44 protein-coding genes are annotated in these 48,219 nt (G+C 32.8%); 10 read left to right on the top strand and 34 right to left on the bottom strand.

Features of this window, described 5'->3' with window-relative positions; translation table 11 throughout:
* A partial coding sequence (locus tag B5D46_RS12145) for a hypothetical protein (RefSeq protein WP_459551247.1) occupies positions 1 to 407 on the top strand: 407 nt, incomplete at its 5' end.
* A 155-nt stretch (positions 408 to 562) separates the two neighbouring features.
* Here the strand turns inward: B5D46_RS12145 and B5D46_RS06360 are convergent.
* The 8 genes from B5D46_RS06360 to B5D46_RS06325 all read right to left on the bottom strand — a co-directional run bounded on the left by B5D46_RS06360 (position 563) and on the right by B5D46_RS06325 (position 9,532).
* On the bottom strand, positions 563 to 1,627 hold the full coding sequence (locus tag B5D46_RS06360) for an NAD-dependent epimerase/dehydratase family protein (protein ID WP_078928755.1): 1,065 nt from the start codon (positions 1,625 to 1,627) through the stop codon (positions 563 to 565).
* A 573-nt stretch (positions 1,628 to 2,200) separates the two neighbouring features.
* Positions 2,201 to 2,962 carry a WecB/TagA/CpsF family glycosyltransferase gene (locus B5D46_RS06355; RefSeq protein ID WP_078928754.1) on the bottom strand — a complete coding sequence of 254 codons (762 nt, stop codon included), beginning with the start codon at positions 2,960 to 2,962 and terminating at the stop codon, positions 2,201 to 2,203.
* Between the two features lie 32 nt (positions 2,963 to 2,994).
* Positions 2,995 to 4,029, bottom strand: coding sequence for a GDP-mannose 4,6-dehydratase (locus B5D46_RS06350; protein WP_078928753.1), 1,035 nt, complete (start codon positions 4,027 to 4,029; stop codon positions 2,995 to 2,997).
* Complete coding sequence (locus B5D46_RS06345) at positions 4,026 to 4,889, bottom strand: NAD-dependent epimerase/dehydratase family protein (protein ID WP_078928752.1); 864 nt, start codon at positions 4,887 to 4,889, stop codon at positions 4,026 to 4,028. Before B5D46_RS06345 ends, B5D46_RS06350 begins: the two co-directional genes overlap by 4 nt.
* A 14-nt stretch (positions 4,890 to 4,903) precedes the next feature.
* Positions 4,904 to 5,899, bottom strand: a complete 996-nt coding sequence (locus tag B5D46_RS06340; RefSeq protein ID WP_078928751.1) for a GHMP family kinase ATP-binding protein — start codon at positions 5,897 to 5,899, stop codon at positions 4,904 to 4,906.
* Between the two features lie 2 nt (positions 5,900 to 5,901).
* A complete protein-coding gene (locus tag B5D46_RS06335; RefSeq protein WP_078928750.1) occupies positions 5,902 to 6,549 on the bottom strand; it encodes a D-sedoheptulose-7-phosphate isomerase in 648 nt (215 codons plus the stop codon).
* 56 nt (positions 6,550 to 6,605) lie between these two features.
* Positions 6,606 to 7,925 (bottom strand): HAD-IIIA family hydrolase, encoded by a 1,320-nt coding sequence (locus B5D46_RS06330; RefSeq protein ID WP_078928749.1) that lies wholly within the window; start codon positions 7,923 to 7,925, stop codon positions 6,606 to 6,608.
* Positions 7,926 to 8,035: 110 nt separating this feature from the next.
* Positions 8,036 to 9,532, bottom strand: a complete 1,497-nt coding sequence (locus B5D46_RS06325) for an ATP-binding protein (protein ID WP_078928748.1) — start codon at positions 9,530 to 9,532, stop codon at positions 8,036 to 8,038.
* A 221-nt stretch (positions 9,533 to 9,753) separates the two neighbouring features.
* Between B5D46_RS06325 and B5D46_RS06315 the strand changes: the two genes are divergently transcribed.
* Positions 9,754 to 11,166, top strand: a complete 1,413-nt coding sequence (locus B5D46_RS06315) for a transposase (protein ID WP_078928746.1) — start codon at positions 9,754 to 9,756, stop codon at positions 11,164 to 11,166.
* Positions 11,167 to 11,299: 133 nt separating this feature from the next.
* Here B5D46_RS06315 and B5D46_RS06310 read toward each other — a convergent pair whose 3' ends face one another.
* The 24 genes from B5D46_RS06310 to nth form a co-directional block, all read right to left on the bottom strand.
* Positions 11,300 to 11,875 (bottom strand): DUF4393 domain-containing protein, encoded by a 576-nt coding sequence (locus B5D46_RS06310; protein ID WP_159443040.1) that lies wholly within the window; start codon positions 11,873 to 11,875, stop codon positions 11,300 to 11,302.
* 391 nt (positions 11,876 to 12,266) lie between these two features.
* The gene (locus tag B5D46_RS06305) at positions 12,267 to 13,043 is read right to left on the bottom strand and encodes a glycosyltransferase (protein WP_078928744.1); all 777 of its coding nucleotides are present in this window, start codon (positions 13,041 to 13,043) and stop codon (positions 12,267 to 12,269) included.
* A gap of 74 nt (positions 13,044 to 13,117) precedes the next feature.
* The gene (rfbB, locus tag B5D46_RS06300; RefSeq protein WP_078928743.1) at positions 13,118 to 14,137 is read right to left on the bottom strand and encodes a dTDP-glucose 4,6-dehydratase; all 1,020 of its coding nucleotides are present in this window, start codon (positions 14,135 to 14,137) and stop codon (positions 13,118 to 13,120) included.
* 62 nt (positions 14,138 to 14,199) lie between these two features.
* Complete coding sequence (rfbC, locus tag B5D46_RS06295) at positions 14,200 to 14,751, bottom strand: dTDP-4-dehydrorhamnose 3,5-epimerase (RefSeq protein ID WP_078928742.1); 552 nt, start codon at positions 14,749 to 14,751, stop codon at positions 14,200 to 14,202.
* Positions 14,752 to 15,033: 282 nt separating this feature from the next.
* The gene (locus B5D46_RS06290) at positions 15,034 to 16,038 is read right to left on the bottom strand and encodes an NAD-dependent epimerase/dehydratase family protein (protein ID WP_078928741.1); all 1,005 of its coding nucleotides are present in this window, start codon (positions 16,036 to 16,038) and stop codon (positions 15,034 to 15,036) included.
* A gap of 100 nt (positions 16,039 to 16,138) precedes the next feature.
* Positions 16,139 to 17,056, bottom strand: coding sequence for a glycosyltransferase family 2 protein (locus B5D46_RS06285; protein ID WP_078928756.1), 918 nt, complete (start codon positions 17,054 to 17,056; stop codon positions 16,139 to 16,141).
* Positions 17,057 to 17,072: 16 nt separating this feature from the next.
* Positions 17,073 to 17,414 carry an EamA family transporter gene (locus B5D46_RS06280; protein WP_078928740.1) on the bottom strand — a complete coding sequence of 114 codons (342 nt, stop codon included), beginning with the start codon at positions 17,412 to 17,414 and terminating at the stop codon, positions 17,073 to 17,075.
* A gap of 18 nt (positions 17,415 to 17,432) precedes the next feature.
* Positions 17,433 to 17,771, bottom strand: a complete 339-nt coding sequence (locus B5D46_RS06275; RefSeq protein WP_078928739.1) for an EamA family transporter — start codon at positions 17,769 to 17,771, stop codon at positions 17,433 to 17,435.
* Positions 17,772 to 18,058: 287 nt separating this feature from the next.
* Complete coding sequence (locus B5D46_RS06270; protein ID WP_078928738.1) at positions 18,059 to 19,168, bottom strand: ATP-grasp domain-containing protein; 1,110 nt, start codon at positions 19,166 to 19,168, stop codon at positions 18,059 to 18,061.
* A gap of 8 nt (positions 19,169 to 19,176) precedes the next feature.
* The gene (rffA, locus tag B5D46_RS06265) at positions 19,177 to 20,328 is read right to left on the bottom strand and encodes a dTDP-4-amino-4,6-dideoxygalactose transaminase (protein WP_078928737.1); all 1,152 of its coding nucleotides are present in this window, start codon (positions 20,326 to 20,328) and stop codon (positions 19,177 to 19,179) included.
* Between the two features lie 55 nt (positions 20,329 to 20,383).
* Positions 20,384 to 22,036, bottom strand: coding sequence for a DUF6056 family protein (locus tag B5D46_RS06260; RefSeq protein ID WP_078928736.1), 1,653 nt, complete (start codon positions 22,034 to 22,036; stop codon positions 20,384 to 20,386).
* A gap of 164 nt (positions 22,037 to 22,200) precedes the next feature.
* Positions 22,201 to 22,968, bottom strand: a complete 768-nt coding sequence (locus tag B5D46_RS06255; protein ID WP_078928735.1) for a glycosyltransferase — start codon at positions 22,966 to 22,968, stop codon at positions 22,201 to 22,203.
* A 28-nt stretch (positions 22,969 to 22,996) separates the two neighbouring features.
* A complete protein-coding gene (locus B5D46_RS06250) occupies positions 22,997 to 24,010 on the bottom strand; it encodes a glycosyltransferase family 8 protein (RefSeq protein ID WP_159443039.1) in 1,014 nt (337 codons plus the stop codon).
* Between the two features lie 11 nt (positions 24,011 to 24,021).
* Entirely contained in the window at positions 24,022 to 24,888 is an 867-nt protein-coding gene (locus B5D46_RS06245) for a glycosyltransferase family 2 protein (RefSeq protein ID WP_078928733.1), read from the bottom strand.
* Positions 24,889 to 25,076: 188 nt separating this feature from the next.
* Positions 25,077 to 25,994 carry a rhamnan synthesis F family protein gene (locus B5D46_RS06240; protein ID WP_078928732.1) on the bottom strand — a complete coding sequence of 306 codons (918 nt, stop codon included), beginning with the start codon at positions 25,992 to 25,994 and terminating at the stop codon, positions 25,077 to 25,079.
* Between the two features lie 150 nt (positions 25,995 to 26,144).
* Positions 26,145 to 27,317: a glycosyltransferase family 4 protein gene (locus B5D46_RS06235; protein ID WP_159443038.1), complete on the bottom strand. Its 1,173-nt coding sequence runs from the start codon at positions 27,315 to 27,317 to the stop codon at positions 26,145 to 26,147.
* A gap of 381 nt (positions 27,318 to 27,698) precedes the next feature.
* A complete protein-coding gene (locus tag B5D46_RS06230) occupies positions 27,699 to 28,715 on the bottom strand; it encodes a glycosyltransferase family 2 protein (RefSeq protein ID WP_078928730.1) in 1,017 nt (338 codons plus the stop codon).
* Between the two features lie 21 nt (positions 28,716 to 28,736).
* Positions 28,737 to 29,837, bottom strand: a complete 1,101-nt coding sequence (locus B5D46_RS06225) for a glycosyltransferase family 2 protein (protein WP_078928729.1) — start codon at positions 29,835 to 29,837, stop codon at positions 28,737 to 28,739.
* A gap of 485 nt (positions 29,838 to 30,322) precedes the next feature.
* Positions 30,323 to 31,450, bottom strand: a complete 1,128-nt coding sequence (locus tag B5D46_RS06220; RefSeq protein WP_143675616.1) for a hypothetical protein — start codon at positions 31,448 to 31,450, stop codon at positions 30,323 to 30,325.
* Positions 31,451 to 31,566: 116 nt separating this feature from the next.
* Positions 31,567 to 32,487 (bottom strand): GNAT family N-acetyltransferase, encoded by a 921-nt coding sequence (locus tag B5D46_RS06215; protein ID WP_078928727.1) that lies wholly within the window; start codon positions 32,485 to 32,487, stop codon positions 31,567 to 31,569.
* 381 nt (positions 32,488 to 32,868) lie between these two features.
* Entirely contained in the window at positions 32,869 to 34,539 is a 1,671-nt protein-coding gene (locus B5D46_RS06210) for an LTA synthase family protein (protein WP_078928726.1), read from the bottom strand.
* Positions 34,540 to 34,815: 276 nt separating this feature from the next.
* Positions 34,816 to 35,682, bottom strand: coding sequence for a TatD family hydrolase (locus B5D46_RS06205; protein ID WP_078928725.1), 867 nt, complete (start codon positions 35,680 to 35,682; stop codon positions 34,816 to 34,818).
* A 173-nt stretch (positions 35,683 to 35,855) separates the two neighbouring features.
* On the bottom strand, positions 35,856 to 37,391 hold the full coding sequence (locus B5D46_RS06200; protein ID WP_078928724.1) for a phosphoethanolamine transferase: 1,536 nt from the start codon (positions 37,389 to 37,391) through the stop codon (positions 35,856 to 35,858).
* 309 nt (positions 37,392 to 37,700) lie between these two features.
* A complete protein-coding gene (gene nth / locus B5D46_RS06195; protein ID WP_078928723.1) occupies positions 37,701 to 38,345 on the bottom strand; it encodes an endonuclease III in 645 nt (214 codons plus the stop codon).
* 67 nt (positions 38,346 to 38,412) lie between these two features.
* Here nth and rsxA point away from each other — a divergent pair, with 67 nt between their 5' ends.
* The 6 genes from rsxA to B5D46_RS06165 are packed head-to-tail and all read left to right on the top strand — an operon-like array spanning position 38,413 to position 44,163.
* Positions 38,413 to 39,000 (top strand): electron transport complex subunit RsxA, encoded by a 588-nt coding sequence (rsxA, locus tag B5D46_RS06190; protein WP_078928722.1) that lies wholly within the window; start codon positions 38,413 to 38,415, stop codon positions 38,998 to 39,000.
* Positions 38,997 to 39,560 (top strand): RnfABCDGE type electron transport complex subunit B, encoded by a 564-nt coding sequence (locus B5D46_RS06185; protein WP_078928721.1) that lies wholly within the window; start codon positions 38,997 to 38,999, stop codon positions 39,558 to 39,560. The genes rsxA and B5D46_RS06185 overlap by 4 nt, the downstream gene beginning before the upstream one ends.
* Before the next feature lie 2 nt (positions 39,561 to 39,562).
* Positions 39,563 to 41,584 (top strand): electron transport complex subunit RsxC, encoded by a 2,022-nt coding sequence (gene rsxC / locus B5D46_RS06180; protein WP_078928720.1) that lies wholly within the window; start codon positions 39,563 to 39,565, stop codon positions 41,582 to 41,584.
* Between the two features lie 22 nt (positions 41,585 to 41,606).
* The gene (locus B5D46_RS06175; protein WP_078928719.1) at positions 41,607 to 42,758 is read left to right on the top strand and encodes an RnfABCDGE type electron transport complex subunit D; all 1,152 of its coding nucleotides are present in this window, start codon (positions 41,607 to 41,609) and stop codon (positions 42,756 to 42,758) included.
* Complete coding sequence (locus B5D46_RS06170) at positions 42,758 to 43,429, top strand: RnfABCDGE type electron transport complex subunit G (RefSeq protein ID WP_078928718.1); 672 nt, start codon at positions 42,758 to 42,760, stop codon at positions 43,427 to 43,429. The genes B5D46_RS06175 and B5D46_RS06170 overlap by 1 nt, the downstream gene beginning before the upstream one ends.
* Positions 43,429 to 44,163: an electron transport complex subunit E gene (locus B5D46_RS06165; protein WP_078928717.1), complete on the top strand. Its 735-nt coding sequence runs from the start codon at positions 43,429 to 43,431 to the stop codon at positions 44,161 to 44,163. Before B5D46_RS06170 ends, B5D46_RS06165 begins: the two co-directional genes overlap by 1 nt.
* Before the next feature lie 89 nt (positions 44,164 to 44,252).
* On the opposite strand, the gene queC is transcribed toward B5D46_RS06165, so the two are convergent.
* Complete coding sequence (gene queC, locus B5D46_RS06160) at positions 44,253 to 44,963, bottom strand: 7-cyano-7-deazaguanine synthase QueC (protein ID WP_078928716.1); 711 nt, start codon at positions 44,961 to 44,963, stop codon at positions 44,253 to 44,255.
* A 256-nt stretch (positions 44,964 to 45,219) separates the two neighbouring features.
* Between queC and B5D46_RS06155 the strand changes: the two genes are divergently transcribed.
* Together B5D46_RS06155 and B5D46_RS06150 are read left to right on the top strand one after the other, a co-directional pair.
* The gene (locus B5D46_RS06155) at positions 45,220 to 46,710 is read left to right on the top strand and encodes a flagellar hook protein FlgE (protein WP_078928715.1); all 1,491 of its coding nucleotides are present in this window, start codon (positions 45,220 to 45,222) and stop codon (positions 46,708 to 46,710) included.
* 237 nt (positions 46,711 to 46,947) lie between these two features.
* Positions 46,948 to 47,346: a hypothetical protein gene (locus B5D46_RS06150; RefSeq protein ID WP_078928714.1), complete on the top strand. Its 399-nt coding sequence runs from the start codon at positions 46,948 to 46,950 to the stop codon at positions 47,344 to 47,346.
* Between the two features lie 104 nt (positions 47,347 to 47,450).
* Here the strand turns inward: B5D46_RS06150 and B5D46_RS06145 are convergent, their stop codons facing one another.
* The gene (locus B5D46_RS06145; protein WP_078928713.1) at positions 47,451 to 47,735 is read right to left on the bottom strand and encodes a hypothetical protein; all 285 of its coding nucleotides are present in this window, start codon (positions 47,733 to 47,735) and stop codon (positions 47,451 to 47,453) included.
* Between the last annotated feature and the right edge of the window lie 484 nt (positions 47,736 to 48,219).

The following is a 48,219-nucleotide window of genomic DNA, read 5'->3' as shown; positions in this document are numbered from 1 at the left end:
CAAGAAGATGGCTTATAGAGACCTGCTTTAGAGCACAGAAACAGTACTTTAAACTTGGGTCTGAAACTTATGCTCGTGACTACGATAATCTCATCTCCTTTGTATCAGTTGCATCAATCAGATTCATCATGATGGAATTCTGGAGAAGGTATGAGGAGGATGAACGTTCATTAGGAGCTCTATTCAGATGTACAAAAGAACAGATACAGGATATACCTTATCAGGCAGCAATAGATTCTCTAATGAGATACTTCATTTCTATTCCAAAGATTTTAGAAGAAGCAGGCCTGCTAAAGAAAGGATGTCTAGTTAAAGCAGAGCAGATCATAAACGATCTTTTAGGCTCATGGTTTAACGGAATCTGTAACTTCCTTAAGCAGGTAATTCCATTGCCTCAAGCAAGATAATAAATCAATACAGGTTTTTAAAGAGCATCAATCCAAGAGTGGCTCTGGATTTACTTAAATTTTTTGTCTGGGAAACTCGAGTGAATAATAAAAGCTAAACTACTTCAACTATGCACAAAGCCTATGAATTATTAATCTTTTGGACATATTAGTTTCTACGAATAGTATTTCTTGTACCAAATACAGAAATTTCTAAGACCTTCTCTTATTCCAATTTTAGGTATAAAATCATAATCATCTTCAAGTCCTTTTGAATCGGCATATGTAATAGGGACATCTCCTGGTTGCATACCAACATATTCCTTATGTTTTTCAAAATCGTAATTATTAGGCAAAATCCCTGATTTAACAAGTTCCTCTTGCAATACACCAATATAAACAAGTAAATTCTCAGGTGAACCTCCTCCTATGTTATAAATTGAATAAGGAGGAATAGGTAATCCATCCTCACCTAAGGATTTTCCAGGTGCCCCCTTCATCACTCTATAAACTCCCTCAACTATATCATCAATATAGGTAAAATCGCGCATACAATTTCCATTGTTAAAAATCTTAATAGTCTCACCATTTACAAATTTTAGTGCAGATGAATAATAGAACATATCAGGTCTTCCAGCAGGACCATATACTGTAAAAAATCTTAACCCTGTAGTAGGAATGTTATAAAGTTTAGAATAACTATATGCTAATAATTCGTTACTTTTTTTAGTAGCAGCATAAAGAGACACAGGATTATCAACCTTATCATCTGTGCTGAAAGGGACTTTTTTATTTCCTCCATATACAGAAGATGAACTTGCGAAAATAAAGTGCTCAACAGAATTATGCCTGCACGCTTCCAAAATATTGAAAAAACCAACCAAATTACTTTCAATATAAACATCTGGATTCTCAATACTGTAACGAACTCCAGCTTGTGCGGCCAAATTAACAACAACAGATGGATTATAATCTTTAAAGATTTTAGTAATAAGATTTTTATTTGCAATATTGCCCTTAACAAAAATGTGCTCAACCGGAGATAATTTCGCCTCTTCTTCAATTAACGAAAGTCGATACTCTTTAAGGCTTGAATCATAATAATCGTTCATTGAATCTAAACTTATTACTCTTCCATTATTCATTACTCTTAACAGTCTAATTACAAGATTGGCACCAATAAAACCAGGAGAACCTGTAACTAATATAGTTTTATTGTTTAAATCTACTTTAGATTTCATAAAATAACTCCAAAATCTTATAGTTAATTTTATAGTTCTTTATCACTTTAAATCATTAGTCTTTTTTTTAACAAAAATTTCCTAAAGTAATTTTATAAGTATTATTGTAAGTATCTGTGAATATTTTTGAATTTGTTTAGCCCATAAAAAGAGACCATTTTTTTTTGCTAACCGAAATGAGGGAGAAGCACCTCTGTTGATTTTTTTCTACAAGACATAATAAATTACGTAAGTATAGCAAGCATATTTTAGACTAAATAAATTGATTTTTAGATATAAAGGTTTGCTGTGTAATCTAGTAGAAGCAAAAGATTCTCATTTGTGCGTTTTTTCGGGAATACTATAGTAACGAGTATCGGAGAATTCTCAGAAACGCACTTCAGAGATTATAATTAGCAATCATTGTTAATCATAAGATATATACTGAGATCAAAACCATATAAAAAGAAGCTCACATCCTGTTAATATCCTCTTGTAAAATGATACTTCCTTGATATAAAATATCTATTGTTAATCTAGATAGAAATAACTTTAAGATTTGATTAAAAAAGACTTAGCACAATAAATTCAAACTCAGCCATTCTTACACTTTCTTCTATAATTCCAAGCTAATTTAAATATTGATACATCATCTAAAATATAACGTTTGAACATTCTCTTTGGATCACATAACAGTCGATATAACCATTCAAATCCTGCATTAGACATCCAACGTGGAGCTCTTTTTTGAACTCCTGCAATAAAATCAATTGTTGCCCCAATTGAAAATGACATAGGTATTTGATATTTTTCTTTGTTCTCATATATGAATACGTCTTGTTTAGGAACCCCCATACCAACAAAAAGAAGATCTGCTTTAGAGTCTTTCAACATGACATTAATTCTGTTAATTTCATCTTTATTATGTTCAAATCCATAAGGTGGAGAATAAACTCCAACAACATTTATTCCAGGAAACAAACATTCGAGATTAGATGCAGCTTTCTGTGCAACCCCCTCTGCAGCGCCTAATAAAAAAATTTTATACCCTTTCTTTGATGCAACGTCACATAAATGAGGAACAAGATCTGAGCCACAAATTTTTTCTTTAAAAGGTGTTTTATACCATTTAGCGATCCACATTAAAGGGTGCCCATCAACCAAAAGAAGTTCCGCATTATCACAAATCTCCTTAAAATAAGGATCTTTTTCGATTCTAACAATTTGGTCTACATTAGGTGTTATGACATGCCCAATTTTTCTGTTTTTTATACAGCTCTCAATATGGTCAATAGCTTCAGACTCAGTTACATTATCGATAAAAGTATTCATGAACCTTATACGATTTAAAGGCATAAAAAATCTCCAAGCAATTAAATAAAAATAAACTATCTTGTTAAAAATACTTCACCTTTATTTACTCTTGCTCTCCAATAATCGAGTAAATCATGCATTGTCTTTTCAAAAGGAATTGATGGTTCCCAACCAGTATGAGCCTTAAATTTTCTACAATCAGGAACCTGTAAGTCAGCATCAATTGGTCTTAATCGTTCAGGATCAGTAACAATCTGAATCTTATCTTTCATTGTACTGTAACTAATTAAAGTGTTTAGAGTATCTCCAACTTCACAAGTATAAGAACCTCCTATATTGTAGTATTCACCTGCAATAGGATTTATGGTAACTAACATGTAATAAGCTCTTACTGCATCACGAACATCAGCGTATGTTCTAAGACTCTTTAAATTACCGACCATTACTTTTGGTTCAATCATACCAGCTTCAATCATCGCAATCTGTTTTGCAAATGTTGACTCATGGAAAACGTCTCCTCTTCTAGGACCAGTATGAGTAAACATTCTTGTTGTCATTACTGTCATACCATAAGCTTCAGCATAATATCTTCCAAGCAAATCTGTTCCAGTCTTACTAATAGCATATGGGCTTGCAGGATGAAATGGGCATTCTTCATGAATTCCTGTTTCTGGCTTTTTATCTGCTGGAATACGACCAAAAACCTCTGAAGAAGCGCACACATGAATTACAGGCTTATAAGAAGTATCTGTATGCATTGCTAATCTCAAAGCTTCAAGAAGTCTACATGTGCCCAAAATATTTGTATTTAAGGTATCAATTGGTGCAGTAAAACTTGTCTGAGGATAGGACTGAGCAGCTAAATGAAAGATATAATCTGGTTTAATTTCATTTACAACACTTATCAGGCTAACCTGATCATTAAGATTAGCATATCTGAAAAAGATTCTATCTTTTCTGTTTGCTCTATCAAGTAAATGGCTAACATTATCAGTTGGACTTCTCCAACGACAAACTCCATAAATATCCCAATCTGTGTTCTCAATTAAAAAATCAGCTAAATGGGAGCCAACCATTCCAGTTATACCGGTAATAAGGGCTTTTGTCATAACTTAATATTCTCCAATTCTTTAAAAAACTTTTGTGAAAATGAGATATCATCTAAAATTCTGTTCTTTTTAAGATATAAACTTCTCATCTGAGTTATTTGAGGTCTATTCTTAAAAAATGCCTCACTTGGTATAGATATTTTATAATCTAGAATACCGTTAAAAATTCTATTGAGCTCATCTGCAATTCTTACCCTACTTATAAGCTCATCTCCAGCAACATTCAAAAAAGGAGCCTCATATTCCGACCAGTTTGACAGCAAATAAAAAACAGAGCTTACAACGTCAGAAATTGTAATAGAACTTCTATAGAAGGGGTGAAAAATTTCAGCTTGTTTTGACTGTTTTATACAGGAAAGACAATACGATGTAAACTTATCTTTTGCTGATACTACATAAGAGAATCTGATACACTTAAAATTGTTATTATCTGAAAACGCATCCTCAACAGTCTTTTTCATTTTACCATAAGGAGTTGAAGCTTTTGTTTCAGAGAACTCATCAAAAACAGTTTTGGGATTATTTCCAAAAACGGCATCAGAAGAAAAAAATAGAACCTTACAGTTTCTTTTTAATGCCTCTCTAATAAAGAAACATGTTCCTGTTACATTGACATTCCAACATGAATCAAATTCTTTTGCACATTGATCCGGACCAGAAATTGCTGCAGTGAATATAATATAGTCAACATCATTTAATACACTGAAGCAAAAATCATCAGACTTATTTAAATCCAGAAAATGATCAGCATCATTTGATCTTCCAATCTTAATTAGAGAAACACTTTCTCCTAATTCAGAAAATCTTTTAATCAAATATTTAGATATATATCCAGAACTACCAACAATTGCAACTCGCACTTATCAATTCTTCCTTATTCATATGATTCTGGAGTAAAGTGAATAACCTGAGTGCCGTTATCCTCAAAATTAAAAGGAACATACAACAGATCCTTCATAGCTTCTTTTACACATTGTCTACGAGCAGAAGGAACATAAAAAAGCAAGAACCCTCCGCCACCAGCTCCCAGTAATTTTCCACCTAAAGCACCTGCGTTCATACCTTTTTCATAAAGAGCATCTATACTGTTTGTAGAGATAGCTTTACCAGTTTGTCTTTTTAGATTCCAGGTCCTATCAAGAAGTTTTCCAAAATCATCTAGATCTGAAGATTCATTTTCCAATATTTTTTCCGCCTCGGTTACAAGAGAATAGATGTCTTGCAATTGTTCTTCTTTCTTTTTGAAATCATCAGAGTTTTCTTTTTGAACATCAGAGCTGAACCTAGTAAAACCAGTAAAGAATAGCATTAAGTTTTCGTTTAATAAACACTTTCTTTTAGGATGAATAATAATTGGCTTTACACAATAACTTCCATCTTGATTAAAATCAATTCTGTTCAATCCACCAAAAGAAGCCGCTATCTGATCTTGCCAGCCGCCTGACTCATTACATAATTCTCTTTCAAGATGTATAGCATCATCAGCCAACTGCTTTTTATCTACATACTTTCCTTTCAGACAATAAAAGGCATTAAGCATTCCAACGGCAAAGGAAGACGATGTTCCAAGACCAGATCTGGCTGGTAAATCAGCTTCATACAAAAGTCTTATATCTCGCATATCAAGCATCTTCATAGCATTACGAATAGCAGGATGTTTAATATCACAGATATCTGAAATATACTCCTGAGAGGAATATGTCAAATGGGAAGACCATTCAAAAAATGGGGGAAGATGTCTGACTGTCACATAACAATATTTATCAAATGTTGTTGATAGAACTGCCCCCCCATGTTTACGGAAAAAAGATTCTAAATCTGTACCTCCACCAAAAAAACTCATTCTAAATGGAGTCTTAGTTATGATCATTATTATTCCCCAAAAAATCTATCTTCCAGCATAAGACACAAACAGTGATATACAGGCAAATGCATTTCCTGAATCATAAAGGTTTCTGTTGCAGGAACTTTAATCGCAACATCACTTACATTTGCAAGTTCCCCTCCATTTTTACCTGTAAGTCCAATTACTTTTATTCCCAAAGCTCTGGCAACAACTGTTGCAGATAATACATTTTTGCTGTTTCCACTAGTGCTTATTCCTAAAAAAACATCACCAGCTCTTCCAAAGCCATAAAGCTGTTGAGCAAATACACCAAGTCCATCAACATCATTTATATATGCTGTAGATAAAGCTTCATGAGCAACCAACGGAATTGCCATTAACCCTCTTTCAAGATTCATCGAAAGCAACTCTCCTCTTACAGGGTCAACAGAGATTAGTTTTTCCTTAAAACTTTCTGGTACAGGTCTAGGGATTTTAAATCTTTTCATAAGCTCACCTGCAATATGTTCACTATCTGCAGCAGAGCCACCATTTCCAGCGATCAAGAGCTTTCCATCATGAGAATATGAATCTTCTAAGATATCATATGCTTTTTTAATATCCATCTCACAGACAGATAGTTCAGGGTAACGAGAGACAAGCGAATCAATATGTTTTTGTAATCTATGATCCATGTATTTAACCTAATAATCTCAAAACAGTTGATAGCTTATAAAATAGTCATGATAAACTACGATCTATTTACATTTTTATCAAGACAGTTAATAACAAAATCCAATAAGGATCCATAAGTTTTATCCTGATCGCATTTCTTGTTATTACCAATCATAACAGAATTACAACCTGCATTATGCCCAGCCTTAATATCACTCTCACTGTCACCAACCATAAAACTATTTTTTAGATCAATATTAAAGTCTAATGCTGCTTTTAATAGCAGTCCAGGTTTAGGCTTTCTACAGCAACAGTCTATTTTTAGTTCTTTTATTTCACCTTCAAAGCCTTTGTCTGGATGATGAGGACAATAATAGATTGCGTCAAGATATGCTCCTGCCTTACCTAAAAGAGTTTCCATCTTGTTGTGAATTTGAGTTAATTCATCAACACTCACCTCTCCTCTGGCAACAACTGGCTGATTAGTTACAACAATGGCAAGATAACCGCTTTCGTTAATTTTTTTTATAGCCTCTGCTACGCCAGGTAAGAGGTCAAAATCATCAATATTTCTTAAGAAACCAACATATTTGTTGATAGTACCATCTCTATCTAAAAAAACAGCCTTCTGTTTATTAGACAAGTTCTTTGCGGAAATCAAACCTGCTTCAAAATCTTTTTTTACCTGATTGAATCTATCAGGAGTTCCCATATCCTTTACATACTCAGGGGAATCATAACAGAACACATTGTCACTACCACATAATGGCTTTAGAATTTGTCTATCCAAATCAACCTTGTAGACTTTCCCATCAATCTCTTTCCCAATTAATGATGCATCTATACCACTTAATGCTAATGCTTTAGGACTTATTACATGTAAACCAGCATTTACCCTATTCTTGTAAAATTCAGGCCTCTTATCCTCTTTTGTTAACCACTGCAATACAGACTTATTGTCATCAGCAATAATAAGGCCACTATCATAAGGATGAGAATTAGGATGAGTAAACAAACTTACCAGTCCATGATGAGATTTATGAAATGCAACAAATCTATTAAAGTCAACATCAAATACAGAGTCTGCATTTAATAAAAGGAAATCGTCATCAAGATTATGGATCTTAAATAAAGCACCTGCATTACCCAAAGGCGTTTCTTCAACAAAATACTCAATATGTACTCCAAATTTTGAGCCATCACCAAAGTAATTCTTGATTTTATCTGCCATATGAGAAACTGTAAAAACAAAATCTTTAAACCCCTGGTCACGTAAATTACATATTTCCCATTCTAAAACAGGCTTTCCGCAAATTGGAATTAAAGGCTTCGGAATATCAGGAAATAGTTCAGAGATTCTTGTACCTTGGCCACCAGCCATAATTACAGTTTTCAAAATAATGACTCCATTTTGGATTAAAACTATTTATCATAGTGCTCATTGGTTTATCGATATGTGGTATATCGATTTTTTCAATTATTATCAAGTAAATATAAAATTGTGAACTAATTAAAAATCTCCAAAATCTCACTAAAAAGTTTTGGGTTATCAAGAACTACAAATTCCAATGAATTAATGGTTCTTGATACCTGTTGAAATAACATTCTGGTTGGTGGATATGGAACTCCAGGAATTTTTCTTGCTCTTAGTTTATTATTCTCGTAATAAAAATTGATATCCAAAAGAACAAGTACATTTTCAAATTCCTGACCTATAACTCTGTGAGCATTTAGACAATTTCCAATTTGATATAAATCAGCTTTTGAAGAATTATATCGACTTGGAGTATACGTTATAAACTGATAGTCTTTTTTTAATAAGATATACGAAAAAGCATCTTCAAATTTGAAAAAATGCTTTACAGAGATTTTTCTTGAAATATCAATTGAGTTGTTTATTTGTTGATTTTTATCAAATAAAGCTCGTATAAAACTTGCTGCAGCTTCATTAGTTCTAATTTTTGTGGATAACTTGAATTTTTTTACATCAATAATATTTTCTTCTAATTTATCAAAAAAAATTTCTTCGTCATTCAAAGTTTGTTTTTTATCACCACAAAAAATATAAACTGACTTACTATATTTCTCTTTAATCGAGTTAAACTGAAATAAACTAATCCTTTGTATTTCATCAATAACAATTACATCTGTATCTTCAGATATCTTCATCCAATCTTTTATTGGAATAATAATCCATTTAAACTCACTTATTAATCTGTAATGACCAGCATTCAACATACCACAGTGAATAATTGTTACTTTTTTGTTAGCTAACACTAATGTTTTAGCAAAATGATAAGTTAATAGAGTTTTTCCTGTCCCGGCTGAACCTGTAATCAAAAAATTAGATTCACCATTATTGATTGAAGATATAATTTCTTTCTCAATTTGCTCCTGACGATCTGTAAAAACGTAATTGTTATTTACAAAATCATCAGTCTTGTTAAAAGGAGAAATCAAATACGAAGCTGGATTAAAAAGAAAATCAATATTCTTATCAATTGGATTATTCAAAGACTCAACAACCTTCAATAAGTCATATATATCAGTTTCAACAATGTCATTATCCGATAATTTATAGATAGTTTTTGTCTGTTCAATAAAAGTAAAAATGCATATTTTTCTTTTCAATAAACAAAGGTAATATTTATGACGCAAAATCTGCTTCTTTACGTCTTCAATATGTTCTTCTGTTTTTAATTCAATATTTAAAACACAATCGGAGATTATCTTTAAAAGATCAAACTCTTTATTTAATTGAGGTAATTTATAGCCAATATAAAAATCATCAAAAATCTCTGATTTCACAGTTTTATATTCTTGAGGAAGAATATCCAATAATGAAACAATAGAAGAAACATCCTGAGTTTTAACAGAGGTTCCCAAATAACGAATATAGTTATCAAATAATTCTTGTGAATTTTGATAAAGTTCAGCAATTGTAACTAAATTACACGTTTTCATCATGCCCAAGATCTTAGTAACTAATTGATTATTAATCATAAAAAATATGAAGTTTGATTTGCTTCAAATTCTTATTTTGTTTTGTAGTTAAATTCACTAATTTCTGCATGTTTTTCCATATCATTTTACAGGTGTGGAGTTCTTTAAAAGTCTGTTTTTGTCCTATTTTTGAGACACGGTTTTGAGACGCCAGGATCAAAACAAAAAGAGCTTCTCTGTTAATATTTAAATTGCAAAAAAAACAACAACAGGAGAAGCTCATGTCTGAATTATATAACGCTAATTTTTTTAACTCTACTCTTAACAAACCGATGTCAGTTAAAAAAATCGAAAGCGAGATCTCCATTAAAGAGATTATTGCGCTTGCCAGACATTGCGGTGTTATTGAACGTTCTCGAATCTTTGATATTGTAGATTTCGTTTGTGCTCTTGTTGATTTTAACGATCGTGGAATGCTATCTTCAGCCAAATACACTATTAACAACTTCAGACTGAATTATTACAGTAAATATGCCAAGGAGCATATTTCTGACAAAGCCTTTCATAATCAGCTTAGGAAGCCAGAGATTGTTGAATTTTTGGAAAAGTTAATCCTCAGAATTTACTCTTACATTGGAAATGACAATCCTTGTTCTGAACATCTTGAGCTGGTAAAAATCCTCTCTTCTGTTGGTATAACTGATGTTGTTCCAGTTGACGGCAGCGGGTTCTTTGTAAGATTATCATGCAGAAAAAACTTCAACAGTAAGACTGCAGGTAGAAAAAGCACTCAGAGAGGAATTCAGAAGGAAAACGCTGGTATCAAAGTACATATGGCATTCTCTAATGTAAACGGAACCATATCCCATCTTTCCATAACCGAAGGTACCGGCTCAGAACGTGAACAGGTAAGAGCTGACGAGTATGGAGAGGGAATGCAGAACATCAAAGACAGAGGCTATATTGATTACAACGGTGAGTCCCTTTATGCAAACAGAAGTCAGTTCCACCTAACTCGCTATCGCACCAATGTTCAGGGAACCGTGATAATGGCTGTTGATGGGGAAACAGGAGAAAGCCTTGATGAACTCATAGGAAAGGCTCAATCCTGTGAAATTCCAGACAACATCAAATCAGAGTACATCGACATGCTGGTTAAACGTATCAGTGACAGTGGTAACGAGGTTATTGCAAGAGTAGTTAGAGTTAGAAATCCTGATGGGGAATTCTCCTACTTCGGAACCAATCTGCCAATGGATAAAATTCCAGCAAAGGCTGTCTACCTTCTTTACAGATGTAGATGGGAAGGCTCTGAGCTTACTTTTAAGGCACTGCAGTCAGGAGACGGCATGAGAACAATAAACTCCAGCCTTCTGGATGTGATTATTACCTTTATGCTAGGAAATATACTGACGTACAGTTTTAAACAGCTAGTTGCTACTGTTGCAAAGAGGATTGCTAAATCAGAGGTCTCCTTCAGTATCCTAAGAATACACACTGTGCTTAAAGCTACAGATGCACTCATTAAATCTTTTACCAATGGAGTACGAAGTTCTATATATAGAGCAATCCACAAGCAACTAGACAGGATATTGGAATCGTGTACTAGAAAAGAAGCTAGCTTACTTGACAAACAGACTTTTAAAGATCTCCCTACAGTTGTGAAAACTATAGATGATTTGGTAAATGGGTAGAACTTAATTTCTTAGGTTCTTGGGCATGGTATTTAATACAATTTTGTCTAAAAAAAAGCCTGTCGTATCAGATCACATTTTGTCTCTTCAAAAAATCAGCATATGTTGCCGATCTGAGTAATTACTGATTTATTTAATTATCTGAAACACAAACATTAAAGAAAGAAACACCAAGAGCTGTCTTCTTGATAATCTTTTTATTTTCTTCAACTCTACCTTTATTTAATTTTTCTAAATATTCTTTATGATTTTTATAGGTCTGTGTAACTCTAACGCACTCATAAAGCTTGTCATCAACATAATTTTCTATAAAGGGAATTTCAATTAAACCGATACGTTCAAAGTTATTAATTGCAATTGCTATTTCTTCATATTCAAACTCAGTAATCCAAGTGAAGTTGTATTGCTGTAACAATGTACCAGATTCGTTATCTAATTCCAAGTCAAGAACAGGAGCAATCTTAGCTTTAAAAATTATTTCCAATAACTTTGCCTCATTTGGCGTCAATTGTCTAATAATTTCAATAAACGCAGGATGAACTTTTTCCTTAACATCCTTATTCATCGCATTTGCCAGAAGATTCGCATATAAATTTCTTAATTCAACACTATCCATAGAATAAGAAAGAGATTCTAAAGCTGGTATTGCGACATATGCTTCAGGGCTAACTATTTTATCTGGGTCAACTTGCTTTAACTTACTCTCCAAAAGAATTTGAGTTTCCTAAAATTTATATTCACGTTCTTCAATCCATTTTCTTAAAGGAAGTAGAACTGCATTAATAGACTTCGGAATAAGGGATAAAACTTTTCCCGATTATTGAACTGTTGATTTAATTCCATCATCATATACTTTAGGAACAGCTTTCATAATAATCTCATCGTCTATCGCCATATAAATTTACCTCAGAAACTATGCGCATGGCTTAAAAAGTATTTAAACATTATCATTAAAAAATCGTTATCTTACAAGTTCTGTTTGGAAAGAAAGTGCAATCTGACTACTTTGTATTTCATGTTCCAAGCAAAAATATTTTTTTCAAAGAGAAAAAATGGATTTCAAAAAATACTTATCAAGTAATAATATTACAGATAGCAAACTATCTAGCATTTCTCATCTTAAACTTCATCTTCAGACCTAAAAAACAGAATACATAATGATTATGATAAATTGTTAAAGAAAGTATTCTCTGCATAAAACTTAAATGCTGATGCTCCACTCCATTATGCTTAATACAGATCTTTCTGTCCTTCTTAAACATTTTAGCAATAAAAGGAGAACTGTGAGATGACAGAGATTCCAAATGTTTAACGCCAATGTTGGTTATCTTATAATTCCTATGCCCTGCCTGAATGTTTCTAGTAAATAAGAAATGATCACCGTAAAAAACCTTCATCTCATCAGGAATTTCAAAATAATTCTTCTTATTTCCAAAGAAAGCCGAACCAAAGAAGCCTTCCAGCTTAGGAGTCTCAACCATATTAACAGTAGAATTCTCAGGATAAGTATCAAACTGTGCTTTAGGAGTATTGGCAATACAGTCTATTCCAAGGAGACCTACATCATCAGATGCTGTCTCAAGAAAAGCATGCACCTGTTCAAAAAGATTCTTCTGAAAGATAATATCGTCGTTTAGAATTCCAAAATACTTAAATTCAGGAGAACTTAATCTGATACCAAAATTCCAGGCAGGATTTACAAACAGGTTCTCCTTAGGAACATGAACCTTAACTTTAGAATACTTTGTTTTAAATGAGGAACATGAATTATCTATGATAATAATTTCGCCTACTGTCCTATCTTCGTTTAATTGAAATAATAATTTTTCTAATACTTCAGTATCTTTAAGTAAGGTTGGGATAATAATTGAAAACATAGAGATATGATCCTAAAGTAAATAAAGAGATGTGCTTATATTAAGAGCAACAACCACACAAGTTAACACAGAAACTAAGCCTTAAACTTATTCAGATACCACTCAACGGTCTTAACAATACCGGTATCAAAAGTCTCATCAGCCTTCCAGCCCAGCTCATTTACAATCTTGGTTGGATCAATTGCATAGCGTAAATCATGTCCGGCTCTGTCCTGAACAAAGGTAATCAGTTCTGAATATGACTTGCCATCCTTACGAGGAGACTTCTCATCTAAGATTGAGCAGATGGTGTTAACGATAGTGATATTGTTTCTCTCGTTGTGACCACCAATGTTGTAGGTCTCTCCAGACTTACCGTTTTGGAAGATTAAATCAATTGCCTTGCAGTGATCTAAAACATACAACCAGTCACGGACATTCAGACCTTTTCCGTATACAGGCAAAGCCTTAAGATTTAATGCATTCTCAATAATGTGAGGAATAAGCTTCTCGTGATTCTGCTTAGGACCATAGTTATTTGAGCAGTTTGAGGTAGTTACATTCATACCGTAGGTATGGTGATATGCTCGTACGATAAAGTCAGAACCTGCCTTTGATGATGAATAAGGGCTGTTAGGTGCATAAGGAGTTGTCTCAGAGAAATACCCTGTATCACCTAAAGTACCATAAACCTCATCGGTTGAAATGTGATGGAATCTTGCATCCTCATAGCCAGGCTTAACCTTTGAAGGTGCATCCATCCAGTGACGTCTTGCAGTCTCAATCAGGGTAAAGGTACCCATCAGATTGGTTTCCATAAATACCTTAGGACCTTTGATTGAATTATCAACATGACTCTCGGCAGCAAAGTGAATTACGCCTCTGATATCATACTTTGTAAACAATTCCTCAATCAGCTTCTCATCGCAGATATCGCCCTGAACAAAGGTATAGTTGGAGTCGTTCTCACACTCCTTTACATTGGATAAGTCACCTGCATAGGTCAGCTTATCAAGATTGATTACATGATATTCAGGATACTTTTTGCAGAAATATGGAACAAAGTTTGAACCGATGAATCCGGCGCCACCGGTTACAAGAATTGATTTTGACATATTGAATAAATCCAGATTTTAATTATAGAAACCAGTATTTTCTTTTTGTGTACTATAAACAACTATAAGGTAAATGAAGGAACATCCTTAAGTGAATGCTCTATTCTGTCCTTATCTGAGGTGATAACTCTATCTGCAGGAATCTTCCAGTCAATATTGAATTCAGGCGCATCATATCTCATGCTCCACTCTGATTCCTTATTGTAGAAATTATCCACCTTATAGGAGAATACAGCAGTTTCTGACAGTACGCTGAAACCGTGAAGAAAGCCGCGAGGAATAAACAGCTGACGATGGTTTTCATCTGAAAGTTCAACAGCAACATACTGTCCAAAGGTCTTTGAGCCTGCTCTGACATCTACGGCTACATCCAGAACCTTTCCGGACAGGACACGTACAAGCTTGGACTGACAGAAATCTCCGGTCTGACAGTGTAGACCTCTGATTACACCGTATGATGATTTTGACTGATTATCCTGTACAAATCTGCAGTCAATACCGTTTGCCTTGAACTCGTTTTCATTGTAGCTTTCATAAAAATAGCCTCTGGCATCATTAAATACTCTAGGCTCTACAATTACTACGCCATCAATAGCTCTCTTAATAAGGTTCATATTTTCACTAGATAGTGCTCCTATATTAAAGCTTAATTTTAACTGTAATAATAGGAATATCGAATAACCATATCTTGTCAGAATAAACAGTAACAAGAGGAAAACAGATTTGGAAAATATACGTATTATTCAAAATAATTCTAACGTTTATTTTCTGTTATATATTGCGGTTAATTAATAAACATTTTAGGCACAACAAACTTATCATGGATAAAAGATATAATCAAGTTTAGTATCTAAATACTTAGTTATATCTATATACTATTATATAGATACTTAATATCACAATATTGCTTTACTATTCCATACAGAATCAAAACGTCTCAATTCTCTTTCTTTTTTGTAATCACTTAAATAATCTAAATAAAGGTACTTTGGAGAATATCCTAAATCGTTTTTAGCTTTGCTAATATCCATCACAAAGCTAGGGAAACTGCTTTTTTCTGGTTTTGAAATAATAGAAGATTTTTTCGAATCACACGAGAAAATCTTAATTATTCCTTCCAACTGCTCCTGTAAAGTTGTTTTTATACCAGTACCAGCGTTATACATTCCACCTGAAACATTTGCAAAAAGAGATTTATGGATCAGTTGACAAAGATCTTTAACATATAAAATATCTTTATACGCAAGAGGATTTCCCCACATTTCAATGTCATCGCCATTGATTACTCGTTCAATCATATACCTATATGAAACAAGTTTTTTTTCGCCATTAACATAATAAAAAATGTCAGGATGATATAAATAAACGTTAGGCAATCTAAACAAAAAATATTTTAAACCAAATTCTTGTCTGTAATATTCTAGTGTATCTACGACCATACTTCTTGTTATAGCATAAAAAGCATGATCACCATGATAAATTAGTTTTCTAGTCATGTCTGGATATAAAACATTTTCCTTTCCCCAATATCCAGCCAAATCAGACCACGTATGAGTAAAAATAACCCTATTAACACTATTTTTTAATGAAAAATCAAGAATTCTTAAACTTCCTGTTATGTTTGTATCAACATATTTATATGTTTGTATTTTCGATGAATAGGCAGGAAGAACCCCTGAAAGATTTATAACAGCATATATATCTTTAGAAGGTAATTTATCGAAATCCTCAGGTTTTGTTATATCACAGCAAATAAACTTTACCGAATTATTATGACAAAATTCAGTATACCTTCTTCCAACTGCAATTAATTCATATTCATAAGATAAAACGCGTGATAGGTAATCAACAAGGTATACCCCAATATGACCTGTTGCCCCAAAAATAATTATTTTTTTCATCTTTATAAGCAATCAACAACAAGAAAACCGATAAAAAAAAATAAAGCTAAAATCTTACTTATAAATAAATATAACTTTACATAAGTAAAAATAATAAAAATTACCTATTTATTTTTTCTCTAACTATGTATAGAGGTCTATTCTTTGTTTGCATAAAGATATTACCAACATACATTCCAACAACACCTATAACCATGATAATAACACCACCAATAAACATCATGGTTGCAATTAAACTAGTCCAACCTATAGGAACATCGGATAATAATTTACGAAGTAATAAAAAAATAATGGAGAAAAAAGAGACAAAGCTTATGATAAACCCTCCCATTAAAAATAAACGTAAAATTTTATCTGATTGAGAAGTTAACAAATCAACAGCCAAATCAAAACGTTTTTTTAAATTATAAGATGATTTGCCTTCATATCTTTCATCATGAGCTACATCAACAATCGACTGTTTATAGCCTAACCACTTCATATACATAACATAGCCACGATGATATTCCCTCATCTTACAATAATTCTCTACAACATTTCTTCGTACTATGCTGAAATTACATACAGCACCATCATAATTGCCATCTGTAGCGTATTTATATACCTTATAAAAGGCTCCAGATAATAGTTTTTTTAAAATACCATCTTGTCTCTTCTTTCTTCTGGCAAAAACAATATCATAGCCTTTTATTATTTCGCTATATAGGTTTTGGATCTCTTCCGGACGATCTTGTAAATCACAATCCATTACAACAACGAAATCTCCCTTTGAGTAATCCAATCCTGCCAAAATTGCTTTCATTTGTCCAAAATTTCTAGATAAATTCAATCCAATAACATGATGATCTTTTGAACAAATATCTTCTATCAACTCCCACGAATTTTGGGGGCAACAATCGTTTACTAAAATTATTTCATAATCATCGGTGATACTTAATATAGAACTAGTTAACCTTCGGTATAATTCACAAAGAGCTTCCCTACAGCCATAAACAGGAACAATAACTGAAAATAACATAAAATAACTAACCCATTTAATAAAAAATAACAATACCTAACACAATGAAAAAAAGACCAATTATTTTTCTTCTATTAATTCTTTCGTTAAAAAAAATATTGCCCAACACGGTTACATATAAATAACTAGTCGCACCTAACATTGGCCCCATAGAAAGAGGAATTCCTTTATAAGCAATAATTGTAATAATAGTTGCAACAAAAAATATTGTATAAGCAGAAATTACATATAAATTTAAATACGCTCTGATTTTTGTATTATACGTATTCAACGCAGCTTTTTTTAAAAGTACTTGGGAAAGCGAACTTATAAATCCCCCAAACATAAACAACAATACGGAAAATAAATCAAGTTTCATTATTGTTCAATAAATACCTTAGTCTGATAAAGAAAAAATTACAACGCCAAATATAACTAAAATGGCACCAAGAATTTGTTCTAAAGAAATCACTTCATCGAAAAATAATTTGCCCCAAATAATTCCCCAAACTACAGTTAAAGATTTATATGAAAATGCAGTAGAAAGAGGAATATGTTTAATAATATATTGCCAAAATACGGCATATATAAATAGTAATAAAATAATAAGCGAATAATATAAAAAAAAATTAAAACTAAAAAAAATAGAATTAGATGCTATTTTTGAAAACAAACCACTTAACGAATAGATAAAAACCAATGTATTTAACGAAAGAAAAAGATTAAAACGATTCATATTAATCTTGTACCATTATTGGAGATCGGACGCTTTTCTGAGGATTCATCGTATAAAAAAAATATAAAACCTGATTGTTTTACGGAGAATATATTATCTAATCCTCCAAAATAAAAAATTAGCAATAAGATGTTTTATTTAGAGATAAATATCATTATTAGACCATTCAAAAAAACAGATACATACTGTGCAATGCAAATCAAAGGTTTCAATTCAATGATGAGAAGTATATTTAATATCTTCACATAATCTTAGGCCCTAATGTTTTTTTTTCTTTTAATAAAAGTTCATTCTTGTCTTGCAATTCTGATATAGCATCCAGCTCTATTGGAACTGTCTCTTGTATGACCAATTTTCTCAGGATGAAGATCAACAATCTTTATTAAATACTCTGGATGTTTAGATTTAAGTTCATTAAGCTCATCCAAATCTTTTTCATTAAAAATAAAAATACTTTCAACATGTCTAGGCGTACAAACTTTGGAAAATTCGGGACAATTACCAGTTGCAACAGAAACAACCATTTTCACATAGTCATAGCCAGTTGAATACATAATCAGATCACTCCCAATACAATCTCCCCCCATTCTCGCCCCTATTTCAATAATTACAATACTGCCGTCTGTCCTTATTTTTATCTCTGAATGAGATGCACCATTTTGAACTTCCAAAGAATTAAGAGCATGTTCAACTATTTTTTTTATTTTGGTAATTGTTGAATCAGAAAGAAGTGCAGGTTCTAAATGTCCTTTTTCAATAAAATGGGGAGCTCCTGTAGTATATTTCTTTGTAATACCTAGAAAATAGTGACATCCACGGAAAGAAATATACTCAACACTATATTCTTCGCCTTCAATAAACTCTTCAACTATAACTTTTTTTTCAATACTCTGATTTAATGCTACGTTTATTGCCTTTTTTAAAGAAATATAATCATCAACTCTACAAACGCCTCTACTACCGCTTCGATCTGTTGGTTTAACAATAGCAGGATAAGTTATTTTTGTTAAATCGGTATTTAAATCTACTTTTAAATACCAAGGGATAGGATCTCCGTTTTGCTCAAAAGCTTGTCTCATCAAGTACTTATTTGTACTAATATTCGTACATCGAATCGAATTTCCTGTCAAGCCCAACGCATTTGCTACATAATTAACAGTAATAATGGCAAGATCTGAAGCAATACTACATATTCCAACTATTCCTATTTTCTTGCATTCATCAAGAATTCTTTCTTTTTCAACTATACTTATTGGGTAAAAAAAATCAGCTTCAAATTCGCCCACATCATCTGCTTTCCAGGCAAAAACATGAGTTACATACCCCATTTCCTTAGCTTTTATAATAAGAGGTAATTGCAAATAAGATGCACCAATTATTGCTAAATTTGGTTTCATAAGGCTCCCTAAATCGTCATTTTTAAGAAATCTAAAGTTCTATTTATAACCTGTTGAACATCTTCTTTTTTCATATTGAAATACATAGGTAGTCTGACTAGTCTTTCACTTTCTATTGTTGTATTAACATCAATTCCACTAAAACGACCATATTTAATTCCAGCTGGAGAAGAGTGCAATGGGATATAATGAAAAGCACATTGAATATTATTTGACTTCATATACGAAATAAAATTCTGTCTAATACTTAAATTCTCAAATTTAATATAAAACATATGGGCATTATGTTTGCAATCATTAGGAATAAAAGGAATTTCAAATTTTCCCTCTTGCACATAATCATGAAAAGCATCGTAATAACAATTCCATGTTTCTAGACGATTAGAATTAATTATATCTGCACATTCCAGTTGAGAGTATAAATAAGCCGCATTAATATCAGAAGGAAGATAGCTATCACCAAAATTTACCCAAGTATATTTATCCACAACCCCTCTAAAAAATTGATTTCTATTTGTGCCCTTTTCACGTAGGATTTCGGCTTTTTCAACAAATTTATCATTATTAATAACAATTGCCCCACCTTCACCCATTGAATAATTCTTAGTTTCATGAAATGAATAGCAACCAAAATCTCCAATTGTTCCCAAAGCTCTTCCATTATAGGTACTCATAAATCCCTGAGCTGCATCTTCAACAACAATAAGATTATATTTTTTTGCAATATCCATAATCTTATCCATATTACATGAAACACCAGCGTAATGAACAACAACAATAGCTTTCGTTTTGTTGGTAATTGCGTACTCAATCTTTGATTCATCAATATTCATTGTGTCTTTTCGAATATCAACAAAAACTAAATTAGGACTCCATTGTCCTCCACCAGCTAAAACAAAAGAATTGGCTGTAGATGAAAAAGTATATGAAGGAAGAATTATCTCATCCCCTGGATTAAGGTCACACAAGTAAGCAGCAATATCTAACGCACTAGAACCACTAGTTGTAAGCAAAGCTTTATTAGCATTAAATTTATTTTCTATCCAGTTATTACATTTTTTAGTAAAAAAACCGTCACCACATATTTTTTTATTATTAATAGCATCATTGATGTATTTAAATTCTGTCCCGACAAATGGAGGAATATTGAAGTCAATCATAAAAATCCTTTCAAAATAAGCTATCTAAATATTAATAATATAAAAAACTTATCAATTATTTGAGCTCTTGATCTGTAATCTCAAAAAGAGAGTAATCTTGTTTTTTCAAAGTAATCCCATAAATATTCTCATCAAAATATTTTATAGGACCTTCCATCTGAATTTTATTTATTTGATTAGAGAGTGGATCAACGTATCTAAGATATATACGATTTTTACTATCAATTAACTTACCATTCTCTATAGAAATAAGAAAAGTAGATTTTGAGCTAAAAAGAGAGTGAGCCTTATATAGACAGCTTCGAACAGTAAACTTAGAATTATTTAACAAATTGATATCGCATTTTTTGTCAGCTTTTAATATAAGCGAATAATCAAAAGAAACAAATTTTTCTAAAATACTTTTTACTCCATAATAATCTTTCATACTCCCCGAGAAATAACCATCCAACTGATCTCGAGAAGATAGAAGTTTTATATAATAATAACTAGGAATGATTGGAGAAGCATCTTGGCCTTTAGATAACTTTTCAGACTGAATTATATTTTTTCTAATTGCATTTTGGTTCATTATAGTAGAATAAGAATCTAACGTAATTCCCCACTTAAAAATAAAAAATCCTATAAAAAAAGAAGTTATCCCAATATAAATAGAGCGAGTTATTACGTTACAGCAAATTTTATATAAAACCAAAGAAATTGATACAAGTAAAAAGAAAAAGTTATTATTTAAAGCTCTAGGAGGCATATATGGAGCAAATGTCATTGAAAGATGAATAACAATAAAAGAAGAGAAAAAAATCAATGACAGTAAAACAACATTTCGATTTTCTTTAATTCCGCCTTTAAACACAAGACAAAATAGAGATACAAAGTATATAAAGAGAGAATATTTAAAATAATTAAAAATATCATCTATTCTTTCTAAATTAACTATAATTTTATCAAATAGATTCAATGACATCCAATCAGAAAAAGCAGGCTGAGCCATTCTTTGATAGTGCCCCGGAGCCAATAATAAAACACTTGTTCCGAGTAAAGAAAATAAAAAAACAGTTCCGGCAAACTTCCAATTAATATCACATTTAATATATTTACAATATAAGATTAAAACAAATAAAGTATAAGGAACTCCTGCGGAGATAGTAGGAGAACTTTCTGATGTAAAAAAAACAAAAAAAGATACAAATACAACTATTAAATTTGACGAGGTGTTTTTATATATCCAAAAAAATAAAAAAGAAAATATACTCAAAGTCAAAGGGACTAAATAGGATGTCATTCCAACAATCCAAAAAGTTGTCTGCCCTAAATTTGGATTAAAAATGAAATAGATAGAGGATATTATTATGAATACAAAAGGGTTAAATCTTATATTTAAAACCTTAGCAGAGAATATTGATATCCCATATAGGAATAATACAATAAATAAAGACACTAATACGGAAAGTACAACGTGGTTTTTGATTTTAAGTAAAGATACTTGAAGCCAGTAAGGAACAAATCCCCCTCCCCATCCATTATAAAACTCCCAAAATCCCGAAAAGCTCGTACCTCTCAAATACATAGAAAAATCATCAGAGTGCATTGGAGTATTATATTCAAGAGAAAAGAAAATAAGAAAAACTAAAATTACAAAAGAAAAAGAATATAAAGATACGCCTCTAATTACATTCAACAACTTTTCTCTATAAAATAAATTACTCATATTACACTCATTCCAAATAATAAATATATCAATAAATAACTAACACCGAAGTAAACAGACGGCAAAATGACAAATGTAAGTTATAGAGGTAAAAAATTGCTCATTCACATTTAAGATTATTCTGTTCTGTAAAATCAGCATACAATCAACGTACGGTACTTAAGCTAGTTAATTTTAAATTTCATCTTCAAACCTAAAATTGAGAAAACATAATGATTATGATAAGTCGTTATAGAGAAGATTCTCTGAAGTATACTTAAATGCTGATGCTCTACTCCATTATGCTTAATGCAGAGCTTTCTGTCTTTCTTAAACATTTTAGCAATAAAAGGCGAACTATGTGATGACAGAGATTCTAGATGTTTAATGCCAATATTACAGATCTTGTAATTCTTATGTCCTGACTGAATATTTCTCGTAAACAAGAAATGATCTCCATAAAAAACCTTCATTTCATTGGGGATTTCAAAATAATTCTTTTTGTTTCCAAAGAATGCTGAGCCAAAAAAACCTTCAAGTTTAGATGTTACCTGAATGTTAACTACGGTATTTTCAGGATAAAAATCAAACTGATTTTTAGATGTATTAGCAACACAGTCAATACCAACTAAGCCAACATCTTCAGAAGATTCTTCAAGAAAAGCATGAACCTGTTCAAAGAGATTCTTCTGGAAGATAATATCGTCATTTAATATTCCAAAATACTTAAATTCAGGAGAACTTAATTTAATACCAAGATTCCAGGCTGGATTTACAAAAAGGTTCTCTTTTGGTACATGAACCTTAACTTTAGAGAAGTCTGTTTTGAAAGAAGAACAGGAGTTATCAATAATAATTATTTCACCGACCGTACTATCCTCATTAAGTTGATATAACAACTTGTTTAGAACTTCTGTATCTTTAAGTAAAGTTGGAATAATAATTGAGAACATACAAAACTACTACCAAAAAAACTGAAAACTAATTCTCTGAAGAAAACTTCTTTAACTCTCTTTGCAGTTCATTTTTTCTAATTCTAAACCTATGGCTAGTTGAGAAAGTTAAAAAGTTCAGTAACAAATACTTATAATATTTATTTCTTATTTTCCAAAAAATCTTTCTTTTATATGAATCTGAAATATACTTAAAAACTTCTTTTCCGTGATTAAAAATCCAATCATCAGCATTCTTATCAAGATAAGAAAAATAATTCTTTAAATATACCAAATAACCAGCAAAATCATATCTGTGTCCACGAAACATAGATTCGTAAAGGGAAGGATTCACAGCGAAACCAGAAGTATCTGCTGTTCCACCAGGCTTAATACCATGAAAATGAATTATATAAGCATTTTCATTTAATCCCCAGTAAGGCTTCCAGTTATACTCGAGAGGCAGAAAATCAAATTCATTCTCGCAAACCTCATTGATATACCCCTGATCAAAGAGATTAGTTTTATTAGGAATTCCCTGTTCCATCAACGAAAAGATCTCTTCACATTTTTTTCTCATTGCCTTAACATTCATGTAGAGAATACCTGCATTAAAAATATCCCCTATATAATAGTCCTGAGATACCTCTGGCCCTGCAGCAACTAATTTTGGATTTAATAAATCTAAATCTTTTATATCCCTATTAAAAATAACATCTACATCAGTATACAGAACATAATCTTCGCCTTTTTCAATAAACGGAATATCTAGACGCATAAATGTGCCAGATAACTTTTTAAAATCAATTGAACTTTTGCCTGTTTTAGATAACAGAATATCAGGGGTAAATGTTTTTTTTAGACAGTCAAAATGAGAAAAAGGATGCTCAATAATTTTAACGTTATATCTGCACAAAATATCGTAAATACGATGCTCCTTTGGTCCGTCATATAGAACGACTAGGTCTAGAGAAGTATTCTGCCTAGCAGACTTTAATGCAACTGTCAGTAAGTCAGAATATAGTTCTGTTGTACTAGAATCATCGCCAACAGCAACACACATATAACATCTCATTAATTATTTAAAATCCTTTTATTTATGCGACTTAAAACTCTGTTCTGACATTTAAGGTATATTTTCTGAGAAAAATGCTTTCTAATAAATCTAAATAAGAAATTAGTAAACTTACATTTTGAATATTTATTCATTAACAATTCATTGTTAGCAATAAAAAAAGCCTGAAGTTCGGATAAATGACTAATCATATCATATGATAAATCATGTTTTCTCCAGTAACAAACTGAACCTGTACTAAAAGCAATCTTATGCTCTATTCCAATCTGTCGCCATAACCAGAGATCTAAATATGGAGGGTAAAAAGTATTAAAATCGCATTCTAAAAGCACTTTTTTTCTTACACAAACAGCTGAAAAAGTTGGAATAGTATTTCCTCGTAGCAGATATCTAAAAACATTTTGATTAGATGAAGATATTTTTGCCAATCTTTTATTACAATGCTCTACAAACTCATCGTATTTTTCATTAGAAGACTGATTTACACAACTAATTTTACAGGCAATAAAAGAAGATTTAGATTCTTCGATAGTAGATTTTAAATTCCTAATATAATCCGGATGCCAGTAATCATCAGATTCGCAAAAAGCAACATAATCAAAGTTACATTTTGACAAAGCTAATTTATAAGATTCTATTATGCCCTTATTCTGATGATTTTCATGGCAATAAAAACTAATCTTTACTGAAGTTTTATTTTGGGAAATTACAGAATTTATTACATCACAAGAACTATCATTTGAACCATCGTCAACAACAACAACTTCAAAATCGGTATCAGTTTGATTCAATAAGCTTTGAAGATTATCTTTAATGTAAGTCTCATAGTTATAGCTAAGAACAATTACACTTATTTTGGGTAACATTTACAATCTCATCTGCAAATACTTTACTTAAATCATATTCTGCAGAAAAAAAGCTAAAGAGAAACGAATACAGAATATGAAATTTTCTTGCAACACAATTAGTTTAACATGTACTTGCCTAAAAAAGTTATCACAGATAGACCAAAACAATCCTATAATAGCTCAAAGCAATACTTTGTTAATATAAATTATAATCTTTTTTTTATTTTAAAAACCTTAATCTTAAAGATTCTAATAATCTTATCCTCGTTATAACAGCCATCAACTCTAAAAATGAAGCGAATTATCTTCTTTACTGCTCTTAATGATAAAAACCTACAAAATTGAGAATAAAAGAAAAACAAGACATTATCAGTAAGAGTGCTATACGGATCAGAAATTTTATATCCTTGTGCTGATATTATTCCACCGAAAACTCGTTCTAATACATGTGCTAAATCGTCAATTTCATCACGATTTGCGCTCGAAAAGTCTTTTAACTGAAAATTAAAAGATTGTAAAGGTTTAAAAAGTTTTGCCCTACAAATAAACATACTGCCAGCAACAAACTCGACAAACTCAGAATCATATTTTATGAGCCTATTCACACACTCAATCGCCTTTTTGGCACAAAACGAAAAATGCTCATCTTTACAAGAAATCTCGTTTACATCAATGAGCTTTCCATTATTAACCATACCCAATAATGGATCATTTTCAAAAGCTAAAAAAGTTTTTTTTAGATTACATTTATTACTAATGAAAGAAATAAGTAAATTTCGCCATGAACTCCCCATAAAATAATATTTATTTCGAATTGAACTTACTTCAAATCCTTTGCCCCTTTTTGTGTGAAGCTTAATAATATAATCGTAATTATCAAGCTCAACATTATTTAACACTTTTATAAATGGCCAGATATCATATCCGACATTTTCCGATACTATAACAACAGCCCTATTATTAAATGTATATATATTTTTTGAAAAAGAATTGAGCTCTTGAGGAATAGATACAACCAGATCGTAATCTATATAAAGTTTATCTAGATTAGAAATACAGTGTTTTATTTGCCTCCATAATATAGGGTAAAATATATGTACAACGACCAACACTTTTTCTGACATATAAACTCAACATCCCACAAAAATACCCAAAAAAAATAGGTTGAAAATAAGCTCCATTAGCACGCAAAGGAAACATTCTCTAACGATTAATAGACTAAATTGTATTCCCTTTATAAATAAAAATTATATTGAAATATAGACAAGACTTAACTACTTTAATTTAATTGAAAAAAATTTTTTTTCACAAAAATAATAATCTCTAAAGCCTGAAGATGTTCTTATTTGTTGGAATATTTTAAATCTTTCTAGATACAGAGGATTGCTAACCACAGGGAGATTATCAATATTATCATTTACCATTTTTAAAAGATTTTGTTGAAATATGTCGATAGTAGCACATGATAGATAATTCTCTCTCATTGCTTTTTTCATATAATCAACCTTATTTGGATTTTTTACCAGACATAACATTGCATTATATAAATTTTCACAATCATTGGATGGAATTACAAGACTGTCCAACCTATTTCTAATTATACTGCAAGCTCCATTTTTTTCTGTAGCAATAACAGCAAGTCCTCTTGAAGCAGCTTCAAATAGAACTAAGGAAGACGACTCTTCATCAGAAGGAACACACAAAATATCTATACTAGAAAAAAATTCATCCTTTGCTCTATCTTTTACAGGACCAAGCCATTTTATTTCTTTTTTATCACTTATAGCAGTCTTTAATTTCAATCCGAATTCATTTTCATAATTGCCTGCAATGGATAAAGAAATATTATCACAGCATTCTTTAAGTCTAAGAAAAGCGTCAATAAGAGAATTCACACCTTTTTCTTTGATAATCGATCCAATAAATCCAAATCTTATTTTATTATTTTTTGGGGAATAACCACAAAAACAATCTTCAACACAATTATTAATAACCTTACAATTATTATTGTATTTGCTTAGACATTTTTTCGTATAATCAGAAACCGTATAAATGTTATAAAAGTTTCTTAAAATAGGCTCCACTTCTCTTTTTTCATCAATCAATTTCTCTAAAAATATTGATGATTCGTGAATGTACCAAATAACAGGAATGTTATATCGTTGAAAAACATCTACAGCCTTGTATGTCATTACAGTATTACAAATGATCAAAGCGTATGAGGAGAGTTGTTTTCGTGAAATTTGAATTAAAAATCTACTTCTGTCTCTAATCTCTGCAACCTGTATTCCTAAATCTTCGAAATTAGATTTCAAAGCACCAAACTTATATGAAAAAAGATCTATCAAAAAACCTTTTTTTCTTAATATAGTTGCAACTCTAAGTAAAACAAGAGGTGCTCCAGTTAAAGACAATTCATGACTTACCAATAGAATTTTTTTATTCACAATATATTCCAATTGAACACAAAACTTTTACTAATATACTAATAAAAAAGAGCTCATGATTAAATGATTAAAAGGAGAATTATTTTAAGTCTACAGTCAATTATTTGTTTTTTCATTAGTTTGAAGATTCACTAAGGATTATTTGACTTGAACACAGATTAAACATTAAAAACTTTTGAATCTAATATAATTCTTAAACATAAAATAAGAGCTATAGAAAATGAAAATAGAGATAAAAATCAATCTGGCACAAATAGAACAACTGCTGTTAAAAAATATACCGAGAATATATCTATATTATTCTCAGTAAATTCCATACTTATACATTATTTTGACAAATAAATAATCAGAACTGTCATCCAGAAATTGACAAAATAACATCTATTCCAAGAATCTTTTATTTAGTTTTTTTGATAAATAAGAAAGAAATATTAACTCAAACCTAAAGATATTATAGTTATTGAAACTTAAGTACATAAATACTCTTTTCTTAAAATGAAACAAATTCCAAAATGAAAAAGGTATTATTTGAAAAGTATTTTTTAATATCGACTCTGCACGAATAAAACCATCGGAATATTTGTTTCCATTGTATTCGTAGAGTTTTCTTGCAAAGCCCCAAAAAGATGTAACAAGCATTTTCTTACTCTTTTTCAGAATTTTTTTACTCATGTTATTCTCAAGGGTAAATTTATATAAATTAAAACTAGTAATGAGACATTCGTACATTTTTAATTCATTATTAATATTTTTTGTCGTGCTACTTAAGTTTTGTCTATAAAAATAAACAGATTCAACAAAACCAACTTTATTAGAATAATAAAATAGTTTTCTAGTAGTAAATTCATCTCCGTTTAATGCGTTAGTGTCATATTTTATTTCATCAATAAGAGAACGTTTAACAGCAAAGAAACCGTGTAATTGCCAATCTAAAGATAAATCAAAAGAAAGCTCTCCTCCACTTATATACTGTTTATAGTTATTTTGAGGAGGGACTATTTTCCAAATGACATTATCTGTTTTGTTGTCAGAAAAATATATTAAATCAGGAGCCAATATATCAACCTGCTCCTGATTTAATTTATTAGAATATTTATCTAAAAGATCATTCTGGAACAAATCATCAGCATCTAAAATCTGAATATAATCTCCAGAAACAACATCAAGTGCACAGTTTCTTGCATGAGAAGCTGTTCCCTTATGCTTAACATGTCTAACTACAATTCTATTATCAAGATTTGCATAATAGTCAATAATTTCAGCAGTTCTATCTGTAGAACCGTCATCAACTATTACAAGTTCCCAATTACTATATGATTGAGACAAAACACTTTTTATTGCCTTCTCAATAAAACATTCTGCGTTATAGGCTGCCATAATAATTGAAAATTTGATCATTCAGAATTTTTCCTTTACAAATCACGCATAATTTAATATATAAAAAAAATATAGAATAAAAAAAATAATCACAAAACAAAAGAAAGTAAATTGTAACCTTTTAAGTTTGGATTTATATTTTTTTATTTTTTTTTCTTCGTCAGAAAGGGGGCTCTTAGATAAAACGTTTTCAGATAATTTTAAATAATCTTTAAAAGAAAAGTTATAAAGAGAATGCAGAAGTTTTAAATTTTCTTCTTGAGCAATAAAATCCATAATAATTGAAAGTCCCCAATCCTGTCTTTCCTTATTGCTTGATGATAAAGCAATTCTTCCTAGCCAATAATTAATTGTTTCCGTAGTAACATTATTTCCAACAACCACGGGATTATTTCCAAAAACTTCATAAAAAAGTTCTAAATTATTACTAAAGAGACGAACAAAAGTATCCATCAACTTTTTGGTTTCAATTTTTTCTCTTAAAATAACTGCTTTTGAACGACTACTAGTACTATTTCCGGTAACACGATACAAGACAATAGCATTTCTCAACATTTTTATTTTATGAAAAATCAAAACATACAAATGCATCTGATAGTCTGAATACTGGAGCATACTTATGTCTAAAGGTAAATAAGGAAGGAATACACTTTTCTTAAAAGCCATACCAGGAGAGGGTAACAAATTACCTTGCAAAAACATACCTTCAAGAATTTGAAATTCAGTACAAGAATACGGAAGAGAATTCTCAGACTTTATCATATTTCCATTCTGATCGATATGTTTCAACGGAGAATAACAAACATCAACATCAGTATTATTGAAAACATCTAAAACAGTCTCTACATAATTAGGGAGAAGAATATCATCTGAAGCAACAAATGAAATAATATCTGTTTTAGCAAGGCTTATACCACGAGAAACATTAGCATTGATTCCCATATTAAAAGAATTTTTTAATAGAGTAATCCTTTTATCCTGTATTGAATTAATAAGCTCTACGCTTTTATCAGAGGAAAAATCATCAATTATAATTAGTTCCCAATTATTCTCAGTCTGTTCAATCAAACTTTTCAAAAAAAATAAAACATATTTTTCGTGATTATAGCAAGGACAAACAAAAGTTATTTTTGAGTAACGCATTCAAAGTAACACAATAAAGAATAGAGTAATATGAAAAAAAATCTGACAATTCAGGTTAAACCAGATAATAAGATAAAGTAATTAAAACAAAATTACATTTCCTGTCAAGAATAATTATTCACTAAAAACACATTAATAAAAAGTGATTAGCAGAAAAAGGATAACTTAAAAGATTTTTGTACAATAACTTATTGATTAAGAATATAGCTTCTATTCCTCTTTAAGAGGCCTGTAATCAGAGAAGGATAGCATAAATAATATAATTTCAAGTTATAAATATATTCAATTTGACCTTATAAAAATAATTAATTAAAACAGCCCTTATAGATTACCACTCAAAAATAGTTAAACTCTTTTGTTAGTTTGAAATATCCGCATTGTTGATTGCTGATACAAAAACTAAATATAAAATAACATAACGCTTGTTAACAGCTATCATTAAAGAGAAATTCACTAATTAACAGAATCATCTTTTATTTTATACGCTATGAATATTTTTCCTGATTACTATTTTTATTAACCAAAAATATGAACATAAAGATAGGATAATAAAGAAAATTTTCCGAGATTCCATAAATGAGTACAATACATTGAATAATAAATAATCTAACATTTTGATATTTAATACAATCTCTTACTGAAAAAATATACACCCCCATATATACAAAAAATGGAATTATTCCTTTAACAATCGGAATATTAAAATAGGTACAATCAATAATAAGATAATGAGCAGGATCGTCAGAAATCGGAATGTTTTGTGCCCATAAAGAGAGTCCATATTTATAAAAAGCATCTCTTCCTAATTCAAATCGAGCCCATGATGAACCAGGTAAGCTAACAAAAAGGTCTCTAAAAATATTTGTAAACGCAACTAGATAAACAAGTGAAATTAAAGCTATCAGGAATAATACAAATAACAGAAAAGTTGCATCATTGTTAACTTTTCTTAAACTCTTTTCAAAGTTCTCAATAAAACACACTAAAAGAAGTAACAATAAAACGAGAATTCCTGACGTATATGAATTAGGAATTACAAAAATAAAAATAGCAAAAAAGAACAATAGCAACTTTATGCAAAATGATATCATCCGGGCTTTTAACACTAACACCATCGAAACAAGCATTAACATTAGGCCCAAAGTATTAGGATGACCGAACCCCAAACTACGTCTTAAAATAAAACCTCTATGATAATTAGCGGTTGGAATTAACTTAATAGAGAAGAGAAAAATAACACACAGAATTGAAACAACAAAAGTATAAAAAATGATATTTATCAATTTATTATATGAAAAATAATTAGAAAAAAACAATGGCAGGAAAAAGAAATCAAACAAATTCCATGTGTCAGCATATAAATGAAATAAAACAGACAAAACAATAAAAATAATAAAACAAGCTAATCGTTTTGTTTTAAAACCACTGAGATATTCAATGCTCAAAAATGATAAAACCATTACGACTCTAGAAATTAATAGCAACAAATCAAATGATGCTGTACTAAAGCTTAAACAAAAGGTGGAACACTCAAAAATATGCACAAAAAGCATAATTACAATAGAGGTATTCGCACATTTTTCAAAAAATGAAAAGTAATACTTATCAATCATACAAATTCACAAAATTAAATATAACAATCCTGAGTATATAGAAGTAGACAAAAAAAACAATCTCTTTTAATATTAGTTAACCAAAAGAACACATCTGTAAATCAAATTATATTTTTTTATAAATGCAGATATTTTTTAAATTCATCATAATCACGAATATAATCTTTTTCATCATAATAATCTGAAGCTGCAACACATAAAACAGAATTCTTTTGGAGCCAGATCATTTCTCTCCATGTCGTTTTTTCTATAATAACACCAACTGAAGGATCAGAAAGTTCAACTTCCTTTCTTCCTAATTCGTTTTCCAATATCAACTGTATTCTTCCATAAGGGCAAAACAACAATTGCTTTAGATTTTTATGGGCATGGAACCCTCTACGAGAACCTTCTGGAACCTTAGAAATATAGTAGATTCGTTTTATATTAAAGTTAATATCGTTATTGTCATCGAAAAAAGAAAGCTCACCTATACCTAAGGAAGAAACAGTGTTGATTTTTATTATCTTGCAACCAACAATTGACTTTACATTAGTCAAAACATCCCCTTTTAAAACAGAATACCATTTCAAACCATCAGACTTATCATATCTGTTTATAACATCTTCAGGAATATCAAAAACCTCATGAAAATTATGCTTATTATAAAAACTTAGTGCTCTATTATTATTTTTTGAAACACACCAATAAACACATTCAAGATCAAGAAGATCAAAAGCTCTCTTTATAATAGAGTCCATTCCAAACCATGAATAACCACAGTTCATCGCTTTCTTTCTGACTGCGATAGCAAATTCTGCAATTTTTCTTTTCTGATCAATATTCTTTAAACTTACAGTTCCCATATATTCATCAGAATCCGAACAAATTGCTAGGTGAAGATTACTACTTGTATCTTTAGAACTTTCGATAAACTTTATAACATCAGATTTTGTTTTAGAAAGAAAATTCCCTTTAAGTTGATTCACAACATCTTCATCATGCATCCACTCTAACATGAAGTCTGCATCTTTTAATTCTAAATTTCGAAGATACATTTAACGAATACCTCTGCTTCTATTTTTGTGGTGGTATAGATAAAATTCAAAAAACTTTTCATTATCAAATAATGATATCTTGGTACATATCTAGCTGATCATTAATAAACAAAATATCAACAGAACATTGTTTAGGAAATTTCCTTGAACTGATACGAATAACTTATCCGTAAACAGAATTTTCTTTGAAAAGAAGTATAAAACCATTATGTTAATAATCAGCGCAAGAAAACGATAGACTGTTTTATAGGGAAACAAAATTCTTATTCTTTAACTGTCTTATGATTTTCATTATTCCAAGTATTCCATAAGAAATAGATTTAGCATATCAGTAAATAGTTAATAAAATCAGGTAATTAATATACATGATATCAATACAAGCTAGCCAGAAAAGCCCCAAAAATCCTTAAGCAGTCTCTCGTGGTCTTCCCTTATTTTAGTATCATGATACTCATTTTCAGATGTTTCCACACTGTCAGCACCAATAATAGATAAATGTTCAAGCTCGGAGTCATTTTCATCAAACAAAGAAGTCCCTAGAAAATGATGCTTAATACCATCCATCCCCATTAAATCAAGTAAGGTTGGAGCAAGACAAAGAGAATTTCTTCCATGAGCATTGAAAATAAGAGGATTAACAGTTACACCTTTTTTATACACAATAAAAGGAATTTTATCTACAAACAATGATCTTGTATTGGTTTTAAATCGAAATGAATCTTCAAATAAAGGGACTGCATAGGTACTATGATCAGTTGTAATAACCAAAACTGTATTATCACTGACTTTACTTTCGTTAAATCTCTCTATGAATTTCCCAAGACAGAAATCGAAATTATGGAACTTATTGAAATAATCATTCACACCGTCACCATAGATATGCTCTTTAACTATCATGCCATGATGAGTTTCACCGTTATACATTGAAATAAAGAAATGATTATCATTTCTCATTTCTTCATCGATAATCTCTGCAAGAAAATTAAAGATATCATGGTCTGTCAACTCAGAATTGTGTTCGTTAGAAGTATGAAAATCATTCGAAGAGCGTATATTTCTAAAACCAGTTACTTTCATGTATAAGTACAGTTTATCATCCGACTGATGTGGACCTAAAAATACAGTATCATAATGATTATCATTAAAAATAGAAGGCAAAGATTCACTTGAGTTTTTGAAGGTCAGTTCAAGACGTCTTTGAGACATAGTATTCACATCAGAATTTGCTGCACGAACAAAGCCTGAAATAAGCTGGCCACGTAGACCTCTGAATGTAGGAGCAGTATGATTATAGTAGTTTTCAAAGTACAGACTGTTCTGTCGTAACTTATACAGATTAGGAGTTAACGCCTCAGAGATTACTCTATCTGATAAGCCTTCTGTGAAAATAATAATAAGATTAAGTTTCTCATTTTTAGGATTAATCGGATTTTCAATTCCTTTAGCATTAAAAGTATTAACAAATCTCTTCAAGAAGTGCTCTCCATTGTTTCGTTCAATCTCTGCGTAATTATTTAAATAAACAATGTAGAAGCTGTTAACAAACTGAGCTACAGGATAACTTGATCTTACGGAAAAGAAAATAAATAAAGTTAAAAATAAAAATGCAGAAACACTAATCTTCCAGTTCCATGATAATCTTATTTTTGGCATTACAACTAAAAGATAAACAAAAAGAGCAAGACTTAATATAAACAGATAAACAAATTTTAAAATCAGACCAAGTCCTATGGAACTGTATTCTCCCAGATTCTCAATAGTTAAAGGACTTAGGAATACACCTGTATTGGAGAAGTTTAAAAACTGTATAGTCCATACAAGATAAAAAGGGAAAACAAAAAAGCGATATTTTTTATTTAGAAATATAAAAGATAAGAAAATCAGTAAAAAATAGATTACGAGTCTCTTAAAGTCAGAGGAGAAAGATGTTGCTTCATCTACATGACTTATAAAAAGCTTTGATAATGAAAAATCAAGAGCGATTCCAAAATACAGAATCACAATAAACATACTTATCAGTAATCGAATCCTTAAGGACTCAAAAATCTTCATAAAAATCTCTTAGTTTATTTCTTAGTTTATTTCTTAGTTTATTTATATTTCAATTAATTAAAAAGTGAGTATCCTTTAGATGGACAAGTGTTTTTCTACCCCATAATGCTATCAGAGAAATTGATGAAGATTTATTTGAACGTATATTGAAGTGACTTTCCATAAGCAGTTAAGAAATTTTAATAACCTTACTTTTATATAATATATTTCTTTTATTGCTCCCTCGTTTCTACCAAACAAGCTTTCAAAATAATCTAACAATATTCCTCAAATACACTACTTCTCAAACTCCCTATCCATAATCTTCTCAATCTTGTAGCTCGACACCTCAATGCCTAACTTTTCAACATCTGATAGTTTTAAATTGTATAAATTCTCAAAGTTCTCAGAAGTTATTCTAGCAAGTTCCTTTTCTGATACGCCTTTAAAATCAGCAATATACTTTAAAGTATAGCGTACAAAAGCAGGCTCATTCTCAATTCCTCTTACAGGCACAGGTGCAAGATAAGGACAGTCTGTCTCCACCATCATTCTATCAAGAGGAACATATTTAACAACCTCTCTGACATTATCGCTAGGCTTAAAGGTAGCAATTCCTGTAAAGGAGATATAAAAACCTAAATCAAGACAGACTCTTGCCATATCCACGGTATCAGTAAAACAGTGGATTACGCCACCTGCATCACGTGCATTTTCAGCTTTTAAGATAGACAGAGTATCATTTTTTGCCTCTCTGGCATGAATAACCAGAGGCTTTTTTACATCAAGAGCAATACCAATATGTCTTACAAAGGAGGCAATCTGAAGATCTTTAGTCTCTGCAGCATAATGATAATCAAGACCAGTTTCCCCTACTGCTATAACCTTATCAGAGGATAGAAGATTAGACTTTAATCTTTCATCTGTCCAGTCAGGCTCATCCTCAAGATTTAAAGGATGAATACCGCAGCCTAGATAAATATTGTCATAATTCTTTGCAATCTCAAGATTCTTTTCAAACTCTTTTGATGTGCAGGCAATTGAAAGGAAATGACTTACGCCACAGCGTCTTGCTCTCTCAATAGTCTCATCAATATTGTTAGAAGCTTTACCCTCTAGGGATAAGCTTGCAAGATGACAGTGAGAGTCCACAAGAAAAGTCATATTAGGCTCCAAAATAAATAATCACAAATCGCAATGTTATAACTAATTAACCAATAGCCTACTATTGAGTAATTGGACAAAAAAGTTTAATCTCTTATAAGACCTAATAAGAGAGTAAACCAATTTGTTATTGAATCTAAATAATCCACAATCCAGACAACTAAATAAAAATGTTATTTAGCTTCGGTCATCTTCTGATAAACATCTGTTGCCCTGATACCATCATGTTTCTCATTATATGGATTCAAGGCATTCTCATAATCAGCAACAAGAGGATTTGAATCACTTTCAGATCTGAAAATATCATAATCATCGCGGGTAAGATTGGTTTTAACTCCAAACCAGGATGCATAGAAATCAATCATATTAAAGGCTGATCTTGTAACCTTATATTCCTGATTATCATTGATATCAGAGGCTACTACAAAGAATGGCACGTCATAACTCTGCTTAATCTCTGGATCCCTGAAGATTTTATAACCGCCGGAAGATTCAACAAAGTTCAAACCATGGTCGGCAAAATAAGCCAGTGAATAGGACTTTGAGTATTCCTTAAGCATTTCTGCAACCTTCTGGACAAGCTCATCAGTCTTGTTATATGTTGCAAGATAACAGTTCATTACCTTGCCTACATTGTACTTATAGCTATTAGGATATCCAAATAGTTTTGAACATGGATTCTCGTGAGATCCAACAATATGCACAAAGATAACCTTCTTATGATTATTCTTTAGAGTTTTTTCAATAAGAGGTAAAAGAACAAAGTCATTCTGTACAGGAACAAAACTCTTACTATCTGCATATCTGGCTACACGACCTGCTGATGAGCAGGAAATACCAGAATATCCCTGAGAAGAAATCCAGTGAGTATCAAAGCCTGCCAGCTTTGCCATAGTAACAGCATTGTTATTATCCTGAAGTTTTCCCTCAACAGTTAAAGAGAGGAATCTTGGTACAGAAATAGTAGTATTAGGAGCAGGAGAGATGAAATTACTTATATAGTGCTTATTCATCTTTTTAATAAAAGGAGTAGTATCCACGGGGAATCCATATGCAGACATAAAGTCTGATCTCATGGACTCTCCTATGATAACAACATAATTGTCATATTTTGAAGTCTGAGAAAGGATCTTAAAATCGGTCGCTTTAGGTTCTTCTTCATCCACAATAAAGCTGTAGGCTTCAATCATTTCACTTACACGTGGTTCAAAAGCCTTATAACCATAAATAAAAACACAGATACAGGCAGCAGCAGTTAGAAGACAGCGATAAATCTTCTTTATTCCAGATAAATTTATAGATAACTTTTTATTAAAGATAATCAGCAGCAGATATACGACAAAGATTACTCCGCCCTGCAGCAACAGGTATAAAGGAAGAACCTCATGAAAACCGACTGTCTCTTCAAAATTAGTGGTTAAAACTACATCCAGAGCAGCAGTCTGTACAACTCCACTGCCAAACACCTTAGCTGCAGGATAAACCAGAGATAATAAAAGAGTAAAAATATTAAGACCTAATCTTGAAGCATCATAGAAGCTTAATATCAGACAGAAAAAGAAAGCAGAAATAATAAAGGTAGGTCTTCCAAAACAGATGTACTGAAATACCCAGGCACAAAAAAAAGAACTTAGAATAAGAATAATGATTTTAATAACACTTTTATACTTCTTATCTTTTAAAGAATTCTTATCTGCAGTTAAGAACATTTCAGAGAAACCTTAGTAAAATTAAATAATCAAAACTTAGCGTATCATACAGCAAAAAAAAAGTTTTTCCATATTGTCTGCGGATTTTAAATATCACAGACATCATCCAGGAAACAGAGATACCACAAAGATACTTTCAATAATCAACTCTTTCTGAAATTCCATACGAAAAGGAACATTTGAAATTATCCAAGGTTACATGTCAGATAATGCAAAAAAATATACTCCTAATGATACTGGGGAGTACTAAAATTCTAAAAAAAATTATTTCCTAGTATGATTTTCCAGCGCTATCCCCACCATCTAATCTTACATCCTCTTTATACACAAATCCTTTATCCGGCACTCCTCACACATAGGATTTCTTGCCTTACATACATATCTGCCGTGAAGCAGCAACAGATGATGAGATTTTACAAGATATTTATCATCTATAAGAGGAACAATCTTATCCTCAACCTCTTTGGCATTCTTACCAGGACAAAATCCCGTACGGTTACATACTCTGAAGATATGGGTATCCACAGCAACCGTAGGAAGACCAAAGGCAACATTCATAACCACCTTGGCAGTTTTAGAACCAACACCTGGTAGAGAAATCAGCTCTTCATAAGTACAGGGAACAGTACTTTCAAACTTCTCTACAAGAATCTTTGACATCTCATAAATATTGTGTGATTTTGCCCTCCACAGACCAATTGTCCTTACAATCAATGCGATTCCATCCTCGCCTAGCAGGATCATTTTCTCAGGAGTTGGAGCCTTTTCAAATAGTAACGGCGTAACTCTGTTTACCGACTCATCAGTTGCCTGTGCAGATAGAATCACCGCACATAAAAGCTCGTAAGGATTATTAAATACAAGCTCTGATTTAGGATTTGGAAAACACTCACTTAATATCTGCAGAATCTCACATCTATCGTGAGAAGATAACAAACTAATAGTTTTTTTCATGAAATATCAATCTCTTTGCGGTATCATATCTTTATTACAAATTTGTACTGCCTTTATATTTTAAATCATGACTCATTTATTGTTTTTATTTTTTGGTGCAGCAATTGTTAATAACTTTGTGCTGGTCAGATTTTTAGGACTGTGCCCTTTTTTAGGTGTCTCCAACAAAATCTCTGCTGCATTCGGAATGGGAATTGCTACAACCTTTGTGCTGCTAATGACATCAATGGGATGCTATGCGGTAAATTCACTGGTTCTGATTCCATTCAATCTGCAGTCACTTGACCTTATTATGGATATTGTAATCATTGCTCTTACCGTGCAGCTTGTGGAAATTGCAATCAGATTTATATCCTATGATCTGTATAACGCACTTGGAATCTACCTGCCGCTCATTACTACAAACTGCGTAGTTTTAGGACTTGTTCTCTTACAGAATTCCCTTCAGTTTTCATTTTCAGAGGCCTGTGTGTTTGCTTTAGGTGCTGGCACCGGTTTTACACTGGTATTAACACTCTTTGCAGCAATAAGAGAAAGACTAGCTATATCCGATGTTCCAGAACCATTTAAGAATACAGCTATTGCACTTATAACCGCAGGTCTCTTGTCACTTGCATTTATGGGCTTTGCAGGTTTTGCAGGGAGTGCAGCATGATAATTGAAATTAAGTTTATTCTGATTTTAGCTGCTGTACTTTTGCTATTAGGTTTAATTCTCTCCTATCTGTCAACTCTGGCCGATAAAAAAGAGAACAGCGCAGAAAAAAGAATTGAGATGCTTTTGCCAGGAATCAACTGCGGTCAGTGCGGATTCCCAGGATGTTCAGCCTATGCTAAAGCATTAAGTGAAAAGAAAGCTGCACCTAATCTGTGTCGTCCTGCCGGTGCTGATGTTGCAAAGCAGCTTGGCGCCATGATTGGAAATACAAATGCATCATATGAGGACTATGAGGAGCAGTTATTCTCACCTCGTCTTGTAGCCTACATTCATGAAAACAGCTGTACCGGCTGTGGAAAATGCAAACGCAAGTGCCCTGTCGATGCTATTGCCGGAATTTTAAAAGAGCCTCATATGGTCGATCCTGATATATGTATCGGCTGTGATGAATGTATTAATACCTGCCCAGAGAAATGTATTGAAAAGATTCGTCTTGACCATGATTTATCTCATTTCAACTGGAATATACACTCAGTTCAAATCAAGACTGGTAGTTAATTATGGCCTCAAATCAGTTACAGAAAATAATTAAAGCAAAAATCTGGAAGTTCTTTGGCGGCATCAAGCCAAAAGAAATGAAGGATACTTCAGATTGTAAAATTGAAGATCTTGGACTTCCATCAATTATATGTATTCCAATTGACCGTCACCTGGGTAAGGATGGAGAGATCCTAGTTAATGTTGGAGATCATGTCAAAAAAGGACAGCCACTAACCAGAGCTTCAGGAAGATTAGTTCCAGTACACGCCTCTACATCAGGTACAATTAACGCAATTTCAAAAGAAGTTCTTCCTCATCCAAGCGGATACACAGGACTTTGCATCACCATCAAGCCGGACGGCAATGATGAAAGTGTCGATCTTGAGCCAATGAAAGACTGGGAGCTTAAATCCAGCAGAGAACTTTTAGAGAGAATCCATAACTACGGTGTTGAAGGTCTTGGAGGAGCTCAGTTCCAGACAGACTTTAAGATAAAATCAGCTTTGGAAGATTCTAAGACCGGCTGCAATGTTCTTATTATCAACGGAGCAGAATGTGAACCTGTAATTACCTGTGATGATCGCATCATGCAGGAACAGGCATCTGATATTGCCCTTGGTATTAAGATTATCAAAAAGATTCTGAATCCAAAGATTACTATTGTTGCCATTGAGGATAACAAGCCTCATGCCATCTCAGCCATGCAGTCTGCCTGTGATGGCATTGCAGATATCAGAGTAATTCCAACCAAGTATCCATCAGGTGCGGCAAGAAATCTTATCAAGATTATCACAGGTATTGAGATACCTTATTCAGTACATACCTCAGAGTGCGGTATCGTTGTAAATAATGTTGGTACTGTACTTTCTGTAAAAGAGGCAGTTGTTGACGGAATACCAGTAATCTCACGTGTGGTTACAGTTGCAGGTCAGAGCATGAAGAAGACTGGCAACGTAAGAGTTCGTCTTGGAACCTCCGTGCGCTTTGTTTTAAGCAACTGCCATCTTTACCCCGAGTTTCACCAGAGAATTATTCTTGGCGGACCAATGATGGGATTTACCCTGCCAACTATTGATGTACCTATTACCAAGAGTGCAAACTGTATTCTGGCCCCAACAGTAAATGAGATACCTTTATTAAGGCAGCAGTCAAACTGTATTCGCTGCGGTCGCTGTGCCCGTGTATGTCCAAGCAGACTGGTTCCATATCAGATGTACAACCAATCAAAGGCAAAGAATCACGCAGCATGTCTTAAGGCAGGAATCAGAGACTGCACTCTGTGCGGAGCCTGTGCCTATGTATGTCCATCCTACATACCTCTGACCTCGCAGTTCAGATATGAACAGGCTGTTGAAATGCACATTCGTGATGCAGAAAGACGTAATCAGATTGCAAAGCAGAGAATGCAGCAAAAAGAGGAAAGATTAAAGGCTGAAGCATTAGAAAGACAGGCAAAGAAGGAAGCAGCTCTTGCCAGAATCAAAGCGCAGAAAGAAGCCGAAGCAAATATGACTCCAGAGGAGCTTGCAGTTGCACGCGCAAAGGCCTTAGAGGAGGCAAAAGCAAAAGCTCGTGAGCGTAAGGAGGCTATTCTTGCGCAGAAACAGCAGCAGGCTAAGGCTGGAGTGGATGACGCCTCCAACATCAAGCGACTGAAAGATAATCAGGATAAGGCAATTGCTATTGCCAAGCATCAGGGACACATTGAAAAACCTGCAGCAGTCAGTGAGATACCTGAAAATACAATTGAACAGCAGGTAGCAAATGCACAGCTTGAGGAGAAGAAGATTCTACCACAGGCTCTAAAGAAAGGTGCTACCGTAAGACTTGAAGAGTTAACTGTAACCTACCATGAGGCAGCAAAGACAGAGACTGCAGAGCCAAAACTGGTTGGACTACCTCCAGATGACAGACTACATAATCCTGAGCCTAAAAAGGTTATTCCTTCTGTACTGATGTCAGCTCAGGAGGATAAGAAAGAAGTTAATATTCTTCCGGATATTTTCAGGAAAAAAAACATTACGTTCAAAAAGATAATATAAGAATTAACAGAAGATCTTTATTATGAATATTACTCAGTCACAGGGTGTAGTAAAAAATACTCTAGGTACAGAAACTGCACCTCACCTAAAAGGCAAAATGACCACTCAGCTGATTATGGGCTGTGTGATTTTTGCCCTGCTGCCTGCATTATGTGTTCAGGTTTATTACTTTGGCTACGGCATTATCTGGCAGTTTCTAATCTGTGAAATTACAGCGCTTATCTGTGAGACCATTGTTGCCCTGCTGCGTCATCGCAAGCTGTCAATAGCTGTTGGCGATCTCTCAGCTACAGTTACCGCACTGATTCTTGCATTTACACTTCCTCCACTGCTGCAGTGCTATTACACCGTTGTAGCAACTGTGTTTGCAATCATTGTGGTTAAATCTGTATTCGGCGGTCTTGGACATAACATCTTCAATCCTGCCATGGCAGGCTTTATCTTTATAGTTATCTCATGCCCTGCCGCAATGAGTAATTCCTGGATTGTACCAGCTCCTGCCGCCTATACTCAGGCAACCATGTCAGCAACAGAAAAGGTTATTTTTGAAAAGGCAGATCCAGTTAATCTTAGAAATCTTGTTGAAGGACTGAACCTTTCAGAGAACTCTCATGAAGATGACAATGATTTAAGTATCAGCTCAATTGTTGACAGTTTCTCAGGTGCTACCTACCTTGAGAATATCAAGTCAGCACGTAAAACCTCTACTCTTGATCTGCTGCCAGGTCACGACTTTACCTTAGGAAACTACAAAGCCTATGTTGCATTGGCTGTAGCATATATCATAGGCGGTATGATTCTCTTTGCCTTTAAGATTATTATCCTTCGCATGGTAGTAGCATTCTTTACTGCATTTGCCTTATTCCAGTGGGTACTGAATCATTACTTCCCAGGAAACTTCCTGCCGCTTGAAGATGGACTGCTCTTTGGCGGTACCATGCTGGCAGCCTTCTTTATTATTACCGATCCGGTTACCAATGCAGGTACATCCAGAGGAAGAATATACTTCTCTATATTTGTTGCATTCTTAATCGTAATTCTAAGAGCCTTCGGCTCATACTCAGATGCAGTTGCATTCGCTGTACTTCTTGGCAATGCATGCGCACCTTTAATTGATGTTTTAACCTCTCGAAGACCTTATGGCGTAGGTTATATAAAGGGAGGATTTCAATAATGAATAAGAATATTGAAACAGTTCTGAACTCTAATAACAAAGAAAAACAGCATAAGTTTTCAAGAAATGCCAGAGCTATTCTGTCAGGCTTAAGCCTTGCATTTGTCTCATCATTATGTGTTGGTCTGATCATGTATACAGCACAGAGCACAGAGGAATTACGAGAGAACAACAAGAACTCAGGTCTCAAGGCAAAAATCAGTATGCTCCTGCCGGATGAGGCTCAGGGAAACAACATCAGGCTCACCTGCTATTCAATTCCCAAAAGTAAAAATGTCGGACATAATCAGAAAATTTATGTTGCATCAAAGGATCTTGAAATCAAAGGCTATGTTCTGACCTATTCAACATCATTAGGCTACTCTGATCCGCTGATTATGATTGGTGGATTTACTGCTGATAAAAAAGTCTATAAAACCGATATCTATTTTTCCCAGGAAACTCCTGGTTTAGGAGATAAGGTTGATAGAGATCATGGAGATTTTCTTGATCAGCTGTCAGGACATTCTCTTTCTGATGCAAACTGGGATGTAAAAAAGAACGGTGGCGACTTTGACTTTATTACAGGCTCAACTGTTACCTCAAGAGCAACTGTAATTGCTACCTCCAAAGCGTTAAAAGAATTAGAGTCTATTGATATCTACTCACTCAAGAAATGTAAGGTGAAGTAATGACAAACAAGATTGATAATGTTGAAGGTACAAAAAAGAAAGTTAAAATTTCAACTAAAGCGTCACTATTAAAAATCCTGTTTGAAGGAATCTGGTCCAATAATCCAGGTCTTTGTCAGCTGTTAGGTCTCTGCCCTCTTCTTGCTGTTACAACCTCTGCTGTATCTGCAATCGGTCTTGGCCTTGCTACTCTTATAGTTGTATGTGCCAGCTCAGTGATTATTTCACTTATTCGCAGATTTATTTTCAAAGAGGTTAGAATTCCTATCTATGTACTCTTCATTGCAACCTTAGTTACAGTTGTAAAATTCTATATAGAGGCATATTTCCCAGACCTGAATTCACAGCTTGGAATCTATCTTGCCCTGATTGTTACCAACTGTATCATCATGGGCAGAGCAGAAGCTTTTGCAAGCCGTAACGGACCATTACTATCATTAGCTGATGCCGTAGGAACCGGTATTGGCTTTGGTCTTGTTTTATTTGTACTAGGTGCGGTTCGTGAAATTGTAGGTCAGGGAACCTTGTTTATGGGAGCATCAAAGCTTTTTGGAAGCTTTGGAGAAGCACTTGAATGCAGCTTTATTCAATCAGACTACACTCTGATGGTAGCTATTCTTCCACCAGGAGGATTCTTTGTACTGGCTTTTATGATTGCACTTAAGAATTTCATGCAGAACTTCAAGCGTCACAAGATAGAGAACAGCTTTAAGATCAAGTCAATTCAGAACTGATAGCAGTATTTGAACTGGATAATTAGATTTGTTTTTGTAAGGGTATATCGAGACGTCATATGACGTCTCATTTGTATAGACAAAAGGAGTTACAGCTTTCCTCTTAGTTTCAGATAATCCTCATATCCTCTTTTTCTTAAAAGACATGAGGGACACTCTCCACAGCCATACCCCCATGCATGCAAAACATCATGGCTGCCTTCATAGCAGGTATGAGTTTTCTCTACAATCATTCTTACAAAATCATCCCCGCCTAAATCATATGCAAGTTTAAAGGTTTCCCCCTTTGTAAGATGCATCAGAGGAGATAGAAGTTTTATATTACTCTCCATTCCAAGGTTTATAGCTGTCTCCATAGCCTTAAGAGTAGACTCTCTGCAGTCTGGATATCCTGAATAATCTGCCTGCCCAACACCTGAGATAATGGTATCAGCGCCTACACTGTAGGCATAGCTTGCCGCATAACAGAGAAATATAAGGTTACGGCCAGGCACAAATGATGTAGGAAGTGAGTTCTTCTCATCCATTACATATTCCCCACTCTCTTTTGTTAGCGCAGAGTTGGTGAGAGTCTTTAAAGCCATCATATCAACAACCTTATCCTCAATAAGCTTGTCTTTGGCTTCTTTATCAAAACTCTTTAATGCTTCTAAAAATTCCTGTCTGCACTTAAGCTCAATCTCATGTCGCTGCCCATACTTGAAACCAATAGTATAAACCGCATCATAATTCTTAACCGCATAATAAAGGCAGGTTGAGCTATCCTGTCCACCGGAAAATACAACTAAAGCTTTTTTCATAATCAATCTCCTCCCATTATTTTACTAGTTAATACCGGCAAAACAGTAATCATTTTTATTAAAAAGCATTGCCACAAGTGGCAAAACGTATGGTTTTATAAAATAAAAATCTTATTTTTCAGATAGATATTTACATATTTTTATTTGGCACAGCTTTTGCTATTTAGTAACTAAAAATAAGGCTATAAGCCACATAAGCATAAAAAAGCTCAGAGAGAAAAAAATAAAATCTATCTAAATTAAATGGAGAAACGTTATGTTTAATACATCAATTTCAGGTATTAGAGGTTCACAGAAGTATCTTGATACAACTTCTAATAACATTGCTAACGCAAACTCTTACGGCTTTAAGAAGTCACGTGCCGAGTTTGCCGATATTTACGCAAATTCCGTTTTCACCAGTGCCAAGACTGCAACCGGTATGGGTGTTACCACAACTACCGTAGCCCAGCAGTTCACTCAGGGCTCTCTATCCGGTGATACTGGTAACAACCTTGATATGGCAATCAGCGGCAACGGTTTCTTTGTTCTTGCCAACAATGAAAACTATGATACCACCAGTGAGGTCGGTGACCGTTCATATACCCGTAACGGAGCATTTGAGCTGAATAAGGATGGTTTCATTGTGACAGCTATGGGTGATTATCTGCAGGGATACGATGTAGACAAGGATGGTAATGTTACCAATCTGGATATTATGTCAACACATGCAATTAAGATCCCATCTGATACAGGTGCTCCTAAACAATCATCTAAAGCAGAGCTGATTGCAAATCTACCTGCAAAGGCAGAAGCACATGGAAAATATGCTGCTGATTTCAAATCTACAACATCTGCAATGACGAGTTTTGATCCAAATAATTCAGAAACTTATACCGCAGCTACTTCACAGACCATTTATGATTCTCTTGGCGGAGCCCATACATTAACATACTATTTCCAAAAGGATCATACAAATCCATCAACAACATCAGATCCTCTCACAGGAGTCTTAGATACACCTGATGCAACTGTATGGAATGTAGTTCTGTATGTGGATGGTTCTCCTGTTGATGTACATGGCGGAGCTGAATTCAATATTACAGATACATCATCCTCAATTTATCCAAAGGATCCAACTCTGTATGGAATTCAGTTAGTTTTTGCATCAAACGGCTCTCTAGTTACAGATGAAACCACTGGAGATATAACAGGACAAATACCAGGATCAATTAATATAACCAACATCAAATCAGAAAAATATAAGAGTGGTGATCGAGCAACATATTCATTATCTTCCGCAATGGGAAGCGGTGTTGATCCATCACAGGATCTGAATATTCAGCTGGATCTATCCCAGTACGGAAGCTCCAAGTTTTCTGTAACAAGTGTAAGTACTGACGGTTATGCAACTGGTATTCTGGAAAATGTTGAGGTAGATGATAACGGTATTATCCTTGCTGCGTATACCAATGGTAGAACACAGCCAATTTCAAAAGTTGCGATGGCCACATTCTCAAACCCACAGGGCTTAATCAAGATTGGTGATACCCAGTGGAAACAGTCCATTAACTCAGGTGAAGCTACTGCTGCTCAAGCAAACGTTGGTATGGCAGGTGCAATCAAGGGCGCAAACCTTGAGCTGTCAAATGTTGAACTGGCATCAGAACTGGTTGACCTTCTGATTGCACAGAGAACATATCAGGCAAATGCTCAGGCTCTGCAGACACAGAATACTGCAATGGACTCAATCCTAAGCATTAGATAATAAGTAACTCAAGTTTCTCTTTTAGATAGTTCGCCTCACTTTCACAAGTGAGGCCTTTTTAAGGTTCTACCCCAATCAGATTCACTCCAATCTAAGATCCTCTACGGCTTTTTGAAAAATAACTAACGCACATTTCACAAAAAATATACTCAATACTATGAATCTAACTATTTAACCTTAAAATGTCATGAGTACTACATACCATAGTGGTTATATAAAATTCACAATGAGGTTCTTATGAAATCTTTATATAAAATCATCACCTACATTTTATGTGCTATTACTCTTGTTGGTTGTGCCTACAAACATCAGCCTATTATGACCCCTGGCGGAGCAATTCCTGCGGGACTTACTACAAAGCAGGTTCAGTCTGCAATCAAGAACGGCTGTACAGCCTATGATTGGGATGTTACTCAGGTTTCTGGTACTGCTGTAGAAGCTAAGATGGTTAAAAGCAGCGTAGCAGCCACAGTAAGAATTGATTTTGATAAGTCAAATTACACAATCAGCCTGGTTGAGTCATTTGGATTACTTGAAAACAGAGCTAGAAATGAAATCCACAATCGATACAATACCTGGGTTACTAACCTGAAGATTGCAATCGATAGAAGCTTAAAGAACGAGACTATAAACTAGTAAGATATTCTATATTTAAAGATTACCAATATAAAAGGCCAAAACTCTTCCCTGGCCTTTATTGTCGATGAAGTTAGATATGTGTAGCTCGTACAATAATGAGATCAGTTAATAGACTTAATCTCCGGATTCTCAGACTTATCACTCTTCTGAACCAGACAGTTACCATTTGAATCACAGTTTGAAATGATACTGTTTACGCCAAACAGATCAAACTGAAGAAAAGACTGATTCTGAGCAAAACCAGTTTCAGAATATTTCTCGTTATTCATCTCTGTATAAACATGGTAATCAGAACTAAAAGACATTCCACTGTTTTCGAACAGTGTTGCAGCATAGGAAGAGCCAGACATAATCACTGCAGCAACACAAATAACCAAGCCTTTCATGATAATCACCCACACATACACTCAAAATCATATTCATGTATTTGAAGATTAGGTCAAAAACACGTAGTATCAAGAAGTTAATCCCAATAATGTGATTATCGTGCATTTTTTATTAATTTTTTTTACAAAAAGTCAAAAGGTTAAAAATTTAATCATACCTAGGATCTTAAGAAATTTATTCTAGGATCCTCATAAATTAAAGGATATGCAACTGTTACCAGTTGCGATCCGTTGCTGAATTAGTTCAGCATAAAAAGTTCTTTAAAAATTTGATATATAGATCAATGTGTTAATAAAATATACGGAGCTTTATTCTGATATTTTGCAATTGTTTTATCCGTAAAATTGGATTTTTGTGAAAAGGTTGAAATGTGGTTGATTTGAAAGGAATTAATTGATTTATGGTTTTCTGTTTAATATAATTAATGTGTTCAAAATCAAAGAATTAAACAAGAAAACCATGGAACAATTATCTCTATTTTTA

Source organism: Succinivibrio dextrinosolvens DSM 3072 (genome assembly GCF_900167015.1).
In the GTDB taxonomy this organism is placed as follows: domain Bacteria; phylum Pseudomonadota; class Gammaproteobacteria; order Enterobacterales; family Succinivibrionaceae; genus Succinivibrio; species Succinivibrio dextrinosolvens.
This window is presented reverse-complemented; position numbering and strand designations above follow the sequence as displayed.

Coding starts and splice junctions, on each gene's coding strand:
- B5D46_RS06200 (WP_078928724.1), bottom strand. CDS start 37,391: ATGTTCTTAACTGCAGATAAGAATTCTTTAAAAGATAAGAAGTATAAA.
- B5D46_RS06270 (WP_078928738.1), bottom strand. CDS start 19,168: ATGAAACCAAATTTAGCAATAATTGGTGCATCTTATTTGCAATTACCT.
- rsxC (WP_078928720.1), top strand. CDS start 39,563: ATGGCCTCAAATCAGTTACAGAAAATAATTAAAGCAAAAATCTGGAAG.
- B5D46_RS06340 (WP_078928751.1), bottom strand. CDS start 5,899: ATGATCATAACTAAGACTCCATTTAGAATGAGTTTTTTTGGTGGAGGT.
- B5D46_RS06325 (WP_078928748.1), bottom strand. CDS start 9,532: ATGATTAATAATCAATTAGTTACTAAGATCTTGGGCATGATGAAAACG.
- B5D46_RS06220 (WP_143675616.1), bottom strand. CDS start 31,450: ATGATTGATAAGTATTACTTTTCATTTTTTGAAAAATGTGCGAATACC.
- B5D46_RS06290 (WP_078928741.1), bottom strand. CDS start 16,038: ATGAAAAAAATAATTATTTTTGGGGCAACAGGTCATATTGGGGTATAC.
- B5D46_RS06240 (WP_078928732.1), bottom strand. CDS start 25,994: ATGTCAGAAAAAGTGTTGGTCGTTGTACATATATTTTACCCTATATTA.
- B5D46_RS06205 (WP_078928725.1), bottom strand. CDS start 35,682: ATGACTTTTCTTGTGGACTCTCACTGTCATCTTGCAAGCTTATCCCTA.
- B5D46_RS06255 (WP_078928735.1), bottom strand. CDS start 22,968: ATGTTCTCAATTATTATTCCAACTTTACTTAAAGATACAGAAGTTCTA.
- B5D46_RS06250 (WP_159443039.1), bottom strand. CDS start 24,010: ATGTGTGTTGCTGTTGGCGATGATTCTAGTACAACAGAACTATATTCT.
- B5D46_RS06155 (WP_078928715.1), top strand. CDS start 45,220: ATGTTTAATACATCAATTTCAGGTATTAGAGGTTCACAGAAGTATCTT.
- B5D46_RS06360 (WP_078928755.1), bottom strand. CDS start 1,627: ATGAAATCTAAAGTAGATTTAAACAATAAAACTATATTAGTTACAGGT.
- rsxA (WP_078928722.1), top strand. CDS start 38,413: ATGACTCATTTATTGTTTTTATTTTTTGGTGCAGCAATTGTTAATAAC.
- B5D46_RS06350 (WP_078928753.1), bottom strand. CDS start 4,029: ATGACAAAAGCCCTTATTACCGGTATAACTGGAATGGTTGGCTCCCAT.
- B5D46_RS06175 (WP_078928719.1), top strand. CDS start 41,607: ATGAATATTACTCAGTCACAGGGTGTAGTAAAAAATACTCTAGGTACA.
- B5D46_RS06210 (WP_078928726.1), bottom strand. CDS start 34,539: ATGAAGATTTTTGAGTCCTTAAGGATTCGATTACTGATAAGTATGTTT.
- B5D46_RS06335 (WP_078928750.1), bottom strand. CDS start 6,549: ATGGATCATAGATTACAAAAACATATTGATTCGCTTGTCTCTCGTTAC.
- B5D46_RS06245 (WP_078928733.1), bottom strand. CDS start 24,888: ATGTTACCCAAAATAAGTGTAATTGTTCTTAGCTATAACTATGAGACT.
- B5D46_RS06230 (WP_078928730.1), bottom strand. CDS start 28,715: ATGATCAAATTTTCAATTATTATGGCAGCCTATAACGCAGAATGTTTT.
- rfbB (WP_078928743.1), bottom strand. CDS start 14,137: ATGTCAAAATCAATTCTTGTAACCGGTGGCGCCGGATTCATCGGTTCA.
- B5D46_RS06315 (WP_078928746.1), top strand. CDS start 9,754: ATGTCTGAATTATATAACGCTAATTTTTTTAACTCTACTCTTAACAAA.
- B5D46_RS06185 (WP_078928721.1), top strand. CDS start 38,997: ATGATAATTGAAATTAAGTTTATTCTGATTTTAGCTGCTGTACTTTTG.
- B5D46_RS06260 (WP_078928736.1), bottom strand. CDS start 22,036: ATGAGTAATTTATTTTATAGAGAAAAGTTGTTGAATGTAATTAGAGGC.
- B5D46_RS06280 (WP_078928740.1), bottom strand. CDS start 17,414: ATGAAACTTGATTTATTTTCCGTATTGTTGTTTATGTTTGGGGGATTT.
- queC (WP_078928716.1), bottom strand. CDS start 44,963: ATGAAAAAAGCTTTAGTTGTATTTTCCGGTGGACAGGATAGCTCAACC.
- nth (WP_078928723.1), bottom strand. CDS start 38,345: ATGAAAAAAACTATTAGTTTGTTATCTTCTCACGATAGATGTGAGATT.
- rfbC (WP_078928742.1), bottom strand. CDS start 14,751: ATGAACCTTATTAAGAGAGCTATTGATGGCGTAGTAATTGTAGAGCCT.
- B5D46_RS06355 (WP_078928754.1), bottom strand. CDS start 2,962: ATGCCTTTAAATCGTATAAGGTTCATGAATACTTTTATCGATAATGTA.
- B5D46_RS06225 (WP_078928729.1), bottom strand. CDS start 29,837: ATGCGTTACTCAAAAATAACTTTTGTTTGTCCTTGCTATAATCACGAA.
- B5D46_RS06275 (WP_078928739.1), bottom strand. CDS start 17,771: ATGAATCGTTTTAATCTTTTTCTTTCGTTAAATACATTGGTTTTTATC.
- B5D46_RS06305 (WP_078928744.1), bottom strand. CDS start 13,043: ATGTTTTCAATTATTATCCCAACCTTACTTAAAGATACTGAAGTATTA.
- B5D46_RS06215 (WP_078928727.1), bottom strand. CDS start 32,487: ATGTATCTTCGAAATTTAGAATTAAAAGATGCAGACTTCATGTTAGAG.
- B5D46_RS06150 (WP_078928714.1), top strand. CDS start 46,948: ATGAAATCTTTATATAAAATCATCACCTACATTTTATGTGCTATTACT.
- B5D46_RS06145 (WP_078928713.1), bottom strand. CDS start 47,735: ATGAAAGGCTTGGTTATTTGTGTTGCTGCAGTGATTATGTCTGGCTCT.
- B5D46_RS06170 (WP_078928718.1), top strand. CDS start 42,758: ATGAATAAGAATATTGAAACAGTTCTGAACTCTAATAACAAAGAAAAA.
- rffA (WP_078928737.1), bottom strand. CDS start 20,328: ATGATTGACTTCAATATTCCTCCATTTGTCGGGACAGAATTTAAATAC.
- B5D46_RS06165 (WP_078928717.1), top strand. CDS start 43,429: ATGACAAACAAGATTGATAATGTTGAAGGTACAAAAAAGAAAGTTAAA.
- B5D46_RS06285 (WP_078928756.1), bottom strand. CDS start 17,056: ATGTTATTTTCAGTTATTGTTCCTGTTTATGGCTGTAGGGAAGCTCTT.